The sequence below is a fragment of the Polyangiaceae bacterium genome, assembly GCA_020633205.1.
In the GTDB taxonomy this organism is placed as follows: Bacteria; Myxococcota_A; Polyangia; order Polyangiales; family Polyangiaceae; genus JAHBVY01.
In genome coordinates, this window is sequence record JACKEB010000020.1 from 173015 (window position 1) to 230685 (window position 57671).

The following is a 57671-nucleotide window of genomic DNA, read 5'->3' on the forward strand; positions in this document are numbered from 1 at the left end:
CGCGATATCGTCCGCCAACGCGACCTGAACCACGGGTTTGGGGGTGAGGTCCACCTGCGTGAGCCGCCGCGCAACAGGACCGCAACGCAAAGCAGGGCCGCGCAACCACTCGAGGTTGGGTTCGATGTCTACGACTCCCCGCAGGCCGAGCTCTGCCCAGCCAGTTCTACTGGTCAGCGCCGGCAGCGGGTTGCGCACCAGGCGAGTCATGAGGATGCGCGGCACCGGCAGCACAACGTTGAGCTCACCAAGAACACCGCACGGAAACGTATCGAGCAGCAGCAGATCGCAGCCGGCTAGCTCCCGCGCGACTCGTTCAGCCAGCTTTTGCGGCGTGGGATGCTCCCCGCGCTTCAGGCCAATCACATCCGGGAACAACTGGAGCGCCGCATGCATCGCGTGGTCCGCACACAACACGCGCGCTCGTGCTCCCTGGGCGCTCAGTGCTCGCGCAATCGAGGCGCCGCGCACCGCGTGGCCTAAGCCGCCGCCCAGAGCGTAGATCAGCCAGCGCGCCACCCGGGCTCAGCTGCCGGCCCAGTCGTCAGGGACATCACCGCCGAAATCCGTGTCCCCATCGTCGAAGAGCGCGTAGTCCTCGTCTCCGTATGGATCATTCAAGAACGATCCCTCACGGAAATACCAAAAGAAGTACGGATCGTCGCGCAAGTAAGCGTAGCTGTGCTTGCGGTAAGGGTTCTTCAGCTCGCTACGCAGGCAGGTAACACACACGATGTTGTGTCCCTGCCAGCGTGCGTGACGGGAGCACACCGGCTTTTGGCACATCGTGCAGGTGCCTGAAGGCGGCTCCTGGCAGCGATGCTTGAAAAGGATGCCTGCGGTTTCTCGACAACGCACTCGCTCTTCCGCTCCCGCTCAGCTTGCGTGCTGCACGCTTGCAACGCTCTTGTAGGAATTGACGATCGCCGCCAGCGCCTTGGGGCTGGTGACCTCACCCTGCTCCAGATTTTGAGCGAACCAGCCGCCGCGACCGCGCACTCGGGTGGTGGCAGCCGCCTGGTACTGGAACACCGCGTAGCGCGGGCGGACGATCACCCGCTTGAGGAGCAGCCCATTGAAGCGCTCGCTCTTCCACTGACGGTTCATCACGCTCGGCCCAAACGATTTGCCGCTGGGCGCGTTGATCTTCACGTTGATGCGCTCGATGACGCGATCCTTCATCTTGGTGTACTTGCGCTTCTGTGCGGTCTTGCGCTTGGCTTGCTGGATCACATCGAGGGTCACCCCCGTGCCATCCACCAGGGCGAAGCGCATGTTGAGCCACCAGTGCTGGTAGCTGGCCGCCGTCGTCTTGGACTCGAACATGCCGGTCCCGGCTTCCGTGTACTGGCTCGGCTGAATGTTGGAGTACGCGCCAAAATCAGCCCCGACGTGCACCGGGCGATTCGCTCGAATTTCGCCGCGCAAGCCGCTCAACACCCCCGCGATGACCTCGAGCTTGCGATCCTCGACGTCCTGTTTGCTCGACGAGCCGACGGCTCGATAGATGAACAAGCCAATCCCAATGATCAGGATTGGGATCCCGATCAAGAGCCACGCGGTAAAGACGCCGACGAAGAAGCAGATCAGTCCCCAAGTCTTGAGCTTCTGGTTCTTCGCCTCGGCTGACTTGTCCTGAGCGAACAGGTGGCTGACCTTGGCCAACATGTGATCGACGGGGAGATCGTCGTTGAGCTGGATCGGCGTGTGCTTCGGCTCCGCGTCGTGGGTAACGGGAAAAGTTGGCAACGGACCGATTTGCACTGGCGGCAAGTTCATCGCCGCTTGCTGGCCTGCGTGGCCCGCGACGGCGGTCATTCCCGCGGCGCCAGCAACGGCCACCCCTGCCGCATAGCCCACCGCTTGCGCCGAACCTCCATGAGCGGGGTTCGCCTGGCCCGTGACAGGAGCTCCGTATTGCGCCTGCGCAGCTTGTTGCCCGTAGGCGCCAGGCTGCTGCGCCTGCAGGTACTCCTGCCCCGCGTGCTGAGGCTGGCCCGGATGCACTTGCGCCGGAGGGTAGCCTTGCGCCGGAGGGTAGCCTTGCGCCGGAGGGTAGCCCTGCGCTGGTGCATAGCCCTGTGCCGCGGGCTGCACTGGCACCGCAGGTTGGGCTTGAGCTGGAGGATAGGGCTGAGCCCCAGGATACGCCTGCTGAGCTTGCGGCGGGACCGCAGCTTGTGGCGCTGGCTGAGCCGGCGGCGCGACGGCAGCTTGCGGCGCGGAAACACCAGCTTCCGGCTGAGCCTGCATGACCTGCGTGCCTTTCGGTCCTCGGCCTTGCGTCACCTCGATGCCATCCCCTCTGCCAAAGCTCACTCAGTATCAACCAAGCGCCACGCGCTCGCTAGAGACTTGTGGTTCAGCCGAACGAGTAGCTCACGCCTGTGAGGCGCTCGGATAGTTCCCACAACCCGCGCATCGCGTTGGGGTCTTGAGACTCTGTGTTGCCCCGCGTCTTTTTCGGCTTTCCCCAGAATTCTGCCGGCCCACGCGGTCCAGCGTAGTCGCCGTTCTCGATGTCATCACCGCAGGCAGCGTAGAGCGTTGGCAATGCCCCGGATGCGGCGGACTGCGCGAAGAGCACGTTGCCCACATCAGTCAGTCGCTTGAACAGCGTTGAACCTTCCATATTCGGACCGACCGCTTGCAGGTTGGTCGAGGCGTAGCCCGGGTGGCAGGCAACACTGAGCGCGGAAACAGCGTGAGCCTCGAAGCGCTTGGCGAGCTCCTGCATGAACAGCAGGTTCGCCAGCTTGCTTTGGCCGTAGGCTGCCCACTTGTCGTAGCTCCGCGCCCCATGAATGTCGTCCAGGTTGAGGATGCCAATGCGGTGCGCTTGGCTGCTCACCGTCACGACTCGGGGCCGCTTGCCGGCCGCAGCCGCCTCCAGGATGCGCGGCAGCAGGCGACCCGTCAGCGCAAAGTGCCCCAAGTGGTTGGTGCCGATCTGCATCTCGAAACCGTCTTCGGTTTCGCGACGCGGGATGGCCATCACGCCCGCGTTGTTGATCAGCAAATCCAGCGGCCCGCTCACCTCTCCAGCGAAGCGCTCGATGGAGGCAAGACTCGCGAGGTCAAGCTGCATCATTTCCGCCTGACAATTGGGAACGTCCCGCTCTAGCCCTTTCAGGGCTGACTCTGCCTTGCTAGGCGTCCTACAAGCGAGGATGACGTGGGCTCCGTGCCGCAGCAGCTCTCGGGTCGCCTCCAGTCCGATGCCGCTGTTGGCACCCGTGACGATTGCCTTCACCCCGGACAGATCACCAATCCGCTTCGCACTCCAGGCCATACCTCGCTGTACACCGCCTACCAGCGGCGTTGAAGGGACGCGCTCAAACAGCCGGCGCGCCAGAGGCCACGGCGGCAGAGCGCGAAGGTCGCTGGAGCCTCGGTATGGTGAAGACGAAGGTACTGCCCCGGGGCTGATTGGGTTCGACCCACGCGCGGCCTCCGTGGGCTTCTGCGATGTGCTTCACCAGGGCGAGCCCAATGCCGCTCCCTCGCACCTTCTGCTCCTGCGCGCCACGTCCCCGTTCGAAGCGCTCGAAGATGCGCTTCTTGTCTTCAAGTGGGATCCCGGGCCCGCAGTCGCTAACCCGCACCTCGGTGTAGCCCGTGACCTGGCGCACCTCGACGCGCACGAGTTCACCGGACTTCGCGTACTTGAGGGCGTTGTCGACCAAGTTGATCACCGCAACCTCGAGCGCCCCCTCATCGCGCAACGCGACGTCGCTTCCTCCAGGAATCACTAGATCGAGCTTCACCTGCTCACGATCCGCACGCATGCGACAGGCTTCCACAGCCCGGGCGACAACCTCTCCCACGCCGCCCTCAGTCATGTCGTAGGCAACTTTCCCACGTTCGACCCGGGCAAAGTCGAGCACGTTCTCTATCAACTGTCCTAGGCGCTCGCTCTCGTCGACGATGATCTGCAGGTACTGGTCGCGCTTCTCCGGGCTTTCGACACGGCCGCTCTGAAGCAGCTCACCAAACATCCGCACCAAAGAGAGCGGCGTTTTGAGTTCGTGGGAGACGTTGGCGACGAACTCGCTCTTCAGCTGACTGAGGCGCCGTTCGCGCGCAGCGGCGACCAACACCACGATGATGCCGGCGATGACGACTATTCCGCTCAAGCCAACCAGCACCATCTCCAAGACGCGACGTCGAGCTACGTTTTCCGCGAGTTCTTCGGCGGATGTCAGCGTCACGTTGACCCGCCACTTGTAGAGTGTGGTCGCAAACGGGCGCCCGACGGTGAACTCACCGCCGGAGAGGGGCGGCCCGTAGACGATGCGACCCTCTGCGTCCACGACGTTGATACGGCTCTGGTCCCCCCGCTCAGAATAAACGCGTGGAAATATTTCGTGAACGATGCGGGGCACGTCGTGCCAGGCGACGATGAGGTAGTCGTTGCCGTCGTGGCGCCTTTGCCAGTAGCTGACGAGGTAGTTCACCCCGGCGTACGACTTGTGTAGGTGGCGCAGACCGCGCTTGGGCTCCTCATCGAGCACCATGTCGTTCAACATGCGCTGCGTCAGTAGGCGACGAAACGTCTCGTCTTCAGGTCCCGGCGCGCGCGAAGCGAACGCCACGACGTCCCGTAGGGGTCGCCGTAGGTGCACGACCAACACGGCGCGAACGGTGGGTGTCTGCCTCGCCGCGCCCTTCAGCCAACGCTGGGTCAGGGTACTGAAGTCCCCGATGTTGACGTCGCTGGCAACCGCGTCGTCCTGCTCGACAATCAGCTTGTCGAGGCGATCCGCCTTTTCGTTGGCGAGGGACAGCGTGGCCTCGACGACCGACTGCTCACGCAGCTTCTCTAGCTGGAATGAGGTACGAAACGTCACCGTCGCGAGCACACCAACTGCAAGCACCACCAAGGGCACCAGCAGGAAGGTGAGCAATCGAGTTCGGCGTGATCCGTCAGCCACGGGCACTAGCAGGGTGTTGATTTTTTCAGCGAATCACAGATTCGCCTCACTAGCAGCGTGTTGAAAAACACCCTGCCAGGCAACAACAACCGTGTTCAGCGCTTGCCGAGCACCACCTCGGCGTCCAGCACGATCGGGCGCTGAGCCAGGAACTCCGCGAACTGCTCGCAGATGTAATCGAGGGCGTTCGCCTCGTTCTCGAAGAAGTCGCCCCCACCAGAGGGGTTGCTCAGCTCGACGACACCGAGGTAGCGCCCGCCCTGACGAACCGGCCCAAGCATCACCGCCTCTGGCGTGAGTCCGAGGAGCTGCCAGTGTTCGCCGAGTCCGGGAATGCGATCCTTTGAGAAGCGCAGGGCACGGGGGGCGCGGAGCACGTCACGGAAGAGCTCATCAGAATCCGGAGTCGCGTGCATGAGCACCTTGTCCGCACTCTGACCTCGGGCGCGCACGACAATGAAGCGCCGTGTGTTGATATCAAACACGTGGAGCACGGTCGCTTCGGCAGGCAGTGTCTTGCTCAGAACGTCCAGCATGAACTCCGCACCCGCCACGACGTCGGGCATGAAGTGCAGCTCGTGCATGGTCTCGAAGAGCTCGCTGATCAGATCGTCCTTACCCTCACGACGACGCAGCGCGATCTTCTGAGAGGGCGTATCCGGGTGAGTCGTGGTGCTCTCGCCACGCTTCTTCTTCTTCTTCTTGTCGCCCCGCGACGAAGGCGCCGGCTCGTCGTTCGGAGCGGCCTCCTTGGCGGCGGTTGCCGGCTTCGCCACTGGCTCCGCAGCAGGCGGAGCGCTTGGCGCAGGCGGTGGCTCGGATGAAACCACCGGCTCTTCGGTGATTTCGAAACCATCCCTGGCTTCCACTGCGCCGTGGGCTTCCTCGGCTTTCAGCGCTGAGGCGACCGCCGGGTCGCTCATGGAGACTGGCGCGGCGTCGATGCCCGGCCCGCTGTAGGGAGGCAAGGACTCCGGTGCCGCGTCGCTCGGCGGCGCCTGGCTGACCGGCGCCGCGTCAGTTCCGCGAGGGAACGCAAGTATCGGCTCGCCTCGCCAGTCCTTCCAGGCGAGGGTGACGAGGGGCTTGTTCGCTGGTCGCTTCTCAAAGACGTGGTCGAAGACGGCGAGCTGGATGAACTTGCCGGGGGCACGTCCCTCGAGGGTTGTTTGAACCTCGCGGAAACGTTCGAGGATGAGTTCCTCGGCTGCCGCGCGCGTGGTCCCGGGCTTCACGGCGTAGGCGAACTCTCGATAGCTGATCGGCGTACGGTCGGAAGGGTCTTCGGAGCGCTTCCGCACCACGTGGTAGTCGAGGGAGGACTTCGCCGGAGTAGCGCTAGCAGGCGCCTTCTCCGTGGCTGGGGTTGTCTGAGACTTGCTGGGGTGAACCGGCTGAATCTTGGGGCCGGCGGTCGCCTCAGCAGCGGGACTCGAGTTGCCGTTGAGTGGTGTGAGCTCCGCGTCGTCGGGCGCCTTGGCCACCGTGTAGCGAGTCTTGGTCGCCGGATCGACGGCACGATAGCCATTGTCGAGTAGCTCGATCGCGAACTTGGACAGCGGACCGATGTCCCCGAGGGACTTCCGTGTCTCCTGCAGCGCGGCTTGCCACTGCTTGGCCTCGACACAGTACCGACTTGATTTACTGACATCGCCCGTCGGCGAGACCTCTACGAACCAACGCATTGAATGTTCTCAGCTCGCGCCGCTCGGGCGCGAAAGACTCTCCGCTTCGACCAAGGCGCAACTCCCCAGGCCGGAGTGGCGGCCGTAGTAGAGCGCCTAGCCAGCGCCGTAGCAAGCCCCATCCACGAAGCGAAAGCGTCACGTTGCTCGCCATCGGTCGAACTGCGGAGATGCGACGAATTGCCTTCCAACGGCTGTTCGCACTGGATTGTTTCAGGGCAAGTCGCTTCAGACGCGGGCCCGAAAAGAAGCGCCTTTGCCATCCCGCCGCCTGTTCAGTGGCAGGGGACAGAGCCGCGAGGTCGTCCCAATTCGTCGAGTTGCCCCACCCGTGTTACACCGCGCCCCCCTGGCTCAGCCTGTCACGCCAGGACGAACGTAGACCATGAACTGGTGGGAACGCCTCAGCCTGATACGCAAAGATCTGTTCGTGACCGGGCTGATGCGGGAAACCGGCGCCAGAGTCGCTCCAAGCAGCAAGTTGCAGCGCTTGGAGTTCTGGCTCTACGCAGCCTTTGCGGCTGGCTGCATCTGGTTCGTGGCTAGCCTCTTCTACGGCGCGCTGCGACTGCAGATCGGCTACGCCCAGAGCTACTCGAGCGGGGAGCTTCTCACGCCTACCGGAGTTTGGTCGGCTCCGCTGGATGATGTCTTCATCCATTTCGACTTCGCTCGCTCGACCGCGCGCGGCTATCCATTTCAATGGTCGGAGGGCAACGGCTACTCCAGCGGCGGGACGAGCCTGCTGTACCCGTTCGTGCTCGCGTTCGGCTACTGGATCGGTTTCCGCTCGCTGAACCTGATGGTTTGGGCAGCGGTGGTCGCTTGCATCAGCACGCTCGGCTTCCTGCTCGGGGCGCGCAGGTTGTTCAGCGGACTGCCGCGTTGGACAGCGTGGCTCGCTCCACCGGCTCTGTTGTGCGTCGGCGCGCTCGACTGGTCGCTCTTCAGCGGAATGGAGGTCGCGCTCTTCTTGGGCCTGTGGGGCGCAGCGCTCGTCGCCTGGGATGACATCGTCCGGCAGCCAGAGCTTTTCCCCGCGGCAACAAAGGTGTGGCCCGCCGCCGCGCGCCTCGGTGTCTCTTGCGCGCTGCTCGTGGCCACGCGGCCTGAATCCGCGCCGATCGTCGCGCTGTTTGGCTGCAGCGCTGCGTACAACGTGTTGAAGCGTCAGGGGAGCAGGGGCGGGGTGGCGACGTTACTGTGGAGCGGAGTGCCCGCGTTCGCCGTGCTCGTCGCCCACGCCGTCGCAAACAAGCTCCTCACCGGAGACAGCACCGCCGCCGGTGCGCTCGTGAAGGTCGAGATGTATCACCCTCACCTCAGCCGCGAGCAGGTGTGGGATGCCTGGGTGTTCAACCTGAAGTACCAGGTGCTCCGCATCACCCACTACCACCTGTCGGAGCAGGTCGGGTGGGGTTGGATCTTGTGGGGGTTAGGTGCGCTTGCTCTGGTGCCTCGTAGGACTCGCAAGTATGCGCTCCTGCTTTGGCTCAGCGCGACGAGCTGGGTGCTCGTTGTAGCGCTCAACGGGCAGGTTCGCTGGCAAAACGAGCGCTACACGATGCCCGCCCTGGCCTGGCTCTTGATGTTGGCAGCGCTCGGCCTCGGCGGCTTGCTTTCGATCCGCCCAGCGCGCGCCAGCCGAGGGGTGCGGCTCCACCTGCTCCAGGCGGCGTTCGCTATCCTCGCGGCAACGCTCTTCGTCGTGAACCAGTTGCCGCGCTTTCGCGAGCAGGTGTGGTTCTTTGCGCGGGCCTCGCGCAACATCCGTGATCAGCACCTAACCGCAGGCACGCTGCTCAAGCAGCTTCAGCCCAAGCGCGTCCTCGTCGGCGACGCCGGCGCGCTCACCTATCGCTCGGACATCCCGGGACTCGATATCATCGGCCTGGGCGGCTACCACGCGCTGCCGTTTGCCCGCGCAAGCCAGTGGGGCGTGCCCGCCGCGCTCGAGCTGATCGAGCGGATGCCGGCCAGCGACCGGCCGGAGGCGATGGCCATCTATCCGAGCTGGTGGGGCACACTCCCGCTGTGGTTCGGCGACGCCCTGGCCCACATCCCGGTGCGCGGGAACGTGATTTGTGGCGGAGCCGACAAGGTGATCTATCGCGCCAACTGGCAGAGCTTCCAAGGCAGCGGGCTGCCTTTCAAGCTCGCTGCGGACGAGACCGTGAGTGATGAGCTAGACCTCGCGGACCTGGTAAACGAGAAGCAGCATGGCTTCGCGGTGCAGGGCGCGCTCGGCTTCGTCACGATGAAGCTGTTGCCCAACCCAAACGAAACCGACCGTGACCTCTGGGATGCCGGGCGCATCGTACCCCAAGGTTCTGAGACCTCGTTCGTCTTCAACGGAGACAACGCGCGCCCCGGCAGGCTGGTCGTTCGGGCCGCTCAAGCCACCCGCTCCGTGCTAGAGGTTTTCGCGAACGGCGTATCCCTAGGGCAACTGACGCTCGAGCCTAGCGACGGCTGGCGGGAGTTCAGCCTCGATGTCCCCACCGGGTCGCTGGGCCCCAATACTGGCTTTCGACTGAAGCAACTCGAAGGGGAGCGCATCCTTTACCACGTCTGGTTAGTGCAACGGCGTCAGTAGATCGAGGGCTCAACCCGCTGCGATCTTCAGCTACTCTCGCGCCGTGGCCCAGCACGCGCTCAGTACGCCGTTCGGGACTTTCGGCGCTCCGCCGGATGTCGTCGCATGGGTTGCGCTGGCAGTTGGCCTCCTGGCAACGCTCGCCCTGCGCAAGCAGGTGTGCACCCGCGCAGAGGATCTAGCACGACGAAACCCCAGGGCATGCGTCACGCTGCTTGCGCTCATGGCGCTCGGGCTGTCCGCTGGCTACGTCGGCTACTACCTGCGCGGCGGCCCTCGCATCATCGACGCGACGAGCTACTGGCTGGAGTCAAGGAGCTTCGTAGCTGGGGCCTTCGACTTCGCGGTGCCCGGCAGCGAGGCGAGCTTTTCCGGCCGCTTTCTCGTGCCGACGACGCCGCTGCGCCTCGCGGCTATTTTTCCACCCGGTTATCCTGCAGCGCTAGCCATCTATCAAGCCATCGGCATACCGATGTGGCTAGGACCGAGCCTCGCCGCTTGCATCGTAGCGCTCACCTACGGCTGCGCGCGCAGATTATTCCCCACGGATACCAACATCGCGACCTGGGCGGCTCTTTTGTCGGTGTTGTCGGCAGCCCTTCGCTACCACACGGCCGATACGATGAGCCACGGCTTCTGCGCCGTCCTGTGGCTCGCTCTCGTGTATTGTACGCTCAACGCTTGGGCTGCCTCCACGCGGCGCGCGGCTATGGGTTGGCTTGGAGGCGCTGGTCTCTGCTTGGGCTGGCTGCTGGCGACTCGGCCGTTCACGGCGCTTGCGGCAGCGCTCAGCCTGTGGCTGCTGCGCCGCGCCTGGGTGGCGTCGAGGGAGCGCCCCGTGGAGGCAGCTCGCGGCGCGATGCGAACGTGGCCGCTGTGGCTCGGCGTCGGGGCCTTGCCAGGAGTTGGATTCTGGCTCTGGCACCAGGCGGCGACGTCTGGGTCGCTCTTCGGCTCTTCGCAGCTGGTCTACTATGCGCTGTCCGATGGCCCCCCAGGCTGCTTTGGCTACGGCCTTGGAGCGCGGGGTTGCTTGTACGAGCACGGTGACTTCGTGCGGAATCAACTGCCACACGGCTTTGGCGTTTGGCAGCTGTTGGCGACGACCGGCAGGCGCCTCAAGGCGCACCTGGTCGACGCCGGGAACCTCGAGTTGTTCACCTTGGCGGTGCCCTGGCTCGTGTGGCGCGGGCGCCGCTCGGCAACGACTCATTTCCTCGCGGGAACGATCCTGCTACAGGTCATCGTGTACGCGCCGTTCTACTTTGACGGCAACTATCCTGGCGGAGGCGCGCGCTTCTATGTCGATGCGTTGCCCTTCGAACAGTTGCTGCTGGCGGCGGGTATCGCGAGCTGGCGCCTCAGGGGTTGGGTGCCCAGCGCTGCACTGCTCGGCTTTGCGCTTCACACCGCGTACGACCATCGCGCGCTGATGCTACGAGAAGGCGGGCGACCCATGTTCCCCGCGGAGTCAGAGCTCGCCGAGCGGCTCCAGGCGGCGCCGCTCGCCGACTCCCAGCGTGCGCGGGTGTTCTTCGTGGATACCGACCACGGATTCAACCTGGGCCTAGACCCCAGCGCGCTCGCGGCGTGGAGAGCTGGAGCGAAGGACGCGCGCTTCGTGGCGCGGCGCACCTACGACTCCCGCGAGCCATTGCTGCTCAAGTCGCTGGACGCCCAGGCTTGGTTCTACGACTTTAATCCGCACGGCAACATTCCAGCGACCTGGAGCGCCTGGTCCCCTCCCCCCCAAACCCGCGAGTTCCAAGCAGGACATGTACGGCTGGAGACGGAGTTCGACTGGCCGCCCCGCGAAGTTCTGGGAGGGTGGGTGCACCCCGAGTGGCCGCCCGGCGACTGCGTGAGCTTGCGGCAAGGGCTGCGATTTCGCGCGGCGTCGTCACCAGCGCCCGTGACCTTGCAGGGGCAAGACGCGACCCGGGCAGCGCTCGAGCTGGTGGCTGGCGCGCCCGGAGCGTACCGGCTGGTGACCCACTGGGCGCGCATGCAAGGCTCGTTACCAGGTCACGTTCGGCTGCGAGTTGCTGACTCCGAGGTGACCGCTCCACTCGCTTTCTCGGCGGGTCAGTGCGGGAACGTCGTGCTGCCGAAACTGGAATTGCCAGCCGCCAGCAGTCCCGGAGCGCTCCCTCGAAGTGCGCTCCAAGTCACCGTAACTCAAGCGGATTTCGTGCTAGACTGGGTCGAGTTGGAGGCTTTGTAGGAGCAGCGCCGCAAGAACCCCCCAAGGTGGCAAAACACGTGCGGGTTTGGTCCCTTTGGCTACTTCAGCGCGCTTTCGGAGCTGGCTGGCGCAAACGCTGCCCTATTGAAATCGTTGACAATTCCCCTGTCGACAGGGACGATTTGCGGTGTCGCGACCGTACGTCCGAGCAGGGGCGTTGGAGGAGTGGGGAATGACCAAGAGTGAGCTCATCGAAGCCATAGCAGCCCGGTCGGAGCTGACGAAGGCGCGCGCAGAGATGGTGGTCAACTGCGTGTTCGACGCGATGACTCAGGCCCTCCAGCGCGGCGAAGGTATCGAAATCCGTGGTTTCGGCAGCTTCACGGTGCGGCCTTACAAGCCGTACGACGGTCGCAATCCGCGCACCGGTCAGCCCGTTCCAGTTCCCGCAAAGCGCCTGCCCTTCTTCAAGGTTGGCAAGGAACTGAAGGAGCTCGTCAATGCGAGCCGCGAGCGCGAGTTGGAAGCTCGGCGTCAGGCTGGAGAAGCCGGTGAGCTTCCCCTGCGCGACGACTCAGACGACGACGATTGAGGATGCTGCCGCCAACGCGGCCGCCGAGTGGAGCGCATTCTGCTGACCCGGAGCGCGCGTGGTGTGTCATACCGCGAGCCTCATGAGCGCTGTGAGCATCGATGAGCAGCTAGAGCTGCTAACCCGTGGTGTCGTCGACCTGCATGAGAAGGCGGATCTGGCCGAACGCTTGAAGGCGGGTCGTCCGCTGAAGATCAAAACCGGGTTCGATCCCACGCGCCCCGATCTGCACGTTGGGCACACCGTGCTGATGCAGAAGATGCGTCAGTTCCAGGAGTTGGGTCATCACGTGGTGTTTCTGATCGGAGACTTCACGGCGATGGTTGGTGACCCTACCGGCCAGAACGATTCGCGGCCGCGCCTCACGCGCGAACAGGTCTTGGCGTCGGCAGAGACCTACAAGGCGCAAGCGTTCAAGGTGCTAGACCCGAAGCTCACAGAGGTCCGCTACAACAGCGAGTGGCTCGGCAAGCTCTCACTCGATCAGGTGATCGAGCTAGCGGCCAAGCGCACGGTGGCGCGCACCATGGAACGCCGGGACTTCCGCGAGCGCTTCGAGCAGAACCGCGACATCTACCTGCACGAGTTCCTCTACCCGCTGCTGCAAGGCTACGACTCTGTGGCGTTGGAGAGCGATGTGGAGATCGGGGGCACCGACCAGCTCTTCAATCTGATGGTGGGCCGCGATCTGATGAAGCACTACGGCAAGCAGCCGCAGATCGTCATCACCACACCGATCCTCGAGGGCATCGACGCGCGCATCGAAAACGGCAAGGTCGTCGGCAAGAAGATGAGCAAGTCCGCGGACAACTACATCGGTGTCACCGAGGCGCCGATCGAGATGTTCCGCAAATGCATGCAGATCGACGACAGCGTCATCTGGCGCTTCTACGATCTACTCAGCGGACGCAGCAACGCCGACATCGAACAAATCCGCAAGGAATCTGGCCCACTGGACGCGAAGAAGCTATTCGCAGAGGAGTTGATCACGCGCTTCCACGACGCCGCTGCTGCCGCGACGGCGCGCCAGCAGTTCGAGTCCACGTACCTGAAGGACGGCATCCCCGACGATGTCCCTGAGTTCAGCTTCACGACCGAGGGCGACGGGCTCTCACTCAGTAAGGCTCTGAACGACGCGGACCTGGTGAAGTCGACCAGCGAGGGTCGCCGTATGATCGAACAAGGCGGCGTCGAAGTGGATGGTGAACGCGTGACCGACGTCAAACATCTACTCAAGCGAGGTACTCGTAGCCTCTTGCGCGTCGGTTCGAAGAAGCGCCGCTTTGCTTACGTGAGCGTGCAGTAGACGGCCCGCGTCGAGGGGCCGCATTGGACAAGGGTGAGAGTCGGGGAAAGCGCATTGAAGTCGATTTTCGAGCCGCGTTTGCTTCAGGGCCGGGCACGCCGGGGGCGCGAAGTCGCGTTGCTGCTGGCGCTGGGCGTCGCTGCCCTCGTTTGCGCGTGCGGTGGCACAGGCAAGGAGCCGAGCAGCGCGGCGTCGCCCGGCGCGAGCGCAAAGCAGGCAGACGCGCCGCCGTTGTTCTTGGGTGCTCCCGCGGACTACGTACCCGCTGCGGGGCTGCGCTGGCTGGTTCTCGCAAAGCCAAAGCAGCTGCTTGCAGACGCGCGCCTGCGCAAGGCGTTGGCTCGGTTGATCCCTCAAGCGAGTTTGGACCAATACATGTTGAGCAGCGGAGTGGACCCGGCGCGAGTCCCTCAGGCAGCCGTTGCGGGGTTCGATTACTCGACCCTGTACATCGCGCGAGTCGCCGAGGAGGACGCGCTCATCGAAGAACGCTTCGCCAAGCGGCTCCTCACTTCGAAGGCACGCAAGCACCCGCACCCCGACCTGTGGCGCACCACCGGGATGATTGGCACCACACCCCAGACGCTGGTGCGCATCGACCGTCATCTGGTCGGCGTTTCCGTGGGGGATCCAACTCCGGCACGCGTCGTGGAAGCCTTCGCCCGGCGCAAGCTGAAGAAGTCCCCCCCGGCGCTCGAGGGCGCGGCGCTGAGCACGCTCCCAAAGGAAGCGACGGACGCCCCGTTGGTGTTCCTCGCTCCGGGTCCGTTCGACGGTGAATGGATACAGGGGGCGCATGGCCTGCTCGCCCACGCGCTTGCCGCGGCGATTACCTTGCGTCCGCTCACGGGGCGGAACGCCGGAGTGGGTCGCTTCACCCTTTACCTCGCCGGAGACTGGAAAGCCGTTGGGCCCGATTCGACCGCCCGCCTGATGGACGCCTGGGATGAACTCTCCACGAGCTCGACGGGCGCGCTGTTCGGGCTCGATCGGCTCACGGCGAAGCCAGTGGTGAGTGGCGGTGACGAGCTACTGAAGCTCGAAATTGACGCCGATCTCGACCGCCTGCTGTCCGGTTTGCACGCTGCCGTGGCTGCAGATGTTGGGGAGCTGATGCAGTTGGACCCTCAGCCGGTGGGCCCACCAGCTACTCCCGGTTCGCCTCGAGACTCGATCCCAGAGTGATTTCTTAAAAATCTCATAGGGTTATCGTGCTGGTTTCAGATCCTGGGTGCGATTGACCCAGAGCAATCAAGAGTGTATGACCCGCGCCGCTTCGGGGGGTTTCTCCGGGCAAGGAGCGCAAAGCCAGTGATGGCGTCACAGACCAACGGTTCAAACGGAACCTCTTCGCCGACTTTTAGCGTTGGCGACAAAGCAGTACACCCGTCCCACGGCGTGGGCGAGGTGATGGAACTCGAGCAACGAGAGCTCGGGGGTCGCAACGCCACGATCTACGTGCTGCGCATCATGGACACCGGCCTCAAGGTGATGGTGCCGATGGAAGCCGCCGAGCGAGTTGGGCTGCGGCGCGTCATGCAGGCGGATCAGGCCGAAGAGATCTTCGACATCCTCAAGGCCCCCGAGGTGGCGGTGGATGTCCAGCCCTGGAGCCGACGTTTCCGTGCCTACACGGAGATGCTCAAGAGCGGCCTGCCCACGGAAATCGCCAAGGTGCTCCGGGACATGTACCGCTTGAAGTTCGACAAGGATCTGAGCTTCGGCGAGCGCCGCTTGTTGGATCAAGCGCGCAGCCTGCTCGTGCAGGAGCTGGCCCTCGCCAAAGAGGTGGAGCCGGCCAGCATCGAAGGCGAGATCAAGCAGATCCTCACCGCTTAAGAGGCTCAAGTCCCCGCTGTGGGCGACCGTTCAGAGCGTAGATGACTACGTTCGACGCCGCCCAGCCCCTGGACCTCGAGGAGTTCTCACCCGCCACCGCAGAGGAGGAGCGCCCGAGCGGAAAGGTGGTCGTGGTGCCGGCTCAGCGCTCGCTGGTACTCGCGGTGGGGAGTTTCTCCCAACGCGAACGGACGCGCCTCGCGGTGATCGCCCAAGAGTCTGCCTTGGAGCTGACCTTGTGCGCCGATCCCACTGAAGCGGCGGCGCGCGCAGCTGAGAGCACACCCCACTCGGTGCTCGTCGACGCGACGTTGCCAGGCTGTGAAGCTTTCTGCTGCGACATGCGCGCTCAGAGTCAGCTGGCTCAGGTGCCTTTGTTGGCGCTGGCGCCGGACCTGGATGACCTGACCTTCGCGTCCGCGTTCAGCTGGGGCGGCGACGACGCGGTCTCCCTGCGCCACCCCAGGGCGCTGATCGAGCGCCTGCGGAAGCTGCCAAAGGAAGAGCAGCTGGTCCCAAGCGCACGGCGCGGTCGAGCGCTGGTGTGCGAGGCGGAGCACTCGCGTCGCGTTGCGCTGGCGAGCGTGCTGCGAAACGCCGGCTACCAAGTGACCTTCGCCGTTGCGAACGAGGACACGACTCGCTTCGCCCGCTCCACGGATTTCGCCCTGGTGGTGCTCAACGTCGAGCTCGAGCCCCATCCCCGAGCGCTGCTCGAGGAGGCTCGGGAGAACGGCAGCGAGGCGCTGTGGATCCTCACCACAGCACCAAAGCACCTCGCGGAACTGCGCGAGCAGTTGGTGGGCTCTCAACAGGCCACGGTGTGCGATGGGTACGCGCCGCCTGAGAACGTCTTGTTCCTCGCGAACGAGCTCGGTCGGACTCAGGGAGTCGACCATCGCGCGAGCGCTCGCCTTCTGTATGGGACTCGCGTTGACTTTCGACCCGCCGGTCTCGACCAGGACGATCAAGGCTACACGTACAACGTGAGTGTCGGCGGCCTGTACGTGCGCACCCTGAACCCGCCAGCCGAACAAGTTGTCTGGCTCGAGCTGACCCCACCACGCAGCGATCGTCGTGTGCGCCTGGAGGCCCACGTGGCATGGCGCCGCGAGTGGGGCCCGAACTCCACGGCGACGGTACCGCCGGGCTTCGGCGCGCAAATCACCGATGGCACCTCACGCGACATCGAAGCCTGGAAAGAGGGCTATCGGGCCTTCGCACGAGCACTCAGCTAGCTCGCGCTCCGAGTGACCTCTCGCCTTCACGCTCGGCGCGTCCAGGCCTGCTATGTTCGCGGGCATGAAGATCTACACCCGTACGGGTGACGATGGCACGACTGGCCTTTTCGGTGGCGCTCGCGTGTCCAAGTTCGATGCCCGCGTCGAGGCATACGGCACTGTGGACGAAGCGAACAGCATCCTGGGGCTCGCGCGAGCTGCGGGCGTCAGCGGGGCCCTGGACGAGTCGCTAGCTCGCATTCAAGGCGAGCTTTTCACGCTTGGCGCGGAACTGGCCTGTGCTCCAGGCAAGGAAGACAAGCTCGGATTGGAGACCGTGGGCGACTCGCACATCCAGACCCTCGAACATGAGATCGACGCGCTAGAAGCAGGCCTCGAACCGCTGAAGAACTTCATCTTGCCGGGTGGCTCGATGGCAGCAGCCTTTTTGCACCAGGCGCGCTGCGTCTGTCGCCGCGCGGAAAGAAGGGTGCTCGAAGCGCGGGAGCAAGCTCCGATCCGCGAACAGGTCGTACGCTACTTGAACCGTCTGAGCGATCTGCTGTTCGTACAGGCCCGGGCGGCGAATCACCAGGCCGGACACGTCGACGTGGCGTGGACTCCCAGAGCCAAAGGCTAGCTCATGACGATTTTGAAGATCGCGCAGCTTGGGGAGCCCGTACTGCGGGAACGTGCCAGGGAAGTGTCCGCGGAAGAAATTGGGAGCCCAGAGTTGGAGCGGCTGATCGAAGACATGGTGGAGACCATGCGCGACGCCGACGGCGCGGGCTTGGCAGCTCCTCAGGTCTATCGATCGCTCCGGCTGTGCGTGATCGAGGTGAGCAACAATTCGCGCTACCCGGGACTGCCGGAGCAGCCCCTGCTCGTGCTCATCAACCCCGAGCTCGAGGCGGTGCTCGAGGTGCCCGGAGTGGTAGGGGAGCACGAGGCGATCGAAATGTATGAGGGTTGCCTGTCGGTTCACGGGATTCGGGGGAGAGTGCGACGTCCGCGCAAAGTGCGGTTCCGGGCCCTGGATCGCCTGGGCAACCCCATCTCGGGCACCTGGGAGGGCCTTGCCTCTGCTGTAATCCAGCACGAGACGGATCATCTGGATGGCACTTTGTTCGTGGACAAGGCAGACCCACGAAGCCTGTGCTTCTTGAGGGAATTCGCCCGCTACGTGCCTCCCCAAGATAGATTCCGCGACACCGCCGAACGCCAAGAAGATTCCGCATGAGCCGTAGACCGCAAGCTGGAGACGTAATCCGAGGCAAGTACCGCATCATCCGCCTGATTGGTGATGGCGGCATGGGCACCGTGTACGAAGCGAAACACGAGGTGCTGGGGACTCCGGTCGCGCTCAAGTTCCTACACCCCGAACTGGCGAAGCGCCCTGGACTGGTTTCACGTTTCCTCCAGGAAGCAAAAGTATCAGCGAGCATTCAGAGTCCTCACGTGACCCGCGTCACGGATGTGGATCAGACGGAGGATGGCGCCGCGTTCATCGTGATGGAGCTGCTCAGCGGGGAGCCACTCCAGGCGGTGCTCGATCGCGAGCACAAGCTCTCCCGAGACCGAGCCATCGATTTTGCGTTGCAGATGCTCAGCGGGCTCGAGGCGGCGCACGCCCTTGGGGTGGTCCACCGCGACCTGAAGCCGGACAACGTGTTCATCACGCGCACCAGCGGCGGCCCGTTGCTCAGGTTGCTCGACTTCGGCATCGCGAAGCTGCGAGAGACGAACGAGTACAAGAAGGGGCTGACTCGCCCGGGCGCGATCATGGGCACGCCGGAGTACATGGCGCCTGAGCAGGCGTACTCGGCGGACCAAGTCGACCATCGGGCGGACATCTATTCGATGGGCGCGATGCTCTACGAAATGTTGGCCGGGCAGCGACCGGCCAACGGCGAAGACGCCCACATGATCATCTCACAGGTCACCACTGGCCGCGTGAAGCGCATCACCGAGTACGATCAAACCATCCCCGAGCCTTTGGCTGAGGTGATCCACAGGGCAATGGCTCCGCGGCCCGAGGACCGCTTCGCCTCCGCAACGGAAATGCGCCTCGCGCTGGCTCGCTACGCTGGCGAGCTCAGCCACGCAGGCAGGCTTGCCGCCACGCCGGCGCCACCCAGCGGGGACTATCCCCCGACAGAGAAAGACGGCGGGCCGCCCCCGGCGTCGAAGAGCACAGTTCCGAAGACCCTCCCCCCCGAGGACGAAGCACCACCAGTCGCGGTAGGGACCGAACAAGGCGACTTCGGCAAAGGCGGCACCCAGGAGGTCTCGCCCCAGGTCGTGCAGGAACAGATGCGCATGACGGGCATGCAGCCCCAGAGCCCGTACGGTCCACCACCCCAAGGAGCAGTTCCGGGCGGAACTACGCCGGGGCCGATGGGGCCTGGTGGCGTTCCGGGACCGGGCGGCATGCCTGGCGCGATGGGGATGCCCGGTGCCGGCCCCATGGGTGGACCGCCTGGCTACTACCCCCAAGGCGCGCCCCGCAAGAAGGGCGGGAAGGGCATCATCTGGCTCCTGCTGACCGTGATGCTCGGCGCCGGGGCCGCCGCAGCGGTGATCATCGTCACCCAACAGGACGACGACCCGCCCCCGACTTTCCCAACGATCGACACCGCGCCAAACACCACCGTCGCTCCGGAAAACACCAGCCCGACACCCACGCCTCCGACAGCAACGGACGAGCCAGCTCCCACGGCAACGTCTACCTCGACGTCGCGTCCCAGCTCGCCGACCAACCCGAAGCCGAAGGCGGATGCAGGAGCACCCGACGCGGGTGTGCCTCAAATTCCCCCGTTCACGCTACCGTCGACGTTGCCACCGATCCCGTCGACGCTGCCGCCGTTCCCGACGAACTTGCCGCAAATCCCAGGCTTGCCTCCACTCCAGCCGCAACCGGCTCCAAGTAACTAGCGGCGTGAGTCGCACCGGGAGCTAGCCGACACCGCCGGGAAACCCGGGCGCAACCCGGCTCGGCTCAACTCACGCTCGTGGCATGGTCTGAACGGGCCCCTCGCCAACGGGGTGATATAAGAGGCGCGTCTTCCCCGACACGCGCGACTCAAACGCGCGGTCAGATCAGCACTATGAAGAAGCGCAAGCCATCGTCCGACTTCGTGCGGGAGTACACCGAGAGCATGCCGCGGGATTACCTGCAGCAACACACCCACGCCGAAATCGTTCGCCATGCTCAAGTCGCGGCAGCTCGTCGCGCCGAGCTCGTCCGCGTCGAGGTCGATCCGGGCCCCATCCAAACGGGCACCGTGTACTTCGTGGCCGACGACCGCGCAGGGCTGCTCGCCCGAGCGAGTAGTGCGCTCTCCACGCTCAAGCTCTCAATCGACGACGGTGAGATCTGGATTCGGGGCACTCCCACCGGGCGCCAGGAAACGCTCGGCGTATTCAAGGTGCACGCCGAGGATGGCGGCGAGGTCGATACGAATCGTGCGCAAGAGATTGAGGAACTGCTCACTGCGTTGCTCGAAGGGCGCCTCGACGCGCCGTCACGCGCTGGTCGGGCGGCGACACCGGGGAGCGAGACGCGGGTGCGCTTCCTTGAGAGCGCAGACGGTGGCCTAACGGTGCTCGAGGTCGAGACGCGCGATCGCTCTGGACTACTCTCAGCCCTGTCGACTGCGCTGTTCGAAAAGAACGTGCAGATCGTAGAAGCACAGGTGCGGACGAAAGACGGGGAGGTCCACGACCGTTTCAACGTGGTTGAGCTCGACGGTTCCCCGATCGACGCATCCCGGCGCTTGGACATCCAGGTCGCGGTGCTGACGGCCGTCGATACCGCCCAGCGCTAGCTCGCACCGGGCGACAACGCGGCCCGATAAACCGCGAGCGTTTTCCGCGCGGCATCGTCCCACTGGTAGCCCTTTACCCACTCGGCAGCCTCGCGTAGCAGGCGCGCACGAAGCCGCTCATCCCGGTCGAGGCGCTGCATGCAACGCACTAGATCCGTGTGGCTATCTGGCACCGCGTGGAGTGCGCCTGGCCCGGTGATTTCCTGCACGGCGGGCGCGGTAGACCCGAGCACCGGCGTGCCCAGTGCCATCGCCTCGAGCCCAGGCAGGCCAAAGCCTTCGTACAGGCTAGCGAACAGCAGCATGCGCGCATGTCGGTAGAGCGCGATGAGCACTTCATCCGACACGAATGAAATCGGAATCACGCGCTCCTTCACGTCCGCACGCTTGAGCAACTGGCTCATCTCGGAGTCAACGCGAGCGAACCGGCGCAGCAGCACCAGCTTGTGACCCGGGTCATCCTTGAACGCCTCGACGAAGGCGCGAATCATCGCTGGATGGTTCTTGTATGGCGAGCCTTGACCGACGATCAGGGAATAGCGCGCGTCAGGCGGAAGGTACTCGTTGAGCAGCGAGCGCGGCGCAGGTGTGGCCAGCTGCGCCTGAAACCTCTCGTGCTCGATTCCGTGGTGAATCACGCTGGTCTTGTGGACATGCCGCGGGTAGTGACGTGAGATCGCAACCCGCGTCGCCTCGGAGATCGCGATCACCTTCGCCGCGCCAGCGACCGAGCGCCGAATGTTGGCGCTGTACCAGAGCCCATTCGCGATCCGCACAGGGAGAAACGCAGAGGCCAACCGAGGTGCTTCGACCCACATGAGATCGTGAATCGTCACCACCCAGGGAATGGGAATGCTCAACGGCACCAAGTCTGCGGGCGAGTGGTACAAATCAAAGACTGAGAGGTCCACTTCGCGAGCGAGCGCGAATACCGTCGGGGTGCTCTTCGTCTCACCACGGAAAAACAGCTCTGGCACCCCATCAACCAAAGGTCCGAGTTCGCGCGCATCGGGGTGACGCAAGAGACACAAGTCGAGATCGCCGCTCAGCGGCGCCATGTGGCGAACCAGCGCATCGACGTAGTTGCCGATGCCGCTCTTCTTCGCCACCACGGAGCGAGCGTCGATCACCAAGCGGGGCATCCGGGCAGCATACACAGCGAAAAAAACCCAGCAATGCCGCTAACTACCTGTCCCCCGAGCAACCCACGGCGCGCGCCAACGAGCAGGCGTGACGCCCCGGCGCTTCGCTAGCGAGTCGCCCCGCATTCGGCTACTGTCCAGTGCTCACGTTTGCTCGAGCCCCTTAGTCACCATGGCAGACTCTCGCCGACCCGATACGGAGACCGTAGCCGCCACCCCAGCGGTACCTGAGCCTACCCGTGAGGATGCGATGCCCCTCGACCTGGAGTTGGAACCCACCGATCCAAAGGCGTCAGCGGCACCGCTGAGCGTTCCAGAGCCCACTCAGGAGAGCGCGCCGGAGCCCACGCAAGAGGGCGCGCCCGAGTTCACTCAGGAAAGTGCACCTCCCCCGGAGGCTGCGAAGAAGGCCATTGCTGGGCGAACCGCGCTGCTGGACCCCACCGAGGCAGACATGCCGGCGTTCGAGCCCGCGGGCACGGACATGGGCGACTCAGCCGCGGCGGACGGTTTGCCCTGGAACAAGCCCGGGGCGACGCAACCAGGTGAACCACCGATCTTCGATGCTTCCGTCGGCGCCTTTCCGCCGCCACCGGGGCCGGCGTTCGGTATGGTTCCTCCCGGAAACCCCGGCATCGGGCCTGGCGGAGCGATGGCCCCTGGAGGCCCAGGCATGGGCCCGGGTGGCCCGATGGGACCCGGTGTGGGCCCTGGGGGACCGATGGGTGCACCCGGAATGGCAGGGCCGCCTCCCGGGCCGGGCTACGGTGGCTTTGGAGGACCGACGGGCGGCCCCGGCTACGGGATGCCAGGCCCCGGTATGGCAGGCCCCGGTATGCAGCCGGGCGGAGCTTACTTGCCACCGCCTGCCCCAGCGTATTCCGGGGGGAAACGCCAGAAGAGCCTCCTGGTCCCCATCCTCGTAGTGCTGCTCGGCTTGAGCGGCGCTGGGGTCGCAGTGGCGCTGGTGATGAACTCCAGCGGAAGCAGCGACGACGCTCCCGTCCAGCCACTCGTGCTGGACGAGCCAGCTCCCGCGACGGTCGCCGCTGAGAACCCCAGCGATAACGGCAACACGGACACTGCAGACACCGCGGCCGCCGCGGACACCTCGGACCCAGTGCCGACCCCGGCCTACACCGCGCCGGCGAGCACGAAGCCCAGGACCACGCCAACCGCCGCTCCAACTCCGACGCCGACGCCGACGCCGACGCCGACGCCCACGCCAACTCCGACGCCCACGCCGACTCCCACGCCGACTCCCACGCCGACAGCCACCACCCCGCGGCTGCGCTTGCCTGGCTTGAGCAAGCCTCAGCCCCAGCCTCAGCCGACCGCCACTGGGACCGGCACGGGGCGGCCGCGACTACGCCTGCCCTGAGGCAATACGTTTCCCCGGGGCAATTATTTGCATGCTCCTGCGCGAACACATCGCTCAGCGCCCCAGCAGTTCCGCCAGCACCCTACCTGTCGCGGTCTTGCGCTTGCGCAGTTGAGCGGGCGTACCCTGAGCCACGAGTTCGCCTCCAGCTTCCCCACCCTCGGGGCCAAGCTCGACGATCCAATCGGCACTGGCGATGACGTGAGGGTGATGCTCGATGACTACCAGCGTGTCGCCTCGCTCGACCAGCCGCCCAAGCACTTGCACCAAGCGGCCCACATCGCGGAGATGTAGCCCAGTCGTCGGCTCATCGAGAACGTACAGCGTTGGCTGATGCCGCGCGCCTTCGGTGAGTTCCGCTGCGAGCTTCAAGCGTTGGGCTTCTCCACCGCTCAGCGTGTGAGAGCCTTGCCCCAAGCGAACATAGCCCGCACCGAGGTCCACCAAGGTGCGCAGCGGCTGGATGATGCGCGGGTGATTCTCGAACGCAGCCACTGCCTGTTCCGCTGAGAGGTTCAGCACGTCGCCGATGGAGAGATCTCGGTAACGGATCTCCAGCGTGGACGGCTCGAAGCGCTGACCATCACACGCGGGACAAGTGGTGATGACGTCGGGCAAGAAGCTCATCTCGTGAGTGATCGCGCCTTGCCCATCGCATGTCGTGCAGCGCCCGCCGCGGGGCGTGTTGAAGGAAAAGCGGCTCGCGTCGAAGCCTCGCACCTTCGCCTCCGGGGTGGCCGCGTAGAGGCGTCGAAGGTCGTCGAAGATCCCGAGGAACGTCGCGGGCACCGAGCGCGGTGTGCGGCCAATGGGCGACTGATCCACGCTGATCGCTCGCTGTAGCGTCCCCGTGTCTCCAAGCTTTTTGAAGGCACCGGGCGTCTCCGCGACCAAGCCTAGCTTTTGTCTCAGCGCCGGCAGCAGCACCTGGCGCACCAGCGTGCTCTTGCCGGAGCCGCTCACTCCAGCGATCACGCTCAAGCGCCCGATGGGCAGCTTCAAGTCGACCGCCTTCAGGTTGTGCTCCGAAGCACCCAAGAGCTCGAGCCACTGCTGGTCGGCGGCTGTTCGCTCGGCGCCGGCCGGCGAGACGTCCTTCTTCGCCTTGCCCTTCGCAGGCGCCTTGCCCTTGTGGTCCTTCGCACCCATTTCCACAGGGATCGACTGGCGAAGCTGGGGTGGCTCGCGCAGGCTCTGCGCCGTGGGTGAGTCGACTTGCTGCAGCACGTGCTCCGGGGCGCCCACCGCCACGATGTTGCCACCATGGGAGCCACCTCCTGGTCCAACATCGACTAGGTAGTCAGCAGCTCGAATCGTGTCCTCATCGTGCTCGACGACGAGCACCGTCGACCCCTGCTCCACCAGGCGCTTCAAGTTGCCGACGAGGCGTGACGTGTCTCGGGGGTGGAGACCAATCGTCGGTTCGTCGAGTACGTAGAGCGCGCCGGTCAAGCCAGAGCCGAGCTGCGCCGCGAGGCGGAGACGCTGCATCTCCCCCCCACTCAGGCTACGGGCGCCGCGATCCAGGCTCAGGTAGTCCAAACCTACTTCCTCAAGGAAACTTAGACGGCGCTCGAGTTCTTGCACCACCGCGTCACCGATACGGGCTCGGTCACCGCTGAGCTTCCACGTGCGCACCTCCGCGACTGCGCGACGCACTGACAGGTTCATCAGCTCCGGGTAGCGCACCCCGCCGCTGCCGTTCGCGCTGAAGCGCACGGAGCGCGGCACCGGACCGAGGCGCTCTCCGGCGCACTCAGGACACTCGGAGATCACCTCTTCGCTGCGCGCCTGCTTGCCACGACCTACCTTGCGCACCTCACTCAGCACCCCATCACCTTCACAGGTCTCGCAGCGCCCCTGCTTGGTGTTGAACGAGAAGAAGCGCGGGTCGAGCTCCGGCACCGAGAGCCCACACGTCGGGCAGGCAGAGTTCTGGGAGATCAGCCGCGCCTCGCCGCTCGCGAAAAGGAGCCTGACCGCGCCTTTGCCCCAGCGGAGCGCCAAGCGCAAGAGCTCGGGCGTGACGTCTTTGGCGCTGAGCTGGCTCCCCAAGAGCAAATCGATGTCATGCTCCTTGCTGCGGCTCAGCTTGGGCGGCGTATCCGTCTGGATCCACTTGCCGTCGACCAACGCGCGCTCAATGCCGCTCCGCTGCGCGGTCGTGAACACGTCGAGGTACGTGCCTTTACGCGCCTGAATCACCGGTGCCAACAGCTCGAACTTGCCCTTCTGGGAACTCACTTCGGCGAGCACCTGTTCGAAGCCAAGGTTCGCGATCGGCGAGTCGTGGTCTGGACAATGGGGCACGCCGAGCTTCGCGTAGAGCAGCCGCAGGTAGTGGGCCACTTCGGTCACCGTCGCGACGGTGCTCTTCGAACCCGCGCGGCTCGTGCGCTGCTCGAGGGCCACCGCGGGCGGCACCCCCTCCACGCGGCTCACGTCGGGGCGTGGCAACGTGGGCAAGAACTGCCGCGCGTAGGGCGTCAATGTCTCCAAAAAGCGCCGCTGCCCCTCGGCGAAGATCACATCGAACGCCAGGCTGCTCTTACCAGAGCCGCTCGGGCCGGTGACCACGCACAGCTTGCCGTGGGGGATCTCCACGGACACATCGCGCAGGTTGTGCTCCCGCGCGCGCTCCACGCTGAGCACCGCGCGACTTGGTTCCGCCGGGATTCGCTCGACACGGCTCCCCGCACCGAGGCGCAAAGCGTCGGCGGTCGCACCGCGCTTCAAGCTCTGTGGCGCGCCCACCGCAACCACTTCGCCACCGCCCGCGCCGCCTTGGGGCCCCAGGTCAATCACCCAGTCCGCCGCGCGGATCACCTCAAGGTCGTGATCGACGAGCAGCACGCTGCCACCAGCGCGCAGCACGTCGTCCAGAGCGCGCAGCAGGAGACCAACCTCATGGGAGTGCAGGCCAGCGCTCGGCTCATCCAGGATCAAGAGCGCACCGTCGAGCCTCTCACATAGCGCCCGTGCGAGCTTCAGTCGCTGGGCCTCGCCGCCGCTCAGGGTCGAGAGCGGCTGCCCGAGGCGCAAGTAGCCGAGCCCCAAGCGGGAGACCGGCCCCAGCGTCCGCTGGATCTCCTTCTGCGAGTCGAACAGCACGAGCGCATCGTCCACGGTCGTGTCGAGCAGCTGCGCGATGTCGACGCCCGCATACTCCACGGCGAGCACATGGGGCTTGAAGCGCTTGCCACCACAGACTGGGCAAGACAGCCTCACATCCGCGAGGAACTGCATCTCCACCGTCTCGAAGCCTTCCCCCTTGCAGGCCTCGCAACGCCCGCCGTCCACATTGAAGGAGAAAGCGCTCGGGGGGATCGCGTTCGCTTTGGCCAAGGGTCGCGCCGCATACAGCGCACGCACGCGATCCCAAGCCTTGGTATAGGTCGCAGCGTTACCTCTCGAGGTGCGGCCGAGCGGCGACTGATCCACGAGGATCACCCGCTTCAGCGCTTCTGTACCGCTGAGCGAGGTGTGCGCGCCAGGACGCGGGACATCGAAATCTCCCAACGCGCGCTGCACCGCGCGACCCAGCACGTCTTCTACCAGGCTGCTCTTGCCAGAGCCGCTCGGACCGGTGACCGCACACACGACGCCAAGCGGAAAGCGAACGTCGATGCCCTTCAGGTTGTGCTCAGCTGCACCCGTGAGTTCAAGCCACTGGGTCGCCTGACGACGCTCACGCTCGTACGCTGGTGCTTGGAAGCTGTAGCTCGAGTGGCCGGCGTCAGCGACCAGGAGGGTTTCCTCTGAAGCGCGCTTAGCTTTCCCCGCAGATTTCTGCTTGGTGCTCTTCGCCTTGCTTGTAGCTTTGCTGGCAGTCCCCTTGGCCGCCTTCGTGGATTTGGGGGTGAGGCGCGAATCGCGGACGATGTGACCGCCAGCTTCACCCGCCCCTGGGCCGAGCTCAATCACGCGGTCGGCGGCTGCGATCAGCAATGGATCGTGTTCCACGACCACCACGGCATTGCCGCGGTCTGCGAGCTCCCGGAGCAACTTGGTCAGCGGCTCGATATCCAGGGCGTGAAGCCCTACCGTCGGTTCGTCCAAGACGAACAGCGCGTTGTGTAGGCTGGTACCGAGCGCGGCGGTCAACGTCACGCGCTGGGTCTCCCCACCGCTCAGGCTCCGCGCCTGTCGATCGAGGGTGAGGTAACCGAGGCCGACACGATGCAAGTAGCCGAGGCGACTCTCGAGCTCGCTTCGCGCAAGCTCCCCTTGGCCGCTGTGGGTCGCAAGCGCGGCGATGCGTCCGTGCGCGTGCTGGATCTCGAGAGCGTGCCACTCCGCGAGGTTCAAGCCTCCGACCTGGTAGCCAAGGGCGTGGGCGTTGAGGCGCTTGCCGTTGCATGAGGGGCACACGTCGTAGGCGCGATAGCGTGAGAGGAACACGCGCACGTGCATCTTGTAGGTGCGCGTCTCGAGCCAGCGAAACCATCCCAGTACCCCGGGGAAATGACCTCGCTTCCAGTCGCCGTCGCCCTCGAGCACCAGCCGCTGCTGCTCCTTGCTGAGCTTGCTCCACGGCTTGTCCCAAGGCACACCGACGCGCTCGCAGTACTTCTTGAGCTCGCGACGCTCCCATGTGGTGGACTTGCCCCGCGCCCAGGGACGGATGACACCCTTGGAGAGTGGCAAGTCGGGGTTCGGGATCACCTTGTCTGGGTCGACACCAATCACCCGACCAAAGCCCCGGCACTCTCCACACGCACCGAGCGGCGACTCGTAGGAGAACAAGCCAGGTCGCGGCGCCTCCAAGCGCCGAGGCGTGCCGGCGTCTTCGCACAGCGCACAGCTGTAACCGGAGCTGAGCAGCCGCTCGTTGCCGTCAGGCAGACCAATCCACGCACTGCCGTTGCCGCGTTGAAATGCGAGCTCGATGCCTTCCGCGATACGGGAAAGCTCCTTCGGCGTCGGCTTGATGCGGTCGATGACGACGGCGACCCGCTGCTTGGAAGCTTCGCTTGGCTTGACGTCATCCAGCTTGCGGAGCTCGCCTTTCAAGAACAGTCGCCGCAAGCCGGCCTCGGCCAGCGCCTCCCGCAGCTCCAAGTAGTGTTCCCGCGAGGCAACGTTGACGACGTAGCCAAGCAGAATCGGTTCAGCCCCTTGCAGGCTCTCGTCTTCCGCGAGCACCCGCGCCGCGCCCGCCGCGTCCAGCAGGCGACCGATACTCCCATGTTCGGGGCACACGGGCAGCGACTCCCGCGTGAAGAGCGCCGAGAGGTACGGCTCGAGGTCCGCCATCGTCGCCACCGAAGATCGAGAGCTCTTCACTGGCGCGCTGCGGTCGACGGCCACTGCAGCGGGCACCGGCTCGAGGGAGTCCATCGGAGGGCGCTCGAGTCGTTCGAGAAACTGGCGCGCGTAGGGGCTGAAGCTCTCGACGAAGCGACGCTGCCCCTCGGCGTACAGGGTATCCAGCGCCAAGCTGCTCTTACCCGCTCCCGAGACACCGGTGAGCACCACGATTTCTCCCGGTACCAAGCTCAGGTCGACGGACTTGAGATTGTGGGTGCGAGCGCCTTTCAGCTCCGTGGTCAGCATGAGGCGGTGATATGCGCCTCCAGGGTGCCTGGGTAAAGGGCCAAGCTGGGACTTGCGGCGCTCCGTGGCGCGTGCATAGTGCCCTCCCCGCGGCGGCGCAGATGCGCCCCGGTAGCCGCGGCGTTTTCAGCGATGGCTGCGGGAAAAGACAAGGCGTTGTTTGGCGATCGAGTGGTCGCTCTGAATCGGCGGGCACGCCACGAGTACGAGCTCGGGGACGCCTACGAAGCCGGCATGCAGCTGATTGGCAGTGAGGTGCGCGCGCTGCGCGTCCACGGCGGTGACCTCAGCGACGCCTGGGTCGACATCACGCGAGACGGCCAAGCCGTGGTCAAAGGCATGCGCATCCCGACGTTGGACCACGCGGCGTTTGGGCACGACGAGACCAGACCGAGGAAGCTCTTGCTCCACGCTTACGAGATCGAGCGCCTGCGCGCGACGGTGGAGCGTGAGCGCATGACCGTCGTCGCAACCAAGTGCTACTTCAAGAACGGTCGAGCGAAGCTCGAGATCGCCCTCGCCCGCGGCAAGAAGCAGTACGACAAGCGCCAGTCGCTGAAGGAAAGGGACGCGAAGCGCGAGGCCTACGATGCGATCCGTGAGGGCAAGACCCGCGGAGGCAACCGATGAGCGCGCTAGACCTGGCTTGGCTAAAGGGCGGTGACGGCGCGCTGGTGGAGAGCGACGGCAACTTCGCGAAGATCAGCAGCAGCATCCCGTCTCCTCCGGGATCCACTCTCGAAGGCAATGTCGCCGGCATGAACGGCGTCTTCGCCATCAAGGTGAAGAACTGCAAAAAGCAGCCAGACGGGCGCTTCTTGCTCGACGGCAAGTGGGTCAACCTGACCCGAGAGCAGCGAAACCGAATTACCGGCTAACCCTGACTCGGGACCGCGGGGGCACGTGGATCTGGCAGAAGAAATCGACTACTCAGGACCGCTCGATTCACGCCGCCTGATGCCGCTTGAACGAGCGCGTCACGTTATTCGCGAAGCTCTCCTTGGCCGAGGTCAGGACGACGAAGTGTGGGCCGCACTGCTGTCGCTCGAGGACTTCGCGGAGCTCCGGGAGGTGATGGCGAGCTTGCCGGTGCACTGGGTCGCCGAGCTACCAGGCGAAATGCTTGGAGCGCGCTACGGTGCGGCGCTCGTGAATTGGGTCGCAACGCAGATCGAAGACGGTCGGCTGGTTGAAGAGGGTTGGCCACTCGGTGCGGCTCTTTGCGGCAGCGGTTCCGACCGTGCGTTCGAGGTCGTCTGGTCTCTCCGGAGCCTGCACAATTACCCCACGGAACCAGATGAGTCCGCCAATGGGTTGGTGCTGCAATGGCTGTGGTCGTTTCCTACCGACGCCTTCTACTTCGTGGCGTCACACGCCCTCGCCGGAGATCGCCGTGCCCGGTTGATTCTGCGAAGCCTAACCGAGTGTCATCCGGGCACCGTATGGCGATTCCTGATCGCATCGTTCAGCCCCGAAGAGGTTGCCAGCGTCCTCGCAAGCGCGAAGGTCGAGCCGACAATCAAGCGCTCGGGCATCTTGAACGTGCTCGACCACGCTGCCGCGAGCGGGACAGCATGGCCGAAGCCGATGGCTGAAACCGGCTCGACGAACAACCTACGACTCACGGCATTTCGCTCGCGATCTCGCGGAGACTGGCATGTCGTGTTCGAAGAGCTTCAGGTTCACAGCGTCGGTTGTGTGCGTATCCAGCAGTACGAGATGGGCAGCCGCCCATGGCCGGAAGCGGGGCCGACGCACCGGCGCTTCAAGAGTCTCGACTTTCCCCATGTTAGTTCGAAGGCCGAGCCGGCTTCGCCCAGGGCAGCACGACGAGCTTTCGCTGAGTTCGCGCTGGAATCCGCCACGCAGACGACCGGTGAGGTCTGGACACCCCTCCACGAGCTGCGTCAAATGAGTGATCTCGGTGACCCATTTGAGGTGGTGCAAGTCATCACTGGGTTGGGCGCATGGCACGAAATCGCACCGAGCCAGCACCCGGCCTTCCAACGCCTCGCGGAAGCGTTAGCGCAAGGGAACTTCGAGGTGGTCGACGTAGACAGCAACCAATCCAAGAACATCATGACGAAGTCCAGCGACCCCGATGCGGAAGGCGATGCGAACAAGGTGCTTCGTGGCCGGGAGCGGCAGTTCTCGCCGATTGCTGGGCGGCTATGCTTTCGAGCACTTCCCGCGCTGGCGAGCGAGCGTGCGGAACAGGTGCTCAGGGTATTCGAAGACCTCGGCTACCCTTTCAGCGGCCCCGATTCAGAGCGTTTCTCCGCGGAATTGCATGAGGCCATACGCCACGGCTTCACGCTGCATGGGTCTTGCGAGGCCGCGATCGAATACTCGGAGGCTTCCCACGGTGGGCTAAACTACGAAATCACAGTCAACAGCGCGGCCTTGGCTGATCGCTACGAAGCGTGGCTGCCCCGGGGCGATCAGATGTTCGGCTCGTACCCCGATGCGATGGTGCTGCACGTCGCGAACCAGCTTGGTCAGAGGCTAAAGGTTCTGGATATCGGTGCAGGCAACGGCCGAAACGCACTGGCGCTGGCGCGCCTCGGCCATCAGGTAGATGCGGTAGAAATGACTGAGGCGTTCGCGATCCAGATCGAAAAGTGGGCGCAACGTCGGTCCCTCGACGTGACCGTTCATGAAGTGGATTTCCTCAAGGAACCGATCCGCGGAGCTCGCGGCCCTTACCACATCGCAATCTTGTCGCAGGTAACGTCCCATTTCGGGGACAGCGAAGATCTCGACTCCGTACTCGCGCAGCTTTCGGCCCAACTCGACCCCGGTGGCCGGATCGTGCTGACTGCATTTATCACCGCGGAAGGCTATGAGCCGGATGAGGTGGCTCGCGAGGCTGCGCGGGCCCGCTGGTGCACGCTGTACACCCCGACGGAGTTCGCGGCGGCACTGCAACACGCAGGTCTGGAGGTGGAACTTCAGACCGGTGTTGTAGAGTTCGAGCGCACTCACTTGCCCGCGCTTGCGTGGCCTCCCACCAGCTGGTTCGTGGACTGGGCAGAGGGACGGAACGTCTTTCCGATGCAGAGCCCTCCCCTGGAGCTGCTCTGGTTCGTGCTCAAGCGCTTGAGTTAGAGTCAGCCCCGAAGCCGCGCGACGTATAGCCCGGCGCCGCCCTCTAGTTCGTGCCGCTGGGGCGCCCAGGCTACTTTTTCCTCACGGAATCGCTCTTCAAGCTCCCATCGCTCGCAGAGCTCTCCAATGTCGGCACTCAGCGTCGGAAAGGGTGGAAGGATCCGAGCCGCGCCTGGCGGCGGCGCCGCGCTCGGGACGTCGAACAACACCGTCGCTTGCGGAGCCCAGTCCGCGAAACGCTCGAAAACCTGCCGCACCTGCGCGCGTGATAGGTAGCCCACGACGCCCTCGAGCAGCACGCACCATCCGGCTCCGGCGCTCTTCCTCGGGAGCTCAAGGGCCTGAGCCAGCACCTCGTCGTGGAGGATCGAGCCAGCGATCTCGGTGCGTGGATAGCTCTGGCCCAACCGCTCCAGCGCCCTGGACTTTTCGGCGAACACTTCTGGGAAGTCGACCTCGATCCAACACAACTCGGGGACCGAGATCCTGAGGGGGCGAGCATCGAAGCCGACACCAAGCGCCACGACACCGCTGAGCGAGCTTGCGTGGGAGACGATCCACTCGTCGAGCCAGCGTGCGCGGAGCGCGACGAGAGCGACCGTTGGCGTCGCGTTCAATGCGGCTAGAGCGTGAGTCGCCTTTGGCCCTCCAAACACTTTTGCCACCGGGTCGATGATTAGCGCATCGCGTCGGCGCCCCTCCAGCGCTCGCGCTTGCGCCGCGAAGCGCGCCGTATCGATTAGCGCTTCCCGTTGCCGATCTCCGTCAGCAGGCATCACGTTTTCTCATGGATCTCGCGCAGTTCTCATTGGCTGCTCGGCGGGTTCTTGAGTCTGGTAGAAGACCCACATGTACACCGTTTCTACGCAAGCGCTAATGCATGGGACAGCAGCGGCGGCGGGCAAACAGCTCAAGCCGGGCTTCGCGATTGGTCCGGAGGAAGACCTGCTGTTCGCACTGGCGTTCCCTCGTCTGGGTTACATCGCGGACGGACACCCTAACGAAGAAGCGTCAGACGACTTCGATACCTGGCAACAACGAACCACGACGTTGCTTTACCATGGACAAAACAGCCTGACCCCGAGGGCCGTTGCATTCCGACGCCTGCGCATGCTGGGCTGCAAGGAGCCCTACGTCGGTCGCGAGTACTCCGACGAGTATCGCGCCGCACTCACCAATCCAGAACCCGTGGACGTCGAATCGGCCAAGGCGTTCATGGCCACCTACATTGAATCGAACCTCACGGTTCAGTTTGGGCCCCTCTACATGTTTGAGGCCCTGTTTGGCCCGGACGCGACGCTAGATGCGGTGGTACCCCTGATCGAAGCCTCCGATCCCAACAAGCTGCACGATCGAAAACTGAACTACTACGCCTCAGGCTTGGCTCCCGTGTTGCGCCGCGCTTCCGAGAAAGCCGCCAAAAGCGCGACGACCAAACTGGAAAAAGCGTTCGCGAAATCCACGGAAGACGCGCGGGCGCAGCCTCAGAGCGTGGCGCACGGCATCGGGATGGCGATCGGCGGCGCTGAGTTCGCGGAGAAGTACGCACGGCGGACGAACGGCCCGGTGGACCAGATCTACTTGGAATGGTGCGAAGACAACCCGGAGTTCGTCCGCTCACAGCTCGTCGACGCGCCAGTCGTTGTGCCGTACGTCAGCTACCCGCGCCTGGTGTTCATCGCTGGCGATGCCGTTTGGCCGCGTTACCGCGCGGTAGCGGCAAAGCAAAAAGACGCCGAGAGCCACGCTGAAGCGGTGGCCCTCTACGGGCTGATCAAGAGCGAGGGCGCAGCCCGGATGCTGTGTTGGTTGGCCACCAAGTCGAAAGCCAAAGCCGCGGCAGCCCAGTGGATCCAGGAGCACCAGGACGTATTCCTGGAGTTCGTGGAGCGAATCGCCGCCGGCTCGGACGACGACGCCAAGCACGCCCAGGCCGTCGTGAAACAGCTAAGCAAGGGCAAGAAGGGGAAGAAGTAGCTCCCTCCCCCCCAGCAAACCTAGAACGCCACACCCTGGTTGGCCGACATCTGAGATAGACCCATTACCGCGAGGTTTTGTCTACCGTCTTGCGCTCGACTCGCTGCGCTCAACGCAGTCTTTTGCTTGTTGCTACAGCCCTTGCAGTGGGGATAGAGGCGCACGGCTCCTGCGCCCCCGGCAGAAGAGTTCGAGGCCGCTCCCACCGCGCCGCCCTTCGATGAAGTCGTCTTGTTGTAGGTGCTGCGCGGCGGTTGATGGTCACAGGTCCAATGCTGGACCGGGTTGCCGTCTTTGTCGTAGTGGGTGTCGTAGCCCGAATCCATGGTGCCGCACGAGTGACAGCCGTACGCATCACCCGCGCGATTCACGATTCCCTGGGCGGAAGTCGTGCTCGTTTCGCTCCCAAAACCGGAGCCCTGGTGAAGCGCGTTTGCGGGACAGTCGACCCAGCCGGGCGTGCCTGGAGTGCCGTCAGTCGCGAACGCACCAGGGGCTGACAGGTAGGGAGCACCCGCCGCCGTGCCATCAATGGTCGGCGCGGGTCCTCCGGAGGGCGTGGTCGAAGGGGCTGTTGCCCCACCGGCAACCAGGCCCATGGGATCGATCCAGCGCAGAGGATTGGGCACGTAATCGCGGGGATTCGCTGTTCCTTCCAAGAAGGTAGGATCGGTGGTGACGTACATGCCTAGACGCGGGTCGTACCAACGGTAGCGATTGTAGATGAGTTCGACGTCTTCGTCGTAGTGCTGGTTCGCAAAGCGAAGCGACACCGGGACGTCGCTCACGCTCGGATCGCACTCACCGAAAACGCTCATCTCCGCTTGCCAGACGATGCGACCATCCGCGTCGATCGCGTGGGAGATCCCGCCAGCGGGCTTAAGCACATAGAAACACACGCGCTCCTCGCCATCCACGACGTCCACGTGACCGATTCGGTCCCAGCTGCTGTGATCCCAGAGGTAGGTTCGAACCGCTCCGGTCAGTTCGTTGACCTCATGCAGCACTACGTTGTTCGCCCAGATGTAGCCTTCCTGCTTGACCAGCGTGCCGTTCTCGATGACCCGCTTGCGCAGGCGTCGGCTGCTTGCGTCGTAGTCCATCTCAACACGCTTCCCTGGGGCAACAACCAAGATCAGCTGATCCAACGAATTCCAGGTATACTGCCACTCCCCGCGGTCGGTGAGCCTCGACACCAGCCGCCCGACCTCGTCATACTCGAACTTCTCGCCATGATAGCCCGTAGGGCGCATCAAATGGTCGTAGCTCGCGCCGGGCACGATGGGTGAGCCGGCAGCGTCATAGCGGTAGGTCTCCTCCCGCAGGAGCTGCCCCTGCCTCGACACGCTCTTCTTTGAGATCTGACTCGACGGCGTCAGCTCGTACTCGACCCGCAGCCCATCTGAGTGGTGTTCAGCGACGAGGTTGCGATTGCGGTCGTACTCGTATTGTGCCCACCAGAGCGCGCTGGCGTCCTTTGGCGAGCCAAGGTTCGTCAAATCCGAGTGGATATTGCCCTTTGCAACTGCCTGACGGATGGTCACCCCGGCGACGCTCGAAGTAGTCCGGCGGACCAATCGGTCCCCAAGGTATTCCACCCAATCGGGCCCCGCGGGATGCTTCTTTTCCACGCGCTGCGAGCCGACGGTGACCGCCACCACATCGCCGTCCGGTCCTTGCTCGTAGCCAATCGGCGGGCCAACGTCGGAGGTGACGGCAGAAAGCGCGCTACCCAGCCAGGCCAGACGCACTTGATGGTCTCCCTGGACCTCGCTGAGTAGACGCTGAAACACGTCGAGTTCGCGCTCCACGACCGCGATTCCGTTGTCCAGCTTCACCAAGCCAATGGGCGAGTAGGAAAACTCGATCTTGTCATCGCCCGCTTCCAAGACGAGGGGACGCCCATCATCAGCGGTCTCGACCGTGGTGTGGGCCACCGCAGAGCTGAGCCACTCCACGGCGCCGTTCATGCCATGTTGTTTCGTGTAGCGAACACCCTCGAACGTAGTCCACTCGATGACGCGTCCCTCGAGATCGTTTCGCAGAGTGAAGCGCTGGCCGCGTGGGTTCTCCACCTCGACCCTGTTGCCGTCCGTGTCGTAACGGAGCTGATAGGTCTGCCCGCCGGGGTGAGTCACCTTGGTGAGCCAGCCAACACCGCCATATTCATAGCGAGTCGTCTTCCCGCCATCGGTGATGAGCAGTGGCCGGCGAATCGCATCGTACTCGACGAAGATCTCGTTGCCGTCGTTGGTCCGCTTCTTGACGATCTCGCCGCGCCTATCCCATTCCCACGTGGTAATTTCGCCAGCGTGATTCGTATAAGAGACACGGCGGCCTAGGAAGTCATACTCGCTGCTCTCCCAGCGCCCCGACGGGTGGGTCAGGCGGATGCAGTTACCGTGACCGTCATACTCGGAGGCCGTGCGCCCACCATTTCGATGGATCTGCTGAGTCACCAGGCCGCGGGAGTCATACGCAAACTCCTCCCACGTGCCGTCCTGATGACGCACGAAGGTCAGGTTGCCCCTGGCGTCGTATCTGCGCTGGACGACCTGCTGAGAGAGTTCGTTGTAAGTCGTCTCCGTGCCCTCTTCATCGACCCAGCGCGCAACGCCCTTGCTACCGATGGGTGCCTCGTACGCGACGCGTCCCTCTGCATCGACGTCGCGGTCGACGCCGGAACCCGACGGCCCAGACGCTGCCACCAAAACCCCGCGGTCTGGGTCGAACTCGCGTTCCCAAACTCCTCCTTCGGGCGCAACGATTCTCACGGCGCGTCCCACTGGGTCGCCGAAGTAGCGTGTCACTCCGCCCAGGCTGTTCTCGACCTCGGTGTACGCGTTCTGCTTGTCGTAGGTGAAGCGCACCCAGTTGATGCCCTTCACGTCGCGACGCGGTCCGTTCGCAAACGGTGGGCGTTGGCCTACGGCCAGCGCGGGGTCCGTCTGACCTGGATATGCGCCCCATGACTCGAGACACCAGGCGTCAGACGTCTTGCCGTCGTATCGGTAGTGATAGGTGAGACCGGTGGGTGTGATGTGCTCAGTGACCAGGTGGTTCTTGTATCGATACGCGTCGACGTAGCCCTCGGCATCCGTGACGCTCACCAGGTCACCGTTCTGGTCGTAGCTGTAGCTCACTACCCGCTGCCAAGCGCTCTCCTGCGCGTTGGTAGCAACGTCGATGCTCCGAATACGACCACGCTCGTCGTTGGCTACGCGAAACGCACGACCCGCAGAATCGCGCATTCCGATGAGCCAGTGCTTCTCGTTTCTCTGAAGCGAGATCTCGTTGCCGTTGCGATCCAACACACCAATCAGCGAACGCCAGCCCTTACTGTCGACCTCGCCAAACCGGAGAACCTGATCCTTGTTCCGCGTGCGCAACAAGAGCGAATCGCCGGCGTGCTCGAGCGTCCAGCCCAGGGGGTTCCGACGGATCTGACCCCGCGCATCCAGGCCACCGAAGAGCTGCAGCCGGCCAACATCGTCATACACTTCGGTGCGGCGACGCCGATGATGAACACGCCACGAGAACGAGTGAGACCACCCGTACCCTAACTCCGAAGCGCGATCGGAATCTCGCGAGCTGTAGGCACGCAACCAACGCAACGCCGCAGGCCCGGGTGACGCGAAGTCAAAGAAGTGAATGAACATGCGGCCCGTGATCGGACAAATCGGATCACCTTCAGCGCAACCGCCGTCGTTGCCATCTCCGCTAGCGTCGGCGTCGCCATCTTCGGTACCGGCCCCCTCCTTGCCGTTGCCGTTCTTGCCGCCCTTCCCCCCGGCGCCTCCTCCGTCACCTCCACCACCAGCGACGAAAGCTCCTGGGTTCATCCCGGGCGGCGCCGGGATGTTGGGTACGGGCGCGGTACGAGCCATAGGCGATCAGAGTACCATTCCCGCAAGGGATCCTTTCCCTGACCCGAACCCAACTCAGCTTTTTGCCCACAGCTCCCGTCCAATCCGGGTCCACGCTCGAGGGCATGGAATGTGCTTCGGTCAGCGTGAAGAAGTGCAAGAACCCGCACGGGCATTTCCCACGCGACTGACCCGCGAGCAGCGGGGGCGCATCCTAGGCGCTAGAACCTGAGCGGTTCGACCAACCAGCCCGTGCTGCCAGAATCGTAGGGCTTTGGCTCGGGGTCCGGCCGCGTCAGGTAATAGGTCAACGCAGCGCCACCGACGACGACGGCGGCGGCGCCCGCCCAGAACCACCACTGCTTGGTAAGCTGAAAACGCTCCTCCACCAGAGTCGCCCGCAGCGCAGACGCCTCCCCAGGCTGAACGTTCACCGTCGCCTCGTACGGCTCGAAGCCGTCTCGATTGACCTGCACCGAGTAGCGCCCCGGAGGCCGCAAGACACTCACCGGCGCGGGCCCAAAGTCCTTACCGTTGACCGTCACGATCGCGTCCCGAACGTTGGAGGAGATATCCAGCGTAGCTGGCAGCCTATCGAGCCGCAGAGCCAGCGACGTTTTGGTTCCCGGAGGATACGTTCGATTGACGACGGCGTCGGCGTACCCCTTCCGACTCAACGTGATGACGTGGGCCCCGGGGTCCATGACGATCTCGAATCGGGCGCCCGGCGCCACAGAGCCAAGCCCTGGCGCCGCAAGCCCGGCCACATGCTCCGGGCCGTCTTGAACCAACGGGCGACCATCGACGGCGATGCGACTGCCAGTGGTATCCAAACGCACGCTCAAGTGCACGAGCAGGCGCTCGATCTCCGCGATGTAACCCTCGGCCTCCGTCCGCAAGCTGGGAGCCAACTCACCCTGCCCGGTGTCCGCCTGGCTCAACGCCGTCCGCAGTGCGCGCCGCGCCCGGGAGTAGCGGCCCATCGCACGCTCACATGCCCCGATATTGAACGTCGTGGTTGCGTGCGGAAACAACTCCTGAGACGCCTCGAAAGAAGCTAATGCCTCGGACCATTGCGCCTGCTTCACCCGGGCAACGCCCTGCATGAAGAGCTCTCGTGCCTTGGTGCGCCCCGGGTCCTCGGGTGGCGCCTGTTCGGGCTCTGCGGCAGGAGCCTCTGGCTCTGTGGGCTCCGCGGGCTGCGCCAGAGCTGAAGCGCTCCCCAGGGCCCAGCCCACACTGAACAGAACTACGAACGGTCTCATGGGAAACTCTCCTGAATCGGAGCCTAAAACGGCGCCTCACCCACGACGCCACCGGTGATCTGAGTCGACGTGGGCTTGGGCTTGGGCGCCTCGGGAGCGGCGCTTGGCTTGGTGGGAGCCGTTGCCGTGGGGCGCGCCGGCGCGGCTCCCGGGCTGCGTGTGGACGCGACGACCGGCGCCTTCGCCTTCGTCGGGGGGGCACTGGCCGCGCTAGCAGCCGGTGCGTCCTCCGCAGGCAACACCTGCGGCTGAGCGGCGGAAGTCAACGGCGGGGCCGGGCTAGCAGCCGGACTCATTTCCTCTTGGATTTGGGGGGGAGGAGCCACGACCGCCGACGAAGCCGGAGCTGGCACCGACCTCGAGGCGTACCAGAAGGCGCCGCCAGCGCCTGCCACAGCAATCAGGATCCCAGCAGCCAGGCCAAACGGTGGCCATCCGCGCCCCGACGTAGGCTCTCGTGTATCGCTGGTCACACCAGCCACGGACTGAGCCACGGAGCTCTCTGGCGCCGGCGCGAAGGCGCCGAACGATCGCGCTTCGGCCTCCGTGTGGCGACCGAGCACCTCGTAGGCAAGACGCAAGTCGGCGCAACGATTCGCCCGGTCACTGACGAGCATGTGATCTACGAGCTCGCACACATCGTCCGGCAACCAGGGCGCTACCTCCCGGAGCGGCTGTATGCTGCCCATCGCGATCGCCTTGAAGATCTGGCCGAAGTTGTCACCGTCTACCGGTTTCCTCCCGGCAAGGCACTCGTAGGTGATGACCCCCATCGCCCACACATCCGCTCGCTGGTCGACGTCTTTCTCGCCAAAGACCTGCTCTGGAGGCATGTAGTGGGCAGTGCCCATGACCGCCCCGGTCTGTGTGAGATTCGCGGTAGACGCAGCGTCGCCTTCGCTGGCGCTCAGCTTGGCGATTCCGAAGTCGAGCACCTTTGGTACGACGCTACCGTCCGCCTGCTGGTGCAGCATGATGTTGTCTGGTTTCAGGTCGCGGTGAACGATGCCGGCAGCGTGAGCGCAACCAACCGCTGAAACGACAGGCAACAACAGCCGACAAAACTCGTCGAGCTCGAGGCGTCCGACGCGCGCGAGCTTATGGGCTAGATCCTCCCCCTCGAGCAAGTCCATCACCATGGCCGGCGCGCCGTCTTCCAGTTGGATCACGTCGTGAACCTGGACCACGTTTGGGTGCTGGACCGCACTCACAGCGCGCGCTTCCCTGAGGAACCGCTTCAGGAGTTTCTCGTTGGCAGGGAAGCCCTGCTTCAGTAGCTTGAGCGCTACGTGTTTTTTCGTGATCAGGTGTCGGCCGCGCCAAACGGCGCCCATCCCACCTTCCCCAAGCAGGCATTCCAGCTCGTATCGACCGCCAATGACGGTTCCTGCCTGCAGCTCCACACTTCGAATATTCAAGACGCCCCACCCGGGGTCAAGCGTCGGTTCACGGGACGCCTGCCAGCTGAGTCCGCGCAATCACTGACGGAAAAACATTACGTTGAGTCCACACGCGCACAACCTTCGCCCTCAGAACCTGAGCACATTGCGAATGCGAGCTTTCATGCGACGATGTGGCCTCGACTCCAGCCAGGCTGGCGCGCAGAAAGTCCTCGTGATGTGCTGCGGATCCGGCGACTGTCGTCGACGATCAGCGCAGCAGATCCGGCGCAGCAGATCGGCAGCGCGACGAGCGAGGTTGAGTGACCGGAACGCATATGAACTCGAAGTCAGCCATCAGAGGCCGCCTCCCGGCAAGGCTGACGCTCGCCATGCTCGCGCTCGCCAGCGCCGGCGCACTCGGAGCGGCTTGCGGCGAGGCACAGGACGCTAGTACCCAGGACGCGGGTACCAATCCGGAGGCGGGCCCCAACTGGCAAGGAACCGACTGTCATCAGTGCTACGCCGCGCGTTGTGAGGCCACACTGACCGAGTGCACCTACGACCCGAGCTGCGCTGCATTCAAGGACTGCGCAGACGCTTGCCCAAGCGGACCTGATGGCGGACCGGAACTCCAATGCGTCGACGCCTGCCGCACGCGAGCTCAAGGCCAAGACGTGGCGGGTTGCCTCGCGGAATCGCTTGAAGTCTGCAGCGCTTGCGGAGGTGCTAGCGATGCAGGCCCCGATGCCTCGGCGTGTGGCCACCCGCTGCTCTGCCAAGAGTGTGGACCCTCGGACGATCCGGACCCCTGCCACCAGTGCCAGGACGAGAATTGCTGCGAGTCGGATCAGGCTTGTCGAGACGACCCTGGCTGCCTGGACTACTTCAATTGCGTGCAGGCGTGCACGGCGGACACGTTGCGAGAGTGTGAACTCGAGTGCGACGAAAAGGTCGGCGCCGAGAACTTTCTCAAGTTCAACATGAAGCTTAGCTGCGTTCTCCACTACTGCAGGGAACCGAGCAAGTGCGGCGTCGAGCCACTCACCACATGCGACGAGTGCTTCATCGAGCAGTGTGGGGCGGAGGTCGCGGCGTGTGATAGCGACCCATGGTGCGGTCGCATCGGCGGGTGCATCGCCTTCTGCAACGATCAAGCGTGCTACGACGCCTGCTATTCGCAGTACGCCCCCGGCGTTCCGCTCTTCAACGCCTCCACGGAGTGCCTACTCGCGGAGTGCTTCAACCCGTGTTCCGATGTCTGATTCGAGAGCTCTAGCTAGCGTTGTCCTCGTTGGGAGCCTGCTCGGCCTGCAAGGGTGCGGCGAGAACACGCCGGTGCGACCTCAGCTGCTGATCGAGGTGGACACGGACGTCCCAACCGTAGCTCAGGCGATAGCCGATCCAGCCGTGAGTCAGGACGCGACACTGGACACCCTGAGGATCGACGTGATCAATGCCGACGGATCGGTCGTCGACTTCATCGACGTGGTAGCCCCCACCCCCGACGACTGGCCGATATCGTTCGGCGCGTTGCCTCCCGACGCTGGGTCACAGGTGACATTTCGCATGCGCCTGTTTCGAGGCAGGGACGCAGCTCGCGGAACTCTCAACGGTATCCCGAGTCTGGAGCCGCCCCCGCGCACGAGCATCGACCGTGTCGTAAACCTCGACTTCCCAACGGAGGGGGTCAGCGAGGCGCGGGTCGTATTGCGCGGCGATTGTCTCGGCGTGCGCGCGACCTTCGGCAGCGCCCTCGCGACGTGCATCGATGCCATAAATCCACACGGCAATCCTGCCGAGGGAGTGGAACCCAGTATCACCGGAGGGACGCTCACCGGCACCTGGGACAAAGCGCTCAGCGTACCCTGTCGTGGGACCCCACCGACTCCCGACGCGGTCTGCATCCCCGGCGGCTACAGTGTGTTGGGTGATGCCGGATTCGTCGGTCTTGGCAACTTCCTCGATGCAGCCCCCCTCACCCCCGTCTACCTCTCTCCCTACTGGCTGGATCGCACGGAGGTCACCGTCGGGAGGTATCGGGAGTTCGTCAAGCGAGTGGGTACGCCAGCCGAGCCACCGTTTACCCGCATCGACGGCGATCTCTTGCGCGGAGAGTGCGCTTTCCGCGGAGAATCAGTCGGCGAGTTCGACGCGCTCCCGCTGAACTGCACGTACTACGCAACGCTTCGTGAGCTGTGCCAGGCTGAGGGAGGTGACCTGCCGACCGAGGCCCAGTGGGCACACGCGGCTCGAGGACGAGGCGAAGGCAGGCTGTATCCATGGGGAGAACATGAGGTCGAGTGTTGCGTCAGCAGCATTTCGCGAGCTTCCTTGCCCGGCGTGCCTCTGCTTTGTGAGGCTACGGAAGGCCTAGAGCCCGCTGGTTCTCATCCACCGACTGAGTCGTGCAACGGCCTTGGCGATATCTCCCGCGACGGTGTGCTCGACCTCGGAGGAAGCCTGAGCGAACTGCTCCTCGATAGCGCTCAGTCCTTCGAGGACGAGTGCTGGAAGATGCAAGGCACTGCCGTGGACCCGTTGTGCAGCGCGGACGGAGGCTTGATTGCCCTGCGAGGGGGCAACTTCAGCACGGGGCCCAAGCTCGCCGCCGCAGCTGTACGCGGAGACTGGAGCAAGAACACTTGGGCCTCCAGCATCGGGGCTCGCTGCGCTTATCCCGACGGAAATGGCTCCCAATGAAGCGAACTCCCTTCCTGGCACTCACTCTGGGCGTGCTCTTCGCTGGCTGCGGAGAGAGCACTGGAGAGGTACGCGCCCAGTGGCTCGTGTCTCTGAGTACGGATGCTCCCCTACCTCAGTTTGGGGACCGCCTGGTTGTCGAGATCCTCGAAGCCGATGGCTCCCCGGCTTGCGCTGGTTGCCGCCGACTGCTGGGGGTGCCCAGCGATTGGCCGGCGACGTTCGGGGTGATTCCACCGGGTGATGGGAGCAAGGAGCTATTCGTTCGTGCACGGCTCTATCGAACCGAATCCGCGGGGAACGACGGGCTACCGAGATCGAGCCGAGTGATCGACGTCGCGGGCAGGCTGGTCGCTCCTCAGGGTGCGACGGCAGTGCACCTCCAGCTCAGCATGAACTGCTTCGGCACCCCTGTGCGGCTCGAGCAAGGCGAGTCTTGCGATCCGCAAACGGGGGAATACGTCCCCCTGCCGGTGCTTGGTCCCGCGCCCGCGAGCATCCCCGAGCCGGGGAGCTGGTCTGGTGCCAAGTCGGAGCCGTGCGCGGAGCCGGCACCGGAAGGCATGATTTGTGTGCCTGGCGGAGCCTTCCTAATGGGAGCGCCCACCACCTCTTTGATCTCCGATGATCTGGACGCGGAGCCCCTCGTGCACTTGAGCCCTTACGCGCTCGACCGAGACGAAATGACCGTGGGGGAGTACTTGGACATCGCGGCCGAGTTCAATCTCCCACTCCCAGCGCTGCACAACGCAAACCCGACATCCACACGCTACTACTGCACCTACGACGCGAACGACCCTGAGAGCCGCGCGCTGCCGGTGAACTGCTTGGATCGAGAGCAGGCACGCGCTGTGTGTGAGGTGCAGGGCAAACGCCTGCCAACGGAGGCCGAGTTCGAGTTCGCGGCAGGGAACCGCACACAAGAAACACTATATCCCTGGGGCAACGATCAGGACGTCTGCCACTACGCTGCGCTGGCAAGGAACCCGCTCGACCTCACGGACGGAACCTACGCGCCTTACCTGGAGTGCAGAGAGACACCCGATGGTCGCCTAGCGCCAGGGGTCGTGCTCGGAGAGAGCACCCTGGACGAGACGGAGCTCGGACTACGTAACCTCGGCGGAAACCTCTCCGAGTGGGTGGAGGACCTGTACGCGGACTACACGCAGGCCTGCTGGCAGGGGCTCACGCTGCAAGATCCAATGTGTGAAGAAAACAGCAACGGCTGGTTCGCCCGGCGAGGCGGCGCTTGGACGGGACCGCAGATCACCGCGCGCGCTGCAGAGCGCAACGCGCAACTCACGGACACCGGCTCGATTGGTATCGGTGTGCGCTGCGCAACTAGCTTCTAGGCCACGTTCAAAGACCGCCGGGCGGATCCACTCTCAGCGACAGCTGGCCGCCTAGCCACGCACCACTCAACTTGGAGTCGACGTCTGGCGCGCTCGCGCTTCTGTAGTTGAGCGGGCGGAGCAGCACGCCAACTTGTGGCCCAAACGACAACACCAGGGTGTCTGAAAGCCGCGTGTCTACGCTGAAGTCGACGACGGCACGTCCGGTCCAGGTCGTGGTTTGCCCGGCTTCACCGGCGACCGACTCCGCGCCTTGAAGCTGCGCCACGCCTGCCCCCAGCGTCACCCCTAACCCCAAACCCAAACCCTGCGAGAGCTTGAAGTCGTACCCCGGGGAAACACTGAACTCGAAGTAGCGCAAGCCGTCGATCTCCGGCGCTCCACCCGCCATCAGGCTCAGGCCGGCGCCGATCCGCGGTCCCGAGTCAAGGCGCAGACTTGGTCCGAGACCGATACCACCGAGCCAGCCGCCTCCGCTGATCCAGGCTCCCTGGGCCGGAACGTCCAGGGTCAGGCGCGCGAGCAGTGTGTGTGGCTTCGGCTTGGCGGCCTCGGCTGCGGCACGCGCCGCGTCTCGCCTGAGGCGGCGGGCTTCAGCGAGGCGCCGCTTCCGCAAGCCAAGCACCAGCTGCGCCGACGCCTGCGCGATGCGTCGAGCGGTGAGTCGCTTGCCCTCACTCGTCGATACCCGGCGCGTGCCATGAAGCTCGCCCCGCTCCCAAAGTTCGACGCTGAGCATCTTGACGGATGCAGCGTTCTCGGCTGGTACCACGCGGAAAAAGAGTGCGACCTCGAGCGGCGGGTCGTTGGCCGGGTCGGGTGGCACGTCGACGTCGGCGATCTCGATGGCGATCAAGCGTCGCACGAGCTTCGCGTCGACCTCGTCCTCACTGGCGGAGGCAATTTCGATGGCGAGGCCGGGCCCAGGATTGGCGAGCGCCTGACCGCTGAGAGTCGTCGCGCCGACCGCCAGCGCAAGAATCAGGCAGCTACTTCTGAGGCGCAGGTGCAGGCGCGGGATCGACAGGCTCCGGAACGCCAGCGTCTCCGCCTTCGGGCTCCGGGGCGCCGGCGTCACTGGACTCGGCTTCAGCCAGGGCGTCGCGAATTTCCTGAGCACGACGTCCGCTGGGGTAATCCTTCTCATATTGGCCGGCGAGCTTTCGCGCGAGCTCCAAGTTGCCCTGCTCGATGGCCGCTAGGACCTGACGAGCGAGGGCATCTTCCGCGAAATCACCGTCTGGCGACAAGGATCGGTAGAGACCAAACGCTTCCGCGGCGCCTTTCTTGTCGCCGGCCGCCTCGAGCAAGTTGCCCAGGGCGAGCGCGGCAAGCGGCGCGTTGGGGTCACCAGGGAAGCGATCCAGCAGTCGGCGCAGGGCCTGAGAGGCGCGCCCACGCTGTCGGTTGGCGCGAGCGACCTCAGCCAAGGTCATCAGCTGCTCAGCGCTGGCCTGACCCATTACCGCGTCGAACCCGCCTTGTTCTTGAACAGCCTGATACGCAGCAGCGTACTCACCGCTGTCCGCCAGCTTCTGCCATTCCGGCGGTCCCGACGGACGAACAGCCACCGGAGCCTCGCTGACTTCGTTCACCGCTGAGGTCTCCGCCCGTGGGGCGCGGGGCACTGGAGCGATCCGATGCTCATCGGGGGCTGGAGACTCTGGGCTCGCCTCCGCTGAGATCGCAGGCGGCGGCTCCGGGGCCTCGTCTCCGGCGGCCCGATCCGTGGGCGCCGGTTCCGCGGCGGGCAGCGGAGCGACTTCTGCCGTGGGTTGAACTCGAGCGCCAACCAACACTCCCGACCCGAACAGCAGCACGCCTGCGGCAGCTGCCCAGATCAAGGAGGTGTTGCGACGCTGAGCAGGCGCCGCAGGGAGTTGCGGGAGTTCCTCCTCCAGACGCTGCCACACGCGGTTCAAGGCCTCGTTGTCCTCGGCGTGATCCCGAAGGGCGTTCACCGGGACCTCCGGCGGGATGCTGCTGCGACGCTTGGCCATCAGACGCTCCCTCCAGAAACGAAGTGCTGCTCGAAGAATCGCTGAGCACGCGCGATGCGGCGCTTCGCCGTTGCGAGGCTGCAGTCCGTGAGTTCCGCCACCGCCTCGAGGCGGTGGTGCTCCACATAGCGCAGAGTCCAAGCGATGCGATCTTCAGTCGGCATCGTCTGCAGCAGCGCATAGACCTGAGCCAACTGCGCCCGCGCTTCGGGGCTCGCATCACCTGCCGCGACCGCATCCAAGTCGACCGCGTCCCCGGCGTGAGTCAGCCCAAGCGTGGCCATCAGGCGACGCCGGCGCAGGCGGCTACGCACCAAGCGCACGACGATGGCGCCGAGCCAAGAACGGAACGCTGCTGCATCGCGCAGATCGTTCAGGCGCTGGTGAGCCTTGATGAAGGCATCGTGCACGACGTCTTCGACGTCGCTGGCGCTACCTTGGATTCGGACTGCGAGGTTCATGGCGAAGCCGGCGTGGCGCCGGTAGAGCAACTCGAAAGCCTGGCGATCTCCTGCTTGGACCTTCAGTACCAGCTCCGCGTCCTCTGTCTGGCTCGTTTCCGCGCGGACTAGCGGCGCGGACTCACCTGGCGTTGGAGTGTGTGCGGGGGCTGGGGGCTGACGGGGTTCGGCAGAGACGCTCGGCTGAGGAGCCGAAGCATGGGCTCCATCTGCTTCCTCGTCGGTGGCCGGACTGGCAACCGCGTGGGCTTCGGAGCGCGGGGGGAGAGACTCATCGATGGAGTCTGGGCTCACTCCGCCCCTGACGAGGCGCAGCCGGCGCTCGGCTGCTGAAGAGTTAGAACCCATCGACATGCTTCAGACGCAGCTTGCCATCATTTCGGCTCACCCATCGCCACGGGAACGCTCACTCCAAAGGATCATGGCTCAGTGCCGTGCGACGCCGTGGCAGTTCTCCCGGAATGGGTGTTCCGGCGCAGCTCCTGCTCAACTTCATTATCCTGATTAATTCCGTATAGTTGGAACGAAATTCCGGCGATAATCTGCAGCCAGGGTGCTTTTTTGTTGAGCCGGTTGCGGAGGCTGGGGCATCTCCCATTCCGAAACACGAAGCTCACGCACCTAGTGGGGCTTCGCACAGGAGGATCCCCAAATGATTCGTAAACTCGCTCTTATCCCGATCGTTGGTCTGTTGGCAGTTGCTTGCGGTGGTGGCGGAATGCCCGAGGCCGAGGCGCCCGAGGCGCCCGAGGCGCCCGAGGCGCCCGCGGCTGAGGCTCCCGAGGCGCCCGAGGCGCCCGAAGCGCCCGAGGCCCCCGAAGCACCCGAGGCCCCCGAGGGTGGAGACGACGCGGCGGCTGAGTGAGATCTCACTCAGCTTGCTCGGCCTGATTTCGGTCAGGCACGTCAAGCAGGCGACCGGTGCTCTTGGAGTACCGGTCGTTTTCTTTTTGTCTCCAAGCAGGAGCAAGCAAACCCAACTCCCACTTGAGTCGGGTTTGGGGGTGAGGGTGCGACCCAGCACAGCCGATTGGTGTCAGCGCACGCTTGGTAGTCAGCACAGTGCTTGGTAGTCAGCACAGTGCTTGGTAGTCAGCACAGTGCTTCGTGGTCAGCACAGTGCTTCGTGGTCAGCGCAGTGCGTCGTGGTCAGCGCAGTGCTTGGTAGTCGGCGCCGCGCTTGATGTCGAAGTGGAAGTGGTCTCGATGCGCGGCGTTGAAGCCCGGCGTCAGCATGTGATTGAAGATCCCTTCGCGGGCCACCGCACACACTAGGTTCCGCAGCCGAACGCTGCCCGCATCGGGTTCGTGGATCACGGCATCCGGACCGCAGGCTGGGGCGCCGAGGTCCCCGTGCCAGTCGTCCTCCACACTCAGCACGCTACCGTCCGCCAGCCAGAGGCGCGTGATGTCCGCCGCGAGCCCGTAGCTGTGCTGGCTCGGGTTGCGCGCCTTTCCACGCCGGTGCCGCGGCAACTTGGACTGCGGACGGTACATGTTGTCTAGCTGCACGCGCACCACGGAGTGCGCCGCCAACACTCGCGCAAACTCATTCAACGCGAGCACCAAGCGACAGTCCAGCACCCCGAACGGGCTCTTTCCACCGGGAAACACAAACTTGATCCCCGAGAGCTCGCCTGAGAGCTTGTGAGGATTCGCAACACCTTTGGCCGGACCGCCCCAATGCTTGACCGGGAGCTTCGCCGACCGCAGTTCCTTCATGCACTGTCCAGGTGAGAGGTTTGCGAAGCGTCGGGCATAGCTCGTCGGCGGGAGCAGGCGCCGCGGGTCGAGCGGCTGCATGAAGGGTTCCTCGGAGAGGTCGACCGCGGGAGGCGCGGCGTCGACTGCTTGCGCGTCCGCTGTTGTGGCGTCGCCATCCAGGCCAGCGTCGAGCGTCCCGGTATCGGGAGCCGCGGCGTCAGCTTCGGCTGATCTCTCGACACCAGCGTCTCGGAGACTCGGCGAACTCGACGCCCACGCCGCGACCCGCGGGGGCCGAGCGGGCGCCTCAGCCTGCGATGGCCCAGCGCTGCACGCGACCGAAAGGCCGACGCCCCCCAGCGCGGAGAGGAGAATCGCCCGAGCGAAGTGGCTCGGCTTCTGGTGTTCGAGACGCAGCCGTTCTTGCACTGCGCGACCCCTAGCACGTCTCGTGTCGCGTCTCCATTTGAACAGCGAACTCAGCTTCGTCTCACCACTCGGCTGATTCGAGCCGGATTGTCAGCCACCGGCGCCGCTAGCCTCGTTTCCATATTTTCCACAAGGCAATAACCAACAACCACTGCCCGACAGAAAGCAAAACGCGAGCACTCGCGCTTGGAGGCTGTGCCCACGCCGCACACCCCACCGGTGGAGTGACTCTGAAGCACATGCGGTGGTTCACACAGTGATCTGGGCGCCGCCCCTGGACGCGCAGATATCCGGCGACATTGCGCTTTTCGTCTTCGGTATGGCGCTTGCTCTAGTCGCCGGCCATGGCTGCACCTTCCCTGACTCGACTTCGCTGGTTGCTTTTTCCGTGTGCTATCGGCCTTGGACTCACGCTCACCCACCCCGCGCACGCCGCACGGAAGATCTGCGTGGACGTCGTACAGAAGTCTTGGGACCCGGAAAAACCGCATGGCAACCCAAGGCAAAAGGACGCGAAGCCCAAACAAGCGCAAGACACCGAAGACAAGGCAGCGTCCGCCCCGGAGCCGCCCGCCGCCACAGATCCGCCGGGTGCAGCTTCCCCCGCGAAGGACCCCGCGGCACCGCCCACAGAGGAGCCGGCGCCTGCGCCGCTGATCGGCCCCCGAGTCGATGAAGCTGCGTCAGAACGGCCCTGGTCTCAGGAACTCGGCCCAAAGCGCGCCACCAAGCCAGAACCGGGGGAAGACACCCTCGAGGTGTCGACCTTCGATGCTCCCGCCTATCTGCGACGCATGCTCGAGTACGAAGTCACCCACGACCCAAACTACGAAGCGGTGCAGAAAGGCTGCGGTCACCGCATCACCGTAGAGCTGTATCCACTGAAAGATGGCTGGACGGTGTTCGCGAGGTACAGCGGCTACGCGCGCGAAGAGAAGGTTGACTACGTGACCGCGGATGAGTTCGCGCAGCTCGCCCAGCGCCTTGCCCGCGCGCTGCTTTACGACCGCCCGATCAGCGACACCATCACCCGGGAGAACGTGCTGCGCGCCGACAGCGAACAGCGCCTGCGCACCGTCGGCGTGCGAGGTCATGCGTTGTTCGGCATGGGCACCGCGCTGCGCATGGGTAAGCTCCCCACGGCAACAGACGACGGGACCACCGCAAACGACGAGCTACGGCTGTTGACTCCAATCACCCTCGCCCTCGGCTACCGTGGAAAGCTGAAAGCGTGGGGCCTGGACGCCCAGGGCCGAGTAAACCTTGGAACGCGCGAGCGTGCAGCGTCGTACAACCTCGGCGGTGGCCACGCCGACTACAGCGGCGGCGTCGGGCTCGCGCTACATTTCTTCCGCTACTTGGACCCACCGGGAGTCACGTCGGTCTACCTCGGCGGCGGCGCTAGCTTCGATCTAGCCGTTTTTAGCTTGATCCGTCCTCAAGAAGACCGCGGAAGCGATAGCCGAGACAGCATCGTAGGCGGCGGCCTGAACCTGGACTTGGTGGTCGGCTACGAGTTCCTGCGCGCCAGCTCGCTACATTTCTTCACGCAGGTGGAACTCAACGTCCCAACCTACGTTATCCACGCAGAAAGTGATGCGGGAACGGTGGACACCTACCTGCCCGGGGCGATCGCCCAAGTTGGCGTGATCTTCTGAGGAGCCATGACAACGCTCCTCGACGACGCGCCCCACCGCGCCGCTTCGCGGACCTTGGCGCTGCTCATCGCATGCCTGTGTGGCTGCATAGCTTGGCTCTATCCGAGCAGCGCCCAGGCTCAAGTCGCCACCTGCATCCAGGTCGTCTCGGGCGGGCAAGACGGCTCGAGTCTCAATCGCTTGGTTGAAAGCGAGCTGGCACGTCACCCCAGCCACAAGCTCGCGAAGACCAACTGCGAGACCACCCTGCGCATCGAAGTGATCGAAGTGGAGGCCAAGCTCGGCGGCGGCTTGTTTCTCACCGGCAGCGTCGACGGCGAAGTACCAGACCGCGTGAAGGTTCAGCCGGGTCGCATGGATCGCGCGGTCGAAGAGCTGTTGACGGTGCTACTCCACAACGACCCCCGGCGCTTGAGCGGTCCGGAGCGCGCCGATTGGTTCGCTCAGCAGCGAAAGTCGTTCCGAGTGCGCGGGATCAACTACATCGGCGCGGAGGTGTACGAGGTGGGCGCCGTGGTCGACGGACGCCTGGCGACGTTGCCCGGCCTGGCGCTGGTCGCTCGCCGAGAGGTCGACTGGTTCCACTTCGGAGTGCGTGTGGCTGGCGCGAACCAGCTCAATAGCGGAGACGATCGACTCTCGCTCACCACTCAGGTGACCGCTCAGCTCGAGGCTTCGCTGTTCTCCAGCGCAACGGCTTCGACCGCAGCCTTCGCAGGGCTTGTCGCTGGTCTCGAGTATCAGCGCTTCCGCGGCCCCACGACGTTGAACGGACAGCGCTCCATCGAGAGCGCGACGGCTGCAGGCTTTTCCCCAGGGTTACGCTTTGGACTCGAGCTCGGTCGTTACACGACGACTCACGGCTTGGTCTTTGCTCAGCTGCTCTTCCCGACGTTTGCCAGTCACGACGTGGACACCGGCGTAGTGGACCAGTGGACGCCGAGCGTCTCGATCGGCGCTGGCATGGTGTTCTGAGTCAACCAACCACCCAGAGCACGACACCAACCAGAAAGATGGCAATGCCGAGACCGCCAAACACCAACGCCAAGATACCGGCGACCGCGTGCTGATTCGCGAGGTCCAAGGCGATGCGCGCCCGGGTTGGCTCGCTCGGATCAACGAACACCTCGACCACCTCACCCAGGTCCATTCGCGCTCCCGAAGACTGGGTGTGCGTCTCATGCACGCTCCCGGCGGCGTCGAGATACTGCACGAAATGGGTCGTTCCTTCATCGCTGTCGTCGACTCGAACGACTCGCCCTGGGGTGGAGACGCCGAAGCGCCGCCACCAACGAATGCTGCGCTGCGCCCAGTACCCCAGGAGGATCCCGAGCAACGACATCAGACAGAAGAACGCACCCCCAAGGATCAACAGCCCTACGTGCAATGGCGGCGCCACGGAGCCGAGAATATCAGGCGCGCTCAGCCCACCAAGAATTGGCCGAACGCATAAGGCGGTATTGAGTTCACGGGACGTCGTCGGAATTCGTGATCACTCAGCTGACGACCCAGAACACCAAGCCAAGCGAAAACGTCACGATAGCCAAGGCGCCAAAGACGCCCGCCAGGATCAAGGTCACGACGTGCTGAAGCTTGACCTCCGCCGCGATCCTCGCGTTGGCGGGGTTGCTTGGGTCGACCCACACCTCGACCACTGCACCAAGGCTCATGGCTATGACCGAGCCCTGAGTGTGGGTCTCGTGCACGCGACCGGCACCGTCCAGGTACTGCACGTAGTAAGTGGTGTACTCATCGCGCTCCTTGATGCGGACGCATCGCCCAGGCGTCGAGACACCATACCGCTTCCACCAGCGCGTCGTGCGCTTGAGCCAGACGCCGCCCAGCAACGTGATTGCTGCTATCGAGAAGAGTCCAACACCGACAAGCAGCAATATCTCCGCGTGAAGAGGCGCTTCGAGCCACACTCCCGCGGGTATCAGCGGTTCCACGGGGCGAGGCTACCAGCACCGCTGGTCCAGGCGCTAGCAGCGTGACTAACGCTTCAAATCGACGACCAGACGCGTACGCCCCACCAGAAGCTCGGTTCCGTGGGGTAGTTCTTGCTCACCGCGTACCCGGACGAAGACGCCAGTGCGGCTGCCCAGGTCCGTCAGCACCACCGTGCTCGCCTGCTCCTCAATCACGCAGTGTTGCTCTTCAACCAGCGGGTCGTCAGCGAAGATCAAGTCACCCACCGCGGAGCCAATTTGCATGCTGTTTCCCCGGGCCACCACGCAGGCGCCTTGGGCTCCGCCCTCGAACACCTGAATGATGCGGAACGACGAAGGCCACTTCGGAGACGAGTAGAAGTAGGTCGGATCGGGATCCGGACCATCGTCAGGCGCCGGGTTCTTCTCCACCTTGAGGAGCTGGTCGCCAACGATGAACTCGTCGCCAATCTCGAGCTCGACGGCCGTGGAGATGCGGAAGAAGACACCGTTGCCGCCCTCGAGGTCTTCAATGAAGAGCGCGTCGTCTCGCCAACGCAGGAGCGCTTCCGTGGGGTGACAGAAGATCTCGCCAGGCAGGTTCACCCCGCCCTGAGCGCCCATCACCACCTCTTCGCCCACGGGGTCGTAGCGCTCCGGACCACCGGTCAGGCTACGCAGCACCACCAAGCTGAAGTGCGACACCTGCGCGGGTGCGGCGGCAACCGCAGGCGGCTCGTGGGTCGTTGCACTCGGCGCCTCTTGCTTGCGGCGCGCGATCTTCTGAACCTCTTGGGGCGGCTCAGTGAGCAGGGTGACACCCCCCACCTCGCGCCCGGCGATGATCTCGTCGAACTTGCCGTCGCGCAGCATCAGCACCATTTCCATGTGCTGAGCCTTCATCAGGCCGCGGACGTATTCGGCAACGTCAGGCCGACTCACGTGCTCGGTGTAGTCGCGCTTGTGGCTCTTGATGACTCGTCCGCCATCGGCGAACAGGTGCGTGATGATGTGAGGCGCGTCTAGACCGGAGTCTTCCGTTTGCACATGGTAAGGCACGCCGTGGAACTTGATGTTGTTGTTGAAGCCCATCTGGGCCCGACGAAACGTCGGGCGGCGCATCTCGGCTTCGATCTGATTGATGCGCTCGATCGTGTACGCCTGGATGTGTTGATCCAGGGCGCCATGATCTCCCTGCATCCCCTCCATGCGCTCGAACGCCATCTGGGCGAGGGGCGCGCTGGGATCGATCCGTAGCGCCTCCGCTAGAAGGTCCTGACCTTCCGGATCGTTGGGTCCATTGGCGGCCCAAGCCGTGAGCAACCCAACCGCTTCGTCAGGTCGCTCCTTGTCGACGAGCCAAGCTGCGACGTTCTTGGCTTTTGCGCGCGCCTCCGTGACCGAGAGCATCGACAGCAATCATGGTTTCTGCCGCGATGCGCTGGCAAGACCTACGCGCATTCGCGGCAAAAAGTGTTGATTCGCGAACTCAGCCGGGGCTCGGGGGCTGGGCTCCGGCGCCAGCAGCACCGCCGAACCCGGGTCCGCCGCCGAAGCCGCTCCCCCCCGTTCCGCTCCCGCAGTCCTGCCAGCACCACTGGTATTCGTTACCCGTGCACCAGCCGTCGCCACAGTAGCCACCGCCACAGTCCGGCGTACACCACCCGGGCTCACCGGGACCGCAGTACCCGTCGCCGCAGTAGCCGCCGCCACAATCCTGGTAGCACCAGCCCGGCTCGCCAGCGCTGCAGTAGCCATCGCCGCAGTACCCGCCGCCGCAGTCTTGGTAGCACCAACCGACCTCACCCTGAGTGCAGTAACCGTCACCGCAGTAGCCACCACCGCAGTCTGAGTAGCACCAGCCGACCTCGTCTGGGGTGCAGACGTAGTCGCCACAGTAGCCGCCGCCGCAGTCTTGGTAGCACCAGCCCGGTTCATCCGGCGAGCAGTAGCCGTCGCCACAGTAACCGCCACCCCCGCAGTCTTGGTAGCACCAGCCAGGTTCGTCCGGCGAGCAGTAGCCGTCACCGCAGTAGCCGCCGCCGCAATCTTGGTAACACCAACCCACTTCGTCTGGCGTGCAGGTGTAGTCGCCGCAGTAGCCACCGCCGCAATCCTCGTAGCACCAACCATACTCATCGGGAGAGCAGTAGTAGTCACCGCAGTAGCCGCCACCGCAGTCCTGGTAGCACCAGCCGACTTCGTCCGGCGTGCAGTAGTAGTCGCCGCAGTAGCCGCCGCCGCAGTCTTCGTAGCACCAGCCGTACTCGTCGCTCTGACACACGCCGTCGCCACAGCCGTGGCCACCGCAATCTTGCCAGCACCAGCCCGGCTCGTCGGGGGTGCACACACCGTCACCGCAGATCGTTCCACAGTCCTGCCAGCACGACTTCTGTTCGTTCGGTTCGCAGTAGCCGTCACCACAGTTGGCGGAGCAATCCTCGGGGCATGTGTTCGAGTCTTCGTAGGGGGGCGCGCAGAACCCATCACCGCAACCCGTTAGACCGCAGTCCTTCGGGCAGCTCTGGTGCTCGCCGTAGTCACACACACCGTCGCCACACTTCTGGCCGCAGTCTTGGGGACACCAGTCACGCTCGTAGTCGGTGCACGTGCCATCGCCGCAGAACGAGCAGTCGATGTCGCAGCTCTTCGCATTCTCTGGCGGGTTGCACAGACCGTCGCCGCAGTAGCCGCAGTCCACGAGGCAGTTCCAGCTGTCCTCGGGATACACGCAGCTCCCATCACCGCAGCCGGGCGTGCAGTCACTCGGGCAGTTCGCGTTGGTCTCGTTGCCTGCACACTGGCCATCACCACAGCGACCGCAGTCGACGATGCAGTTGTACTGATCCTCGGGAGATACGCACTGGCCGTCGCCGCAGGTCGGCTTGGAGTCGCAGTCTTCAGGACAGGTGTCCTTCTCCGACGCCTCGCACAGGCCGTCGCCGCATGCAGCGCCGCAGTCTTTGGGACACGTCTTCCGCGTCTCGCCCGCGTCGCAATTGCCGTTGCCGCAGCTCTCCACGCAATCGCTCGGGCAGCTCTGGCTGTCCTCACCCCCTGAACACACGCCGTCGCCACAGCTGCAGTCCGCCGGGCAAGAACTTGGGTCTTCGCTCGGCTGACAGATGCTGTCGCCGCAGTTGTCCCCGCCTCCCGTGCCACCGGTGCCGTAGGGGTCGTCCAGCAAGTTGGCGCGGCCGCAGCCCGCCGACTGCACCAGCGCCCACAGGCCCATCGTCAGAACAAACCCAAAGCCAGCCTTGTTGTTTTGCCAAGCCATCGCACTGCCATTGTCAGCAATCCTTGGGCCAGGGTCCATTTCGAGGAGCAAACACGAGCGAACACTCGGTCTTCCAGTGGAACCGGATCACCGCGGCACGCCGTGCGGAAATCCAGGGGCGGTCAGCTCGACGGACCAGCCACTTTTGGCCAGGAATTGAGGTGTCGACGGCCGTGGGAGCGCAAGGGTTCGGCAAGCTTTGCGTGAGTTTGCGAGCGGCTGCCAGCTCCCCGGCTTCCAGCGCCCACCTCGGGGTTGTGCCACCCCATGGCACAACAATTGGGCGTCCGGGCATTGCGATCAGAGTACCGGACCGCGGGCCGCGCCAGCTGGGAGCGGATTTTTATTCCCCGCGGATACAATCGTCGAACCCAACGAGGCGGTTGGGGGGGAGGCGCAGCGGGCGCCCGCCGGGACTGGTGTGGTCGATGGTTGGCCCCAGGAGGCACCTGAGGCCGCTATTTGGCCCCGCGTGCGTGGGGCAAGCGCGCCGAGTGACAAAACGGTAACAGAACCCAGTAATATCGCGCCGATGCCCTTCCTGCGTGCGCTGCTCGACCAAGCCCAAAGCGCCTGGACGCCTTGGATCACCCTGGTGGTCGTCGTCTCCGGCCTGGCTGTTCACGGCGGAGAGCGCCGCACCCGCCTCCCTGGCTTCTTTCTGGCCATCCACTTCGTGATCCTCTGCGTCACCGCAGGGCTCACCCTCGTCCACTCCAAGTTGGTCGATGACCTACACCTGGCCGCGGTGCTGACTGGCGGCGTGGCCACGGTCGGCGCAGTGGGCGCGCTGGTGTTCCGCGGTATCGTCCCGCGTCTCAAGACTCAGGTTCCGCAGATCGTGCAAGACGTGGCGATCTTCGGCGCCATCGTGGTCACGCTGCTGGTCGTTGCCTCACGGAATGGCTTCAACCTCTCGAGCATCGTGGCGACGAGCGCCGTACTGACTGCGGTCATCGGTCTCTCGCTGCAAGACACCTTGGGCAACATCCTGGGTGGCATGGCCCTGCAGACCGACGAGAGCATCAACGTCGGCGACTGGATCAAGGTCGGCGACGTCATCGGGCGAGTCGCCAACATTCACTGGCGCTACACCGCCGTGGAGACGCGCAACTGGGAGACGGTGGTGATCCCGAACTCGGTGCTGCTGAAGAACCAGGTGATCGTGCTGGGCCGGCGCACGGGGCAACCGATCCAGTGGCGGCGCTGGGTGTGGTTCAACGTGGACTACCGCTTCTCCCCTCCGGATGTGATCCGCGCGGTAGAGAAGGCGCTGCTAGCAGAGCCCATCGAGCGCGTCTCTGCGACGCCTGCACCCAACGTCCAGCTGATGGATTTCGGTGAGTCCTGGGCCCGCTACGCCGTCCGCTACTGGCTGACGGACCTCGCGGTGGACGACCCGACGGACAGCGTCGTGCGCCAGCGCATCTTCTACGCCCTGACCCGCGCTGGGATGTCCCTCGCGATCCCGGCTCAGGCAGTGTTCGTCACCAAGGAGTCTCCGAAGCGCCAAGCCAAGAAGGCTGAAGAGACCGTTCAGCGCCAGCGCAACGCGATCGAAAACGTCGACTTGTTCAACAAGTTGCCCGAGGAAGAGCGCATGCATCTGGCACAGTCCCTCGAGTACGCGCCGTTCACCAAGGGCGAGGCGCTCACCAAGCAGGGCGCCAAGGCTCACTGGCTGTACATCATCGAGGAGGGTCAGTGCGCGGTGCGCGTGGAAGTCGACGGCATCCAACGGGAGGTCTCCACGCTCCACGATGGCGACTTCATGGGTGAGATGTCGCTCCTGACCGGAGAGAAGCGCTCCGCCACCGTGATCGCCCTCTCGGAGGTCCGGTGCTGGAAGCTCGGCCGCGAGCACTTCCGGCACTTGATGCAGCGTCGGCCTGAAATCGCCGAAGAAGTCGCGGAGATCCTCGCCGCGCGTCAAATCGAACTGGACAGAGTGCGCGACAACCTGAGCCAGGAAGTTACCGCACGGAAATTTGACGAGCGAAAGCACGCGCTCGCGGACCGCATCAAGTCGTTCTTCGGCCTGAACGCCTGACGCGCGCGATCGCTCAGCGCAGCACTTCACGTACGCCAGGAGTCAGGGGGCTGTTTGGGTAGAGCTCGACGAAGCGGCGCGCTCGCGTCACCGCCTGGGCCTTCGCTCCGCTGGCCGCGAGGGCGCGGATGCTCAGGGCTTCGTGCTCCTGGCTCAGCTTCAGCTTGGGGTAGCGCTGATTCAGCTGCGTGAGCAGCGCCAGCGAGCGCGATGGGTTACCAGCTTTCAGCGCCTGACGTGCTGCTGCC

General features: G+C 64.6%; 43 protein-coding genes and 1 pseudogene (2 of these 44 running past the window's edge). 23 read left to right on the forward strand and 21 right to left on the reverse strand.

The features are described 5' to 3' along the window. The 6 genes from H6718_31985 to H6718_32010 all read right to left on the reverse strand — a co-directional run. Positions 1-519, reverse strand: partial view of a hypothetical protein gene (locus H6718_31985; GenBank protein ID MCB9590079.1) — the 5' portion only. Its footprint begins 351 nt before the window's first position; the window shows 519 of its 870 coding nt (coding positions 1-519); it begins with the start codon at positions 517-519; its stop codon lies off the left edge, out of view. A 6-nt stretch (positions 520-525) separates the two neighbouring features. Continuing rightward, positions 526-858 (reverse strand): hypothetical protein, encoded by a 333-nt coding sequence (locus H6718_31990; protein ID MCB9590080.1) that lies wholly within the window; start codon positions 856-858, stop codon positions 526-528. An 18-nt stretch (positions 859-876) separates the two neighbouring features. After that, positions 877-2319: a hypothetical protein gene (locus H6718_31995; protein ID MCB9590081.1), complete on the reverse strand. Its 1443-nt coding sequence runs from the start codon at positions 2317-2319 to the stop codon at positions 877-879. Positions 2320-2362: 43 nt separating this feature from the next. Further along, positions 2363-3292: an SDR family NAD(P)-dependent oxidoreductase gene (locus tag H6718_32000; GenBank protein MCB9590082.1), complete on the reverse strand. Its 930-nt coding sequence runs from the start codon at positions 3290-3292 to the stop codon at positions 2363-2365. A 43-nt stretch (positions 3293-3335) separates the two neighbouring features. Beyond that, on the reverse strand, positions 3336-4934 hold the full coding sequence (locus H6718_32005; GenBank protein MCB9590083.1) for a HAMP domain-containing histidine kinase: 1599 nt from the start codon (positions 4932-4934) through the stop codon (positions 3336-3338). 95 nt (positions 4935-5029) lie between these two features. Next, entirely contained in the window at positions 5030-6619 is a 1590-nt protein-coding gene (locus H6718_32010) for a hypothetical protein (GenBank protein ID MCB9590084.1), read from the reverse strand. A 442-nt stretch (positions 6620-7061) separates the two neighbouring features. On the opposite strand from H6718_32010, the gene H6718_32015 reads away from it, so the two are divergent. The 11 genes and pseudogenes from H6718_32015 (at position 7062) to H6718_32065 (ending at position 20184) form a co-directional block, all read left to right on the forward strand. Further along, positions 7062-9215, forward strand: coding sequence for a hypothetical protein (locus H6718_32015; GenBank protein MCB9590085.1), 2154 nt, complete (start codon positions 7062-7064; stop codon positions 9213-9215). A 43-nt stretch (positions 9216-9258) separates the two neighbouring features. Beyond that, positions 9259-11439 (forward strand): hypothetical protein, encoded by a 2181-nt coding sequence (locus H6718_32020; GenBank protein ID MCB9590086.1) that lies wholly within the window; start codon positions 9259-9261, stop codon positions 11437-11439. A 193-nt stretch (positions 11440-11632) separates the two neighbouring features. Then, positions 11633-11911: pseudogene (locus tag H6718_32025) on the forward strand (integration host factor subunit beta). A 163-nt stretch (positions 11912-12074) separates the two neighbouring features. Continuing rightward, positions 12075-13298 (forward strand): tyrosine--tRNA ligase, encoded by a 1224-nt coding sequence (locus tag H6718_32030; GenBank protein MCB9590087.1) that lies wholly within the window; start codon positions 12075-12077, stop codon positions 13296-13298. A gap of 54 nt (positions 13299-13352) precedes the next feature. Next, positions 13353-14483, forward strand: a complete 1131-nt coding sequence (locus tag H6718_32035) for a hypothetical protein (GenBank protein MCB9590088.1) — start codon at positions 13353-13355, stop codon at positions 14481-14483. A 129-nt stretch (positions 14484-14612) separates the two neighbouring features. Beyond that, positions 14613-15137 (forward strand): CarD family transcriptional regulator, encoded by a 525-nt coding sequence (locus H6718_32040; protein ID MCB9590089.1) that lies wholly within the window; start codon positions 14613-14615, stop codon positions 15135-15137. 41 nt (positions 15138-15178) lie between these two features. Next, positions 15179-16375 carry a hypothetical protein gene (locus tag H6718_32045; protein MCB9590090.1) on the forward strand — a complete coding sequence of 399 codons (1197 nt, stop codon included), beginning with the start codon at positions 15179-15181 and terminating at the stop codon, positions 16373-16375. 64 nt (positions 16376-16439) lie between these two features. Continuing rightward, positions 16440-16997 carry a cob(I)yrinic acid a,c-diamide adenosyltransferase gene (locus H6718_32050; GenBank protein MCB9590091.1) on the forward strand — a complete coding sequence of 186 codons (558 nt, stop codon included), beginning with the start codon at positions 16440-16442 and terminating at the stop codon, positions 16995-16997. Between the two features lie 3 nt (positions 16998-17000). Then, the gene (gene def / locus H6718_32055) at positions 17001-17597 is read left to right on the forward strand and encodes a peptide deformylase (GenBank protein ID MCB9590092.1); all 597 of its coding nucleotides are present in this window, start codon (positions 17001-17003) and stop codon (positions 17595-17597) included. Further along, the gene (locus tag H6718_32060; GenBank protein ID MCB9590093.1) at positions 17594-19291 is read left to right on the forward strand and encodes a serine/threonine protein kinase; all 1698 of its coding nucleotides are present in this window, start codon (positions 17594-17596) and stop codon (positions 19289-19291) included. Before def ends, H6718_32060 begins: the two co-directional genes overlap by 4 nt. A gap of 173 nt (positions 19292-19464) precedes the next feature. Then, positions 19465-20184 (forward strand): hypothetical protein, encoded by a 720-nt coding sequence (locus tag H6718_32065; GenBank protein ID MCB9590094.1) that lies wholly within the window; start codon positions 19465-19467, stop codon positions 20182-20184. On the opposite strand, the gene H6718_32070 is transcribed toward H6718_32065, so the two are convergent. Beyond that, the gene (locus H6718_32070) at positions 20181-21326 is read right to left on the reverse strand and encodes a glycosyltransferase family 4 protein (GenBank protein ID MCB9590095.1); all 1146 of its coding nucleotides are present in this window, start codon (positions 21324-21326) and stop codon (positions 20181-20183) included. The two genes, H6718_32065 and H6718_32070, sit on opposite strands and share 4 nt — an antisense overlap. A 172-nt stretch (positions 21327-21498) precedes the next feature. Here H6718_32070 and H6718_32075 point away from each other — a divergent pair, with 172 nt between their 5' ends. Beyond that, positions 21499-22707: a hypothetical protein gene (locus H6718_32075; protein ID MCB9590096.1), complete on the forward strand. Its 1209-nt coding sequence runs from the start codon at positions 21499-21501 to the stop codon at positions 22705-22707. Between the two features lie 54 nt (positions 22708-22761). Here H6718_32075 and H6718_32080 read toward each other — a convergent pair whose 3' ends face one another. Continuing rightward, entirely contained in the window at positions 22762-28263 is a 5502-nt protein-coding gene (locus tag H6718_32080; GenBank protein MCB9590097.1) for an excinuclease ABC subunit UvrA, read from the reverse strand. A 132-nt stretch (positions 28264-28395) separates the two neighbouring features. Between H6718_32080 and smpB the strand changes: the two genes are divergently transcribed. The 3 genes from smpB to H6718_32095 are packed head-to-tail and all read left to right on the forward strand — an operon-like array spanning position 28396 to position 31371. Then, entirely contained in the window at positions 28396-28893 is a 498-nt protein-coding gene (gene smpB, locus H6718_32085) for an SsrA-binding protein SmpB (protein MCB9590098.1), read from the forward strand. Then, positions 28890-29141, forward strand: coding sequence for a hypothetical protein (locus H6718_32090; protein ID MCB9590099.1), 252 nt, complete (start codon positions 28890-28892; stop codon positions 29139-29141). The genes smpB and H6718_32090 overlap by 4 nt, the downstream gene beginning before the upstream one ends. Positions 29142-29166: 25 nt before the next feature. Further along, complete coding sequence (locus tag H6718_32095) at positions 29167-31371, forward strand: class I SAM-dependent methyltransferase (GenBank protein MCB9590100.1); 2205 nt, start codon at positions 29167-29169, stop codon at positions 31369-31371. A gap of 2 nt (positions 31372-31373) precedes the next feature. On the opposite strand, the gene H6718_32100 is transcribed toward H6718_32095, so the two are convergent. Continuing rightward, positions 31374-32147, reverse strand: a complete 774-nt coding sequence (locus H6718_32100; GenBank protein ID MCB9590101.1) for a class I SAM-dependent methyltransferase — start codon at positions 32145-32147, stop codon at positions 31374-31376. Positions 32148-32220: 73 nt separating this feature from the next. Here H6718_32100 and H6718_32105 point away from each other — a divergent pair, with 73 nt between their 5' ends. After that, complete coding sequence (locus tag H6718_32105) at positions 32221-33348, forward strand: hypothetical protein (GenBank protein MCB9590102.1); 1128 nt, start codon at positions 32221-32223, stop codon at positions 33346-33348. Positions 33349-33368: 20 nt separating this feature from the next. Here the strand turns inward: H6718_32105 and H6718_32110 are convergent, their stop codons facing one another. From H6718_32110 to H6718_32120, 3 genes are all read right to left on the reverse strand, one after another. After that, entirely contained in the window at positions 33369-37235 is a 3867-nt protein-coding gene (locus tag H6718_32110) for an RHS repeat-associated core domain-containing protein (protein MCB9590103.1), read from the reverse strand. A 200-nt stretch (positions 37236-37435) separates the two neighbouring features. After that, entirely contained in the window at positions 37436-38479 is a 1044-nt protein-coding gene (locus H6718_32115; protein MCB9590104.1) for a PEGA domain-containing protein, read from the reverse strand. A 23-nt stretch (positions 38480-38502) separates the two neighbouring features. Then, entirely contained in the window at positions 38503-39897 is a 1395-nt protein-coding gene (locus H6718_32120) for a protein kinase (GenBank protein MCB9590105.1), read from the reverse strand. A 353-nt stretch (positions 39898-40250) separates the two neighbouring features. On the opposite strand from H6718_32120, the gene H6718_32125 reads away from it, so the two are divergent. From H6718_32125 to H6718_32135, 3 genes are read left to right on the forward strand one after another with little or no spacing between them, the layout of a single operon-like run. After that, complete coding sequence (locus tag H6718_32125) at positions 40251-41123, forward strand: hypothetical protein (protein MCB9590106.1); 873 nt, start codon at positions 40251-40253, stop codon at positions 41121-41123. Then, entirely contained in the window at positions 41116-42561 is a 1446-nt protein-coding gene (locus H6718_32130; protein MCB9590107.1) for an SUMF1/EgtB/PvdO family nonheme iron enzyme, read from the forward strand. The genes H6718_32125 and H6718_32130 overlap by 8 nt, the downstream gene beginning before the upstream one ends. Next, positions 42558-43913 carry a formylglycine-generating enzyme family protein gene (locus H6718_32135; GenBank protein MCB9590108.1) on the forward strand — a complete coding sequence of 452 codons (1356 nt, stop codon included), beginning with the start codon at positions 42558-42560 and terminating at the stop codon, positions 43911-43913. The genes H6718_32130 and H6718_32135 overlap by 4 nt, the downstream gene beginning before the upstream one ends. Positions 43914-43920: 7 nt before the next feature. Here H6718_32135 and H6718_32140 read toward each other — a convergent pair whose 3' ends face one another. The 3 genes from H6718_32140 to H6718_32150 are packed head-to-tail and all read right to left on the reverse strand — an operon-like array spanning position 43921 to position 46722. Next, a complete protein-coding gene (locus H6718_32140) occupies positions 43921-44991 on the reverse strand; it encodes a hypothetical protein (GenBank protein ID MCB9590109.1) in 1071 nt (356 codons plus the stop codon). Continuing rightward, positions 44903-45913: a hypothetical protein gene (locus H6718_32145; protein ID MCB9590110.1), complete on the reverse strand. Its 1011-nt coding sequence runs from the start codon at positions 45911-45913 to the stop codon at positions 44903-44905. The genes H6718_32140 and H6718_32145 overlap by 89 nt, the downstream gene beginning before the upstream one ends. Next, a complete protein-coding gene (locus tag H6718_32150) occupies positions 45913-46722 on the reverse strand; it encodes a sigma-70 family RNA polymerase sigma factor (protein MCB9590111.1) in 810 nt (269 codons plus the stop codon). Before H6718_32150 ends, H6718_32145 begins: the two co-directional genes overlap by 1 nt. A 304-nt stretch (positions 46723-47026) precedes the next feature. On the opposite strand from H6718_32150, the gene H6718_32155 reads away from it, so the two are divergent. After that, a complete protein-coding gene (locus tag H6718_32155) occupies positions 47027-47239 on the forward strand; it encodes a hypothetical protein (protein ID MCB9590112.1) in 213 nt (70 codons plus the stop codon). A 284-nt stretch (positions 47240-47523) separates the two neighbouring features. Here the strand turns inward: H6718_32155 and H6718_32160 are convergent, their stop codons facing one another. After that, positions 47524-48507, reverse strand: coding sequence for an extensin family protein (locus H6718_32160; protein MCB9590113.1), 984 nt, complete (start codon positions 48505-48507; stop codon positions 47524-47526). A gap of 344 nt (positions 48508-48851) precedes the next feature. Here H6718_32160 and H6718_32165 point away from each other — a divergent pair, with 344 nt between their 5' ends. Next, positions 48852-50165, forward strand: coding sequence for a hypothetical protein (locus tag H6718_32165; protein ID MCB9590114.1), 1314 nt, complete (start codon positions 48852-48854; stop codon positions 50163-50165). A 6-nt stretch (positions 50166-50171) separates the two neighbouring features. Beyond that, the gene (locus H6718_32170) at positions 50172-51140 is read left to right on the forward strand and encodes a hypothetical protein (GenBank protein ID MCB9590115.1); all 969 of its coding nucleotides are present in this window, start codon (positions 50172-50174) and stop codon (positions 51138-51140) included. Between the two features lies 1 nt (position 51141). Here the strand turns inward: H6718_32170 and H6718_32175 are convergent, their stop codons facing one another. The 4 genes from H6718_32175 to H6718_32190 all read right to left on the reverse strand — a co-directional run bounded on the left by H6718_32175 (position 51142) and on the right by H6718_32190 (position 55373). Then, on the reverse strand, positions 51142-51564 hold the full coding sequence (locus H6718_32175) for a DUF3592 domain-containing protein (GenBank protein MCB9590116.1): 423 nt from the start codon (positions 51562-51564) through the stop codon (positions 51142-51144). Positions 51565-51661: 97 nt separating this feature from the next. Next, complete coding sequence (locus H6718_32180; protein ID MCB9590117.1) at positions 51662-52114, reverse strand: DUF3592 domain-containing protein; 453 nt, start codon at positions 52112-52114, stop codon at positions 51662-51664. A gap of 45 nt (positions 52115-52159) precedes the next feature. Then, positions 52160-53503 carry an FHA domain-containing protein gene (locus tag H6718_32185; protein ID MCB9590118.1) on the reverse strand — a complete coding sequence of 448 codons (1344 nt, stop codon included), beginning with the start codon at positions 53501-53503 and terminating at the stop codon, positions 52160-52162. 79 nt (positions 53504-53582) lie between these two features. Next, positions 53583-55373 (reverse strand): hypothetical protein, encoded by a 1791-nt coding sequence (locus tag H6718_32190; GenBank protein MCB9590119.1) that lies wholly within the window; start codon positions 55371-55373, stop codon positions 53583-53585. Between the two features lie 532 nt (positions 55374-55905). Between H6718_32190 and H6718_32195 the strand changes: the two genes are divergently transcribed. Further along, positions 55906-57423 (forward strand): mechanosensitive ion channel, encoded by a 1518-nt coding sequence (locus H6718_32195; GenBank protein ID MCB9590120.1) that lies wholly within the window; start codon positions 55906-55908, stop codon positions 57421-57423. Positions 57424-57436: 13 nt separating this feature from the next. Here the strand turns inward: H6718_32195 and H6718_32200 are convergent, their stop codons facing one another. Next, positions 57437-57671 carry the 3' portion of a hypothetical protein gene (locus H6718_32200; GenBank protein ID MCB9590121.1) on the reverse strand. It continues 677 nt past the right edge of the window, so 235 of the gene's 912 nt are visible here — the last part of the coding sequence; its start codon lies off the right edge, out of view; its stop codon occupies positions 57437-57439.

Excerpts from the sequence above, each read along its gene's own strand:
- H6718_32170 (MCB9590115.1), top strand. The coding sequence starts at position 50,172 with ATGACAACGCTCCTCGACGACGCGCCCCACCGCGCCGCTTCGCGGACC.
- H6718_32070 (MCB9590095.1), bottom strand. The coding sequence starts at position 21,326 with ATGCCCCGCTTGGTGATCGACGCTCGCTCCGTGGTGGCGAAGAAGAGC.
- H6718_32015 (MCB9590085.1), top strand. The coding sequence starts at position 7,062 with ATGCGGGAAACCGGCGCCAGAGTCGCTCCAAGCAGCAAGTTGCAGCGC.
- H6718_32115 (MCB9590104.1), bottom strand. The coding sequence starts at position 38,479 with ATGAGACCGTTCGTAGTTCTGTTCAGTGTGGGCTGGGCCCTGGGGAGC.
- H6718_32150 (MCB9590111.1), bottom strand. The coding sequence starts at position 46,722 with ATGGGTTCTAACTCTTCAGCAGCCGAGCGCCGGCTGCGCCTCGTCAGG.
- H6718_32145 (MCB9590110.1), bottom strand. The coding sequence starts at position 45,913 with ATGGCCAAGCGTCGCAGCAGCATCCCGCCGGAGGTCCCGGTGAACGCC.
- H6718_32040 (MCB9590089.1), top strand. The coding sequence starts at position 14,613 with ATGGCGTCACAGACCAACGGTTCAAACGGAACCTCTTCGCCGACTTTT.
- H6718_32090 (MCB9590099.1), top strand. The coding sequence starts at position 28,890 with ATGAGCGCGCTAGACCTGGCTTGGCTAAAGGGCGGTGACGGCGCGCTG.
- H6718_32080 (MCB9590097.1), bottom strand. The coding sequence starts at position 28,263 with ATGCTGACCACGGAGCTGAAAGGCGCTCGCACCCACAATCTCAAGTCC.
- H6718_32110 (MCB9590103.1), bottom strand. The coding sequence starts at position 37,235 with ATGGCTCGTACCGCGCCCGTACCCAACATCCCGGCGCCGCCCGGGATG.
- H6718_32195 (MCB9590120.1), top strand. The coding sequence starts at position 55,906 with ATGCCCTTCCTGCGTGCGCTGCTCGACCAAGCCCAAAGCGCCTGGACG.
- H6718_32050 (MCB9590091.1), top strand. The coding sequence starts at position 16,440 with ATGAAGATCTACACCCGTACGGGTGACGATGGCACGACTGGCCTTTTC.
- H6718_32155 (MCB9590112.1), top strand. The coding sequence starts at position 47,027 with ATGATTCGTAAACTCGCTCTTATCCCGATCGTTGGTCTGTTGGCAGTT.
- H6718_32165 (MCB9590114.1), top strand. The coding sequence starts at position 48,852 with ATGGCTGCACCTTCCCTGACTCGACTTCGCTGGTTGCTTTTTCCGTGT.
- H6718_32135 (MCB9590108.1), top strand. The coding sequence starts at position 42,558 with ATGAAGCGAACTCCCTTCCTGGCACTCACTCTGGGCGTGCTCTTCGCT.
- H6718_32010 (MCB9590084.1), bottom strand. The coding sequence starts at position 6,619 with ATGCGTTGGTTCGTAGAGGTCTCGCCGACGGGCGATGTCAGTAAATCA.
- H6718_32075 (MCB9590096.1), top strand. The coding sequence starts at position 21,499 with ATGGCAGACTCTCGCCGACCCGATACGGAGACCGTAGCCGCCACCCCA.
- H6718_32190 (MCB9590119.1), bottom strand. The coding sequence starts at position 55,373 with ATGGCTTGGCAAAACAACAAGGCTGGCTTTGGGTTTGTTCTGACGATG.
- H6718_32185 (MCB9590118.1), bottom strand. The coding sequence starts at position 53,503 with ATGCTCTCGGTCACGGAGGCGCGCGCAAAAGCCAAGAACGTCGCAGCT.
- H6718_32000 (MCB9590082.1), bottom strand. The coding sequence starts at position 3,292 with ATGGCCTGGAGTGCGAAGCGGATTGGTGATCTGTCCGGGGTGAAGGCA.
- smpB (MCB9590098.1), top strand. The coding sequence starts at position 28,396 with ATGGCTGCGGGAAAAGACAAGGCGTTGTTTGGCGATCGAGTGGTCGCT.
- H6718_32100 (MCB9590101.1), bottom strand. The coding sequence starts at position 32,147 with ATGCCTGCTGACGGAGATCGGCAACGGGAAGCGCTAATCGATACGGCG.
- def (MCB9590092.1), top strand. The coding sequence starts at position 17,001 with ATGACGATTTTGAAGATCGCGCAGCTTGGGGAGCCCGTACTGCGGGAA.
- H6718_32060 (MCB9590093.1), top strand. The coding sequence starts at position 17,594 with ATGAGCCGTAGACCGCAAGCTGGAGACGTAATCCGAGGCAAGTACCGC.
- H6718_32130 (MCB9590107.1), top strand. The coding sequence starts at position 41,116 with ATGTCTGATTCGAGAGCTCTAGCTAGCGTTGTCCTCGTTGGGAGCCTG.
- H6718_32045 (MCB9590090.1), top strand. The coding sequence starts at position 15,179 with ATGACTACGTTCGACGCCGCCCAGCCCCTGGACCTCGAGGAGTTCTCA.
- H6718_32125 (MCB9590106.1), top strand. The coding sequence starts at position 40,251 with ATGCTCGCGCTCGCCAGCGCCGGCGCACTCGGAGCGGCTTGCGGCGAG.
- H6718_32065 (MCB9590094.1), top strand. The coding sequence starts at position 19,465 with ATGAAGAAGCGCAAGCCATCGTCCGACTTCGTGCGGGAGTACACCGAG.
- H6718_32030 (MCB9590087.1), top strand. The coding sequence starts at position 12,075 with ATGAGCGCTGTGAGCATCGATGAGCAGCTAGAGCTGCTAACCCGTGGT.
- H6718_32105 (MCB9590102.1), top strand. The coding sequence starts at position 32,221 with ATGTACACCGTTTCTACGCAAGCGCTAATGCATGGGACAGCAGCGGCG.